54 protein-coding genes, 1 tRNA gene and 3 pseudogenes (1 of these 58 running past the window's edge) are annotated in these 57,671 nt (G+C 41.6%); 31 read left to right on the top strand and 27 right to left on the bottom strand.

The window, feature by feature from the left end; genetic code table 11:
* The 3 genes in view from C5469_RS08365 to C5469_RS08355 are tightly spaced (at most 11 nt apart) and all read left to right on the top strand, a layout consistent with a single transcriptional unit that may run on beyond the window.
* Window positions 1-713: the 3' portion of an HlyD family secretion protein gene (locus C5469_RS08365; RefSeq protein ID WP_166304846.1), read on the top strand. It extends 259 nt beyond the left edge of the window; only the last 713 of its 972 coding nucleotides appear in the window; its start codon lies beyond the left edge, outside the window; its stop codon occupies window positions 711-713.
* 11 nt (window positions 714-724) lie between these two features.
* Window positions 725-1,870, top strand: coding sequence for an ABC transporter permease (locus C5469_RS08360; RefSeq protein WP_166304843.1), 1,146 nt, complete (start codon window positions 725-727; stop codon window positions 1,868-1,870).
* Window positions 1,870-3,015, top strand: coding sequence for an ABC transporter permease (locus C5469_RS08355; RefSeq protein WP_166305152.1), 1,146 nt, complete (start codon window positions 1,870-1,872; stop codon window positions 3,013-3,015). Before C5469_RS08360 ends, C5469_RS08355 begins: the two co-directional genes overlap by 1 nt.
* Before the next feature lie 84 nt (window positions 3,016-3,099).
* Here C5469_RS08355 and C5469_RS08350 read toward each other — a convergent pair whose 3' ends face one another.
* The 7 genes from C5469_RS08350 to C5469_RS08320 form a co-directional block, all read right to left on the bottom strand.
* The gene (locus C5469_RS08350) at window positions 3,100-3,642 is read right to left on the bottom strand and encodes a CDP-archaeol synthase (RefSeq protein ID WP_166304840.1); all 543 of its coding nucleotides are present in this window, start codon (window positions 3,640-3,642) and stop codon (window positions 3,100-3,102) included.
* Window positions 3,632-4,255 (bottom strand): CDP-alcohol phosphatidyltransferase family protein, encoded by a 624-nt coding sequence (locus C5469_RS08345; protein ID WP_166304837.1) that lies wholly within the window; start codon window positions 4,253-4,255, stop codon window positions 3,632-3,634. Before C5469_RS08345 ends, C5469_RS08350 begins: the two co-directional genes overlap by 11 nt.
* Window positions 4,252-5,838 carry a fatty acid CoA ligase family protein gene (locus C5469_RS08340; protein WP_166304834.1) on the bottom strand — a complete coding sequence of 529 codons (1,587 nt, stop codon included), beginning with the start codon at window positions 5,836-5,838 and terminating at the stop codon, window positions 4,252-4,254. Before C5469_RS08340 ends, C5469_RS08345 begins: the two co-directional genes overlap by 4 nt.
* On the bottom strand, window positions 5,835-6,890 hold the full coding sequence (locus C5469_RS08335; protein WP_166304831.1) for a hypothetical protein: 1,056 nt from the start codon (window positions 6,888-6,890) through the stop codon (window positions 5,835-5,837). Before C5469_RS08335 ends, C5469_RS08340 begins: the two co-directional genes overlap by 4 nt.
* Window positions 6,883-9,627: a phosphoenolpyruvate synthase gene (locus C5469_RS08330; protein WP_242689420.1), complete on the bottom strand. Its 2,745-nt coding sequence runs from the start codon at window positions 9,625-9,627 to the stop codon at window positions 6,883-6,885. The genes C5469_RS08335 and C5469_RS08330 overlap by 8 nt, the downstream gene beginning before the upstream one ends.
* 162 nt (window positions 9,628-9,789) lie before the next feature.
* Entirely contained in the window at window positions 9,790-12,318 is a 2,529-nt protein-coding gene (locus C5469_RS08325) for a phosphotransferase (protein ID WP_166304825.1), read from the bottom strand.
* A 20-nt stretch (window positions 12,319-12,338) separates the two neighbouring features.
* Window positions 12,339-13,283, bottom strand: a complete 945-nt coding sequence (locus tag C5469_RS08320) for a prenyltransferase (protein WP_166304822.1) — start codon at window positions 13,281-13,283, stop codon at window positions 12,339-12,341.
* A 621-nt stretch (window positions 13,284-13,904) separates the two neighbouring features.
* Here C5469_RS08320 and ubiT point away from each other — a divergent pair.
* Window positions 13,905-14,258 (top strand): ubiquinone anaerobic biosynthesis accessory factor UbiT, encoded by a 354-nt coding sequence (gene ubiT, locus C5469_RS08315; RefSeq protein ID WP_166304819.1) that lies wholly within the window; start codon window positions 13,905-13,907, stop codon window positions 14,256-14,258.
* Complete coding sequence (locus C5469_RS08310) at window positions 14,252-14,755, top strand: GNAT family N-acetyltransferase (protein ID WP_166305149.1); 504 nt, start codon at window positions 14,252-14,254, stop codon at window positions 14,753-14,755. Before ubiT ends, C5469_RS08310 begins: the two co-directional genes overlap by 7 nt.
* On the opposite strand, the gene C5469_RS08305 is transcribed toward C5469_RS08310, so the two are convergent.
* Window positions 14,728-15,039 (bottom strand): GIY-YIG nuclease family protein, encoded by a 312-nt coding sequence (locus tag C5469_RS08305; RefSeq protein WP_166304816.1) that lies wholly within the window; start codon window positions 15,037-15,039, stop codon window positions 14,728-14,730. The two genes, C5469_RS08310 and C5469_RS08305, sit on opposite strands and share 28 nt — an antisense overlap.
* A 276-nt stretch (window positions 15,040-15,315) precedes the next feature.
* On the opposite strand from C5469_RS08305, the gene bhsA reads away from it, so the two are divergent.
* Both bhsA and C5469_RS08295 read left to right on the top strand, forming a co-directional pair.
* Entirely contained in the window at window positions 15,316-15,567 is a 252-nt protein-coding gene (gene bhsA / locus C5469_RS08300) for a multiple stress resistance protein BhsA (protein WP_166304813.1), read from the top strand.
* 123 nt (window positions 15,568-15,690) lie between these two features.
* On the top strand, window positions 15,691-16,122 hold the full coding sequence (locus C5469_RS08295; RefSeq protein ID WP_166304810.1) for a YhbP family protein: 432 nt from the start codon (window positions 15,691-15,693) through the stop codon (window positions 16,120-16,122).
* A gap of 2 nt (window positions 16,123-16,124) precedes the next feature.
* On the opposite strand, the gene nrdG is transcribed toward C5469_RS08295, so the two are convergent.
* From nrdG to argF, 6 genes are all read right to left on the bottom strand, one after another.
* A complete protein-coding gene (nrdG, locus tag C5469_RS08290) occupies window positions 16,125-16,589 on the bottom strand; it encodes an anaerobic ribonucleoside-triphosphate reductase-activating protein (protein ID WP_166304807.1) in 465 nt (154 codons plus the stop codon).
* An 18-nt stretch (window positions 16,590-16,607) separates the two neighbouring features.
* Window positions 16,608-18,746 carry an anaerobic ribonucleoside-triphosphate reductase gene (gene nrdD, locus C5469_RS08285; protein ID WP_166304804.1) on the bottom strand — a complete coding sequence of 713 codons (2,139 nt, stop codon included), beginning with the start codon at window positions 18,744-18,746 and terminating at the stop codon, window positions 16,608-16,610.
* Window positions 18,747-18,989: 243 nt separating this feature from the next.
* Window positions 18,990-19,376 (bottom strand): 2-iminobutanoate/2-iminopropanoate deaminase, encoded by a 387-nt coding sequence (gene ridA / locus C5469_RS08280; protein WP_166304801.1) that lies wholly within the window; start codon window positions 19,374-19,376, stop codon window positions 18,990-18,992.
* A gap of 91 nt (window positions 19,377-19,467) precedes the next feature.
* Window positions 19,468-19,932: an aspartate carbamoyltransferase regulatory subunit gene (gene pyrI, locus C5469_RS08275; protein ID WP_166304798.1), complete on the bottom strand. Its 465-nt coding sequence runs from the start codon at window positions 19,930-19,932 to the stop codon at window positions 19,468-19,470.
* A gap of 137 nt (window positions 19,933-20,069) precedes the next feature.
* Window positions 20,070-20,993: an aspartate carbamoyltransferase gene (gene pyrB, locus C5469_RS08270; RefSeq protein WP_166304795.1), complete on the bottom strand. Its 924-nt coding sequence runs from the start codon at window positions 20,991-20,993 to the stop codon at window positions 20,070-20,072.
* Between the two features lie 313 nt (window positions 20,994-21,306).
* Entirely contained in the window at window positions 21,307-22,323 is a 1,017-nt protein-coding gene (gene argF, locus C5469_RS08260) for an ornithine carbamoyltransferase (RefSeq protein WP_166304792.1), read from the bottom strand.
* Between the two features lie 163 nt (window positions 22,324-22,486).
* Here argF and rraB point away from each other — a divergent pair, with 163 nt between their 5' ends.
* Complete coding sequence (gene rraB, locus C5469_RS08255) at window positions 22,487-22,903, top strand: ribonuclease E inhibitor RraB (RefSeq protein ID WP_166304789.1); 417 nt, start codon at window positions 22,487-22,489, stop codon at window positions 22,901-22,903.
* A gap of 145 nt (window positions 22,904-23,048) precedes the next feature.
* On the opposite strand, the gene C5469_RS08250 is transcribed toward rraB, so the two are convergent.
* From C5469_RS08250 to pepA, 9 genes are all read right to left on the bottom strand, one after another.
* Window positions 23,049-23,690 carry a LysE family translocator gene (locus C5469_RS08250; RefSeq protein WP_166304786.1) on the bottom strand — a complete coding sequence of 214 codons (642 nt, stop codon included), beginning with the start codon at window positions 23,688-23,690 and terminating at the stop codon, window positions 23,049-23,051.
* 110 nt (window positions 23,691-23,800) lie between these two features.
* A complete protein-coding gene (locus C5469_RS08245) occupies window positions 23,801-25,615 on the bottom strand; it encodes an NAD(P)-binding domain-containing protein (RefSeq protein ID WP_166304784.1) in 1,815 nt (604 codons plus the stop codon).
* A 1,038-nt stretch (window positions 25,616-26,653) separates the two neighbouring features.
* Window positions 26,654-27,427: an amino acid ABC transporter substrate-binding protein gene (locus C5469_RS08240; protein WP_166304783.1), complete on the bottom strand. Its 774-nt coding sequence runs from the start codon at window positions 27,425-27,427 to the stop codon at window positions 26,654-26,656.
* Between the two features lie 91 nt (window positions 27,428-27,518).
* Window positions 27,519-28,283: an amino acid ABC transporter ATP-binding protein gene (locus tag C5469_RS08235; protein ID WP_166304781.1), complete on the bottom strand. Its 765-nt coding sequence runs from the start codon at window positions 28,281-28,283 to the stop codon at window positions 27,519-27,521.
* Window positions 28,261-28,962, bottom strand: a complete 702-nt coding sequence (locus tag C5469_RS08230; RefSeq protein ID WP_166304779.1) for an amino acid ABC transporter permease — start codon at window positions 28,960-28,962, stop codon at window positions 28,261-28,263. The genes C5469_RS08235 and C5469_RS08230 overlap by 23 nt, the downstream gene beginning before the upstream one ends.
* Before the next feature lie 269 nt (window positions 28,963-29,231).
* Window positions 29,232-30,005 carry an amino acid ABC transporter substrate-binding protein gene (locus tag C5469_RS08225; RefSeq protein ID WP_166304777.1) on the bottom strand — a complete coding sequence of 258 codons (774 nt, stop codon included), beginning with the start codon at window positions 30,003-30,005 and terminating at the stop codon, window positions 29,232-29,234.
* A 435-nt stretch (window positions 30,006-30,440) separates the two neighbouring features.
* Window positions 30,441-33,338 carry a valine--tRNA ligase gene (locus tag C5469_RS08220; RefSeq protein ID WP_166304775.1) on the bottom strand — a complete coding sequence of 966 codons (2,898 nt, stop codon included), beginning with the start codon at window positions 33,336-33,338 and terminating at the stop codon, window positions 30,441-30,443.
* Between the two features lie 13 nt (window positions 33,339-33,351).
* Complete coding sequence (locus C5469_RS08215; protein ID WP_166304773.1) at window positions 33,352-33,801, bottom strand: DNA polymerase III subunit chi; 450 nt, start codon at window positions 33,799-33,801, stop codon at window positions 33,352-33,354.
* A 56-nt stretch (window positions 33,802-33,857) separates the two neighbouring features.
* On the bottom strand, window positions 33,858-35,378 hold the full coding sequence (gene pepA, locus C5469_RS08210) for a leucyl aminopeptidase (protein WP_166304771.1): 1,521 nt from the start codon (window positions 35,376-35,378) through the stop codon (window positions 33,858-33,860).
* Between the two features lie 286 nt (window positions 35,379-35,664).
* Between pepA and lptF the strand changes: the two genes are divergently transcribed.
* Together lptF and lptG are read left to right on the top strand one after the other, a co-directional pair.
* Window positions 35,665-36,765, top strand: coding sequence for an LPS export ABC transporter permease LptF (gene lptF / locus C5469_RS08205; RefSeq protein ID WP_166304769.1), 1,101 nt, complete (start codon window positions 35,665-35,667; stop codon window positions 36,763-36,765).
* Complete coding sequence (gene lptG, locus C5469_RS08200; RefSeq protein WP_166304767.1) at window positions 36,765-37,841, top strand: LPS export ABC transporter permease LptG; 1,077 nt, start codon at window positions 36,765-36,767, stop codon at window positions 37,839-37,841. Before lptF ends, lptG begins: the two co-directional genes overlap by 1 nt.
* A 110-nt stretch (window positions 37,842-37,951) precedes the next feature.
* Here lptG and ampH read toward each other — a convergent pair whose 3' ends face one another.
* Window positions 37,952-39,169: a D-alanyl-D-alanine-carboxypeptidase/endopeptidase AmpH gene (ampH, locus tag C5469_RS08195; protein ID WP_166304765.1), complete on the bottom strand. Its 1,218-nt coding sequence runs from the start codon at window positions 39,167-39,169 to the stop codon at window positions 37,952-37,954.
* 495 nt (window positions 39,170-39,664) lie between these two features.
* On the opposite strand from ampH, the gene C5469_RS08190 reads away from it, so the two are divergent.
* The 17 genes and pseudogenes from C5469_RS08190 to xreR1 all read left to right on the top strand — a co-directional run bounded on the left by C5469_RS08190 (window position 39,665) and on the right by xreR1 (window position 52,919).
* A tRNA-Leu gene (locus C5469_RS08190) sits at window positions 39,665-39,749 on the top strand.
* A gap of 164 nt (window positions 39,750-39,913) precedes the next feature.
* Window positions 39,914-41,188 carry a tyrosine-type recombinase/integrase gene (locus C5469_RS08185; protein WP_166304763.1) on the top strand — a complete coding sequence of 425 codons (1,275 nt, stop codon included), beginning with the start codon at window positions 39,914-39,916 and terminating at the stop codon, window positions 41,186-41,188.
* Window positions 41,189-41,326: 138 nt separating this feature from the next.
* Window positions 41,327-43,768: a toprim domain-containing protein gene (locus tag C5469_RS08180; protein WP_166305143.1), complete on the top strand. Its 2,442-nt coding sequence runs from the start codon at window positions 41,327-41,329 to the stop codon at window positions 43,766-43,768.
* 851 nt (window positions 43,769-44,619) lie between these two features.
* Window positions 44,620-44,871: a hypothetical protein gene (locus C5469_RS08175; RefSeq protein ID WP_166304761.1), complete on the top strand. Its 252-nt coding sequence runs from the start codon at window positions 44,620-44,622 to the stop codon at window positions 44,869-44,871.
* Between the two features lie 2 nt (window positions 44,872-44,873).
* Complete coding sequence (locus tag C5469_RS08170; protein WP_166304759.1) at window positions 44,874-45,422, top strand: hypothetical protein; 549 nt, start codon at window positions 44,874-44,876, stop codon at window positions 45,420-45,422.
* Window positions 45,409-45,642: an ABC-three component system middle component 6 gene (locus C5469_RS08165; protein WP_166304757.1), complete on the top strand. Its 234-nt coding sequence runs from the start codon at window positions 45,409-45,411 to the stop codon at window positions 45,640-45,642. Before C5469_RS08170 ends, C5469_RS08165 begins: the two co-directional genes overlap by 14 nt.
* Window positions 45,629-47,326: a DUF2326 domain-containing protein gene (locus tag C5469_RS08160; protein WP_166304755.1), complete on the top strand. Its 1,698-nt coding sequence runs from the start codon at window positions 45,629-45,631 to the stop codon at window positions 47,324-47,326. Before C5469_RS08165 ends, C5469_RS08160 begins: the two co-directional genes overlap by 14 nt.
* A 332-nt stretch (window positions 47,327-47,658) precedes the next feature.
* Complete coding sequence (locus C5469_RS08155; protein WP_166304754.1) at window positions 47,659-47,874, top strand: hypothetical protein; 216 nt, start codon at window positions 47,659-47,661, stop codon at window positions 47,872-47,874.
* A gap of 250 nt (window positions 47,875-48,124) precedes the next feature.
* A complete protein-coding gene (locus tag C5469_RS08150; RefSeq protein ID WP_166304753.1) occupies window positions 48,125-48,265 on the top strand; it encodes a hypothetical protein in 141 nt (46 codons plus the stop codon).
* A 120-nt stretch (window positions 48,266-48,385) separates the two neighbouring features.
* Window positions 48,386-48,520 carry a hypothetical protein gene (locus C5469_RS24015; protein WP_278249749.1) on the top strand — a complete coding sequence of 45 codons (135 nt, stop codon included), beginning with the start codon at window positions 48,386-48,388 and terminating at the stop codon, window positions 48,518-48,520.
* Between the two features lie 341 nt (window positions 48,521-48,861).
* A complete protein-coding gene (locus C5469_RS08145) occupies window positions 48,862-49,122 on the top strand; it encodes a helix-turn-helix domain-containing protein (protein WP_166304752.1) in 261 nt (86 codons plus the stop codon).
* A gap of 451 nt (window positions 49,123-49,573) precedes the next feature.
* Entirely contained in the window at window positions 49,574-49,927 is a 354-nt protein-coding gene (locus tag C5469_RS08140) for an Arm DNA-binding domain-containing protein (protein ID WP_166304751.1), read from the top strand.
* A 410-nt stretch (window positions 49,928-50,337) separates the two neighbouring features.
* Window positions 50,338-50,726: pseudogene (locus C5469_RS24435) on the top strand (transposase).
* A gap of 5 nt (window positions 50,727-50,731) precedes the next feature.
* Window positions 50,732-50,893, top strand: coding sequence for a transposase (locus tag C5469_RS24430; protein WP_422615855.1), 162 nt, complete (start codon window positions 50,732-50,734; stop codon window positions 50,891-50,893).
* Between the two features lie 118 nt (window positions 50,894-51,011).
* Window positions 51,012-51,350: pseudogene (locus C5469_RS08130) on the top strand (IS21 family transposase); the annotation flags it as partial.
* 591 nt (window positions 51,351-51,941) lie between these two features.
* The gene (gene def, locus C5469_RS08125; RefSeq protein WP_166304750.1) at window positions 51,942-52,448 is read left to right on the top strand and encodes a peptide deformylase; all 507 of its coding nucleotides are present in this window, start codon (window positions 51,942-51,944) and stop codon (window positions 52,446-52,448) included.
* Between the two features lie 234 nt (window positions 52,449-52,682).
* On the top strand, window positions 52,683-52,919 hold the full coding sequence (gene xreR1 / locus C5469_RS08120; RefSeq protein WP_166304749.1) for a cell morphology transcriptional regulator XreR1: 237 nt from the start codon (window positions 52,683-52,685) through the stop codon (window positions 52,917-52,919).
* A 92-nt stretch (window positions 52,920-53,011) separates the two neighbouring features.
* Here xreR1 and xreR2 read toward each other — a convergent pair whose 3' ends face one another.
* Window positions 53,012-53,221, bottom strand: a complete 210-nt coding sequence (gene xreR2 / locus C5469_RS08115) for a cell morphology transcriptional regulator XreR2 (protein WP_166304748.1) — start codon at window positions 53,219-53,221, stop codon at window positions 53,012-53,014.
* Between the two features lie 147 nt (window positions 53,222-53,368).
* Here xreR2 and C5469_RS08110 point away from each other — a divergent pair, with 147 nt between their 5' ends.
* From C5469_RS08110 to C5469_RS08095, 4 genes are all read left to right on the top strand, one after another.
* Window positions 53,369-53,605, top strand: coding sequence for a helix-turn-helix domain-containing protein (locus C5469_RS08110; protein ID WP_072161872.1), 237 nt, complete (start codon window positions 53,369-53,371; stop codon window positions 53,603-53,605).
* Window positions 53,606-53,848: 243 nt separating this feature from the next.
* Window positions 53,849-54,130, top strand: a complete 282-nt coding sequence (locus tag C5469_RS08105) for a hypothetical protein (RefSeq protein ID WP_166304747.1) — start codon at window positions 53,849-53,851, stop codon at window positions 54,128-54,130.
* Between the two features lie 10 nt (window positions 54,131-54,140).
* Complete coding sequence (locus C5469_RS08100; RefSeq protein ID WP_166304746.1) at window positions 54,141-55,166, top strand: cupin domain-containing protein; 1,026 nt, start codon at window positions 54,141-54,143, stop codon at window positions 55,164-55,166.
* Between the two features lie 35 nt (window positions 55,167-55,201).
* Window positions 55,202-55,810 carry a hypothetical protein gene (locus C5469_RS08095; protein ID WP_166304745.1) on the top strand — a complete coding sequence of 203 codons (609 nt, stop codon included), beginning with the start codon at window positions 55,202-55,204 and terminating at the stop codon, window positions 55,808-55,810.
* 137 nt (window positions 55,811-55,947) lie between these two features.
* Here C5469_RS08095 and C5469_RS08090 read toward each other — a convergent pair whose 3' ends face one another.
* Together C5469_RS08090 and C5469_RS08085 are read right to left on the bottom strand one after the other, a co-directional pair.
* Entirely contained in the window at window positions 55,948-57,144 is a 1,197-nt protein-coding gene (locus tag C5469_RS08090) for an aspartyl protease family protein (RefSeq protein ID WP_166304743.1), read from the bottom strand.
* A 369-nt stretch (window positions 57,145-57,513) separates the two neighbouring features.
* Window positions 57,514-57,671: pseudogene (locus tag C5469_RS08085) on the bottom strand (RNA-guided endonuclease TnpB family protein); the annotation flags it as partial.

Raw genomic sequence — 57,671 nt, 5'->3', positions numbered from 1 at the left:
ATCAGGCTAAAGCCCAGTTAGAGCAATCTCTGCATGGTACGCGTGAAGAAAGTCTCCGGAATCTGGAAGCGGGTTTGGCACAGGCTCAGGCTGAATATGATAATGCGGTACGTGAATATAACCGTATTCAGAACATCGCGTCTAAAGGTTATGTTTCACGCAATGAATTGGATAACGCCCGCAGAAGCAGGGATGTTTCCTATCAAAAAATGCAGGGAGCAAAAGCTGCGTTAGATGAAGGTATGCATGGTGACCGGATTGAGCTACGCCAGAAATATGCGGCGGCTCTGCGTCAGGCTGAACAGCAACTCATTGAGTTACAAACCCAGAAAGAGGATTTACAGGTTAAAGCGCCAGTCGAGGGTGAGGTTGGGCCGATTCCGGCAGAAGTGGGTGAATTATTTAATGCCAACAGCCCGCTGGTGACATTAGTTCGTGTCTCGGAAGCCTATTTTATTTATAACTTGCGGGAAGACATTCTGGCGAAAGTGCGCAAAGGGGATAAAGTTAAACTCCGTGTTCCTGCACTGGGTGATAAAGAGATTGAAGCAGAAATACGTTATATCGCCCCGATGGGAGATTACGCAACCAAACGCGCGACTCGTGCAACCGGTGATTTTGACCTAAGAACCTTTGAAGTTCGTTTGTTCCCCTTACAGCCGGTTGAAGGCTTACGCCCTGGTATGAGCGCCTTGTGGCGTTGGGATAAATAGGTGACTTGCTGATGAGGGGCAAGGTTGCATGGCGTGGGTTTGAACGCGCTTTTAGTCAAGAGATTCGGGCTACGATCCGCAGTCCGGTTTTTCACTGGCTAAGTTGGTTATTCCCTTTGATGCTGTTTGTGCTAATCAGCGCTAACTTTTCAGAAGGGACGTTGCTCAATCTGCCGGTATCGGTAGTGGATAATGATCATAGCCCGTTGTCACGTAGTCTGATCCGTAATCTGGATGGCGCTTCTCATGCGCAGATTAAATCCTACGATGGCGGATTGCATGAATCTCTTGAACGGCTTGGCAACGCTAAGGATTACTCTCTGCTTTATATCCCGAATGATTTTGAGGCTGATGCTCTCCGGGGGTACCAGCCAACAGTTCGTATGTATTACAACGCATTGTTTTATGGTGCCGGAAGTTATTCTATTCAGGATTTCAGTGGAGTAATGGCGGAGATCAATGCGAAATACCGTTCCGTACTGGCAACGGAGATGGGGCGCCAGTTACCTCCGTTGGCTAATGTCACACTCGCTTATGACAGTCTTTTCAATGCCAGTGGTAGTTACATTTATTATCAGCAGTTTGCGGCCACTATCCATTTGTTACAGCTTTTTGTTGTGACTTGCACGATTTACAGTATGGCCCGTAGCAGTACGCTGATGACAATGAAACCGTTTACCTTCGCCCTGTTGGGAAAACTGGCACCTTATACCCTATTTTTTACTCTGTTGTTGATTGTGGAATTGGCGGCGTTGATTGGGGTATTTGATGCAAAAGTGAATGGTAACCCAATATATATGGTAATAGTGGGTTTCTTCTACGTTATTGCTGCTCAAAGTATTGGCATGTTGCTATTTACTTTCACTAACAGCGTATTAACAGCTTACAGTCTGATTGGAGTACTGGTAAGTATCGCGATGACCTTTTCAGGTATGTCTGTACCAGAATTATCAATGATATTGCCAGCGAGGATAATTGCCAATCTTGAACCTTTGACCCATGCCTTGAATGCGATGTTTGATATTTTTCTGCGTGAGGTTTCTTTACTGGGTATTTTATCTGTTTGTGCTTCGTTACTGATTTATCCGCTCGTTTGTTCCCTGCTAGTGCGTAACCGGTTATTGAAACGGCTTAGACTGCCACAAGGCGGTGAATGATGCAGATGTATTGGCAGACTTTTCGCCGGGTGTTAATGGGAATGCTGGAAAAACCTATGTGGATGTTGATGCTGGCTTCCCTGTGTCTGATGAGTTTGGTGTATGTTCGGCCAACAGTATGGGATCTGCCCGTTGCCGTGATCGATCAGGATCACAGCTTCGCCAGTCGTGCTCTGATACGTCAGCTTAACTCCACGGCTAAAATTGCTGTCCACAGCTATGACAATCTGGCTGATGCCCGTCACGATCTGCTATTACGTGAAATTTTCGCGATCATCATCATACCGGCGGATCTGGAGAAAAAGATCCTTAATGGAAAAAATATCACCTTCCCAATTTATGGAGATGCAACGAGTCGTCTTGCCAATGGGCAAATTCAGCAAGAGTTGACTTCAGCCCACCGGCAATTGTTGAGTGAATATAACAGCAAATTACTACTGAAATATGGTTTTAGTCCTGAACAGGTAAAGTTATTACTGATGCCAATTCGTAGTGAAATTATTGGATTGTTCAACCCGGGTGTTAGCTTTGCTGCAATTACCTTTCCTGGTTTGTTGGTGATGTTGTTGCAACACTCTTTGCTAATATCTTGTGTGCGGGTCAGTATTACGATGCGCAGTACACCGAAAGGTAAACCCCCATTACCCGTCTATTTAGGTGCATTGTCGGCGTTATTACCAATCTGGCTTTTCCTCTCCATCATATTTTTTGTTCTTTGGCCGTGGGTATTGGGATACCGTCAGGAAGCGTCTATTCCTCTGTTATTAATGCTGACTTTCCTGTTTATGCTGTCGGTGTTTGGATTGGGGAAGCTGGTAACAGAATGCATGCGCAGTGTAGAAATGATCTATTTAACGATCGCTCTTCTTACAACGCCTGTGTTCTATATTTCCGGCACCATTTGGCCGGTACAGGCAATGCCTGATTGGGTGAGGGCAATCTCTTCTGCCTTACCATCCACTTGGGCGACAAAAGCGATTGCAGGTGTTAACCAAATGGGGCTGCCATTACAAAATGTACTGGGAGATATTGCTATGATGCTAATCCTTGGCGTGGTTTATATGCTATTAGGAATTCTGATCGGGATGGTACGAAATGGTGAATTCAGGAAAATAACCTATTATTTGCGTAGAATATTTAGGTAATAATTCCATATTTTTATTTTCCATATAATTGAATTTTATTATATAAGCTGCGAAACCGCAGCCATTTTGCTGCGGTATTCACACCTAGAATCTCGTTTTTTTCAGCGAAAGTAAAAACAGCATATTTTTAACAATAAAGGCGCTGATTAAAAAACAGAGGAAAACGAAAAGTGCATCGATATAAGTAAGATTAAGATAAATAAAATAGGCTATTGTGACGCCAATAGCGGAATCAAGTTGATCGAATAAAATAAACAGCCGCTTATTTTGCTCTGGATGCTGCCCCGGTGCTGCACCGAGTCTCCTTTTTAGCCAGGAGTTTGGCAATTCGAAAAGAACATAGCCGAAACCCGCCAGAAACCCGGCAAATAAGCAAGAGGAAATAGTCTTGGGAATAACAGTGTCCTGCGTTTCGATACCGAGAATTAACCACAATAACGAAAATAGTGCGGTAATAATGGGTACAGCAATAAAACCACGCCAGGTTTTGTTACGGCCGAAATAACGTTGGTGTATTGGGATAGCCCAGCAGGCAAAATAGTTTTTTGTAACAATCAGCATATGTAAACAACCACCAAGGATGACGGGGATCATTAAAATCCATCCGTGATAAAAACTATTGAGCATAAAGACTCCAGAAATGAAGACCGGTAAATAAAACAAACCCTGCAAGTGTTGTACTGATGATAGTACTGAGGTTTTTGAACTTATAAAACGGGCGATCCCATAGCATAGCAATACTGAATGCAAGGAGCGCTAATGTCAGTAAAAGATGTGCCAACCATGGCGTTACAACTAAACTGACCAAAGCGTAACCGCTGACAATGAATAAGCTCCAGAATACCGGCATACCAAGATAGGAGAGTTGATTTTCATTCTTAATATTCCCGACTTCATTAAATACGGATAATCGCAGACAACCGCTAATGATCATTAAGATAATAAACAGGGAATACCAAGATTGATAACCAGAAAGATAGAGAATAATGGATGGCGAGATTAAGTAAATAAGTTGATCCATAAATCCATCAAGATAGCGACCAAATGGGCGAACAATATTTAAGTTTCTGGCTAGAATGCCATCAAGCGCGTCGCCAAGCATGGCAAGATACAAAAACGCAATAGCTAAGTAATACCAATGTTGTAATGCGGCTGCCACGGCGAGAGCGCTAAATACTGCACCACCAATAGTAATATAGTCTGCTCTGTTTAATTGGATAATGAAATGATTATTGTTCATAATTTTTCCTTATATGCAACGGAGGATAATTGGCCTTTCCTGAGCATATTTATCAGCGCGATGCGGTTTATTTTGCTGTTATGACGAATGTCGACAGGGATAGGATTAATATAATAAATACGGGTAACTAACGTAATATTCAGTTCGTCTAAAATGGCGGGTAAATCTACCGGCGTGGTGGTGCTTTCTAGGATCAGGGCTGCGCCTCCTAAAGGATGCAACACGAATGCGCTCCGAGTGACATTGGGTAGTTCATTGATCCTTTTTTCTACCACATAGGGGTGGATAATACACCCATCATCTAACACCACTTTGTCTTTTACCCGTCCAAGTAGCCAAAGCTGCCCTGTGGTATCAAGATAGCCAACGTCGCCGGTACAGTGCCAGATGCCTCCTTGTTTTCGAGGGAGTTTGTTTTCTTTCGTTGCTTGAGGGTTATCAATATAGTCTTTAAGTACATGAGATCCAGCAACCAAGATTTCACCGACATTACCGGCGGTCAGAGGCGTAATTTGCTGGGGATTGGTGGTTATCTCCCGGATACATATTTCTGCTTGTGTAACCGGTTTTCCGACCAGATAACCATCATGTGTTGCCCATTGGTTTAACTGAGTTGTCATTTCGACTGTACTGATCGGTTCGACTTCGGTAGAACCATAGACGACTAAATGCCGTGCATGTGGAAAGACAGTTAGACAGTTTTCGAGCAGTGACTTGTTGGCAGGAGCGCCACCTACGATGACAGTCCGTACATTGGGGAATGACAACCTACTATTTCTGGCATAGTCAGTGACCTTGTTCATATAGGCGGGTGCACCGCTGAGACATGTGATGCCTTTATCTTGCAATTGCTTGACGATTTTCTGTGCATCGACAGTTGCGGGATGGGCAAAGTCAAAATCAGGTAGAATACTGCTGTTGCCGCAGCACAACGAATGCAACACCATGACTGGGAAACTGTGCAGGTCGATCTCATTCTTTTCTTCGGGAAAAAGTGTCTTTATAGCGTAAAGTTGTGCTAACAGGCTGTCATGGGTGCGGTTTGCGCCTTTGGGCATACCAGTGGAGCCAGAGGTAAAGGTAATTAACCCTGTCGTATCAGGTGGTAAATCACGGCAGATAAAACTATTCAGCGGTAAATGTTGGCTGGGGGTTTCCAGCCCTTTCATGCCCCAGATACGTTGCCCAATGACAAAACGACGCAGTCGCCACAGTTCGGGGATCAGAAACCAGAATTTTCCTAACGTAGGTTGGGTAATTACTGCTGATAATTTACTGTGACGTAGTATCTCCCTGAGTTGCTTTTTAGAGAGTCCTCGTTCAAGCATAACTGGAACGAGTCCTAACCCCAAAATGGCGATAAGTAATGGGTAAAGTATCAGGCCAGGTTGAACAATCACTAACAAGCGATCGCCAGCTACAAATCCAGCTTGGGTTAACAGATGCTGGAAATGGGATGCATGAGAAAAAAAGTCCCGAAAACTTAAACTACAGTCGTTATCCAATGGTTGTGGCGCTTGCAGGGCTAAATGTTCAGGATGTTTTTGGGCTACATCGACAATTGGCTGACAAATATTTGTCATGCGATCCTCCTGTAATAAAGCGCGTATTGATGTCTGGTGGAAGCAGGAGTACTGAAAAGTCGTTCTGCGGTTTTTAATGATTTATTATCTTCGCGCATCAGAGCGCCCCCCAGGCGAGGGTGAATGCGGCTGGCGCTCCGCTCAAATGAATCATATAGCGTGTTATACAACCGGCTGCCTCGGTATTGCGGTGCGACGGCCACAGTTTTCAACAATCCGATGGTGGGTTGACCTTCTTGCAGGACTGATAGACTAAGGATTAACCCAGCAATTTCGCCGCTGGTGGTTTTAGCCAGGAATGACGCAGGATAGCGACAAAACGGTTTAATAAACTCTTCACCACAATATTGTTGGAACATTGTCCAGGATGGAGTGGTGTAAGCGAAATTTTCGCCAAAGACTGAGTCAATAAAGGAATATAATTTAACCTGTTCCTGCATCCATAATTCCGACGTTAACGGTAATAATGTTGCTTGGGGATCAGGGAGTTTTTGTGCGCGTAGATAATCTTGTCGAAAGTTGTTTGCTATTGCTTGGGTGTCATCGAATAGCGAGGTATAGCGGTAACGAGTATCAAATCCCAACCCTTCTAACAAGAGGGAATAGTAAGGAGGATTATAAGGTTCGTGCTCAAAGGGAGGGACATCAAAATGATTAAGCCGGACACGATAATGTCCGAAGGTTGAAAAGTTAATCGGTCCGTAGAGATTACGCGCACCATTTTTCTTGGCCCATTGTTCTAGGGCGCTAAACAGCATGGTGTTGCTTGCCAGGTCATGATCGGTTTCCCAAAAGCCGAAGAATGCGGCAGGTTGACCATCAACGCTATGAGGCACCAAAAGGCCGGCAAGACGGGTTTTCCCTGGAATACAGCCAATCCAAGCTTTGCTGTGATTAAACCAACAATTTTCGGGGCTGAACTGTTGCTGTACCTTTTCCTGATCTTCGCCAGGCCAGAGCGGCCAATCACGGTAAATAATGGATGGAAGGTCAAGAAAACCTTTAGGCAGTGGATTGGTTGGTGACCATTCACCCATGAATATATCAGACATGTTCACCTCCTGATGGTAACTCTTCTGTGTTGGTGTCGTACAAGCGGGTAACACTCCCCGTTGCGCCGTCCATGCGTACCCGATCACCATCTTTTAAAATTTGTGTGATAGCTGGAATGCCGACAATTGCCGGGATACCCAGTTCACGGGCTACAACAGCAGAATGAGAGAGAGTGGAACCGCGCTCGATTAATAATCCACCGGCTGTAGGGAATAACGGTGCCCAGCCGGGATCGGTACGCACTGTGCAAAGGATTTGCCCTGCCAGTGACATTTCGTCCTGTGGGTTTTTAATCAAGCGGATAGTCGTTTCAACTTGCCCTGGGTAACAACCTATGCCTTGCAGCACGCTGCTATCGGTCGGGGTCTGTTGTTCTTGGTAGGGGTAGCGGTAATCTTGCTGCTGATACAGTGAGCCTCTAATGAAAAAGTGGTGAGCTGGTTCATCTTCTGTTTCGTAGCTGGCATATTCTTGCTTGCGTATAGCCACTAAAGGCTTAAGTTGGGTTTGTACCGAGGTTCCTTCGTAGCCGCTGTAGATCTCTTCTAACGTCAGGTAGAAAATATCGCGGGGTTCAGCGAGGAGCCCTTCTAGTGCATATGCTTGACCAAGCTGTATGAAAATATCCCGGTATAGCCCAAACATACGAGTTCGGGTGAAGCGCATATTTTCCCGGTGGCGTATTGCCTGGCGCAATTTCTGCAAATTCTTTTTGAAGGCGGCCATATGTTTGGAGCCAAGTCGCTCGCGTATTTGCTGAAATGCGGTGTTTTCTGCCTGAGTACGCAATTTTCTTTCCCGGCTGGATAACGTCTCTGGTGTGAGGGTATCGATAGCAAGGTAGTTTTTTATTATCAGAAACAGAAAACTGGGATCTTGTTTTAGTGTAATGGTTTCCAGCTTCAGTTCACCCATAGTACGATCGCCATATTTTTCAATATAATCAATACATTGTTGGTGGAATGGTTCATCGAGCTGGCGTACTTGGGTTAGCAAGGTACGTGCATCGCCGTTCGTTAGCAGGGTGCATAATTCAGGATGCTGGCGCGCATATTGGCACATCTTTAACAGCACTTTGGTCGGTTGGGTGCTTTCAATATCTTCGTCCCCTGAGAGGAGATCACCTAATAGTGCAGTCGGGTTCTCAATGCCAGCAGCAGCTAGCCCCCGGTGTACTCGGCCATTAAACATCATTACGTAGAAATCATTCAGGATTGGCGTCGTCCAGCGTCGTAGCAGGTGCTCATCCAGATATTTCAATTTCTCGATCAGTTGGCCGCTGTTGCAGGTATGTAACTCTGTTCGTTTTATGGCTGCGGCATGCTGTTTAAATTGTGCTAAAAACAACTTTACCCGCTGATCCATCGTTCTGAAGGCATATAGTAGTTGCAGCAAAGCCCATCCCATTTTGGGAAGTTTTTTTATTTTATCGCCCAATGAAAGTTCTTTATCTTCAATGAAATCGACAGGATCTTCCAGCCCCATCATTCTTTCCATATCTTTCTTATTAGTTTGGAAAGAGGGGAGTAATAATAGCCCTTTATACCAGTTGTTGATGTTGTAATAGATTCTGCCTTTAATTAAGCCGAGCATATTTTCCAACATAGAACGATGCTGATTAACCTGTTTATCTGAACAACCCAAAGCACGTATTGTCTGTTCATAAACAGTGGCATAACCAGCACGGGCAAAAGAGAAAGTCAGTGGCGTGGTTATTCCACAATAAGATTCCTGAATATTAGAGTTGTCGAAGATAATACGGTGTTCGTTCTTATCATCCTGACGGGGTAATCTGGTTATTGGCCGGGTCTGTAGAATAAAGATTTGATGGTTTTGAACCGTCCACTCGATATCTTGCGGACAACCGCGTGCCGCTGCGATTTTTTTGCCAATATCTCGCAATGCATATATTTCATCATCGGATAAGGTTGGAACCCACTGTTTTTCCTCTGCGACTGGTACTGTCACTGTACCGCTGCCGTTGGCGGTATCGAAGACACTTGCTGTCCCTTTTTGCGTGATATGGCGTTCGATCTCAGGCATGGTGAGATGAACTGAAAACTCATCGGTATCGCATTCACCAGAAACTACACCTTCCCCAGTTCCCCAGGCGGATGAGATTAAGTAATGTTGTCTACTGCCGGTAACTGGGTGCGCGGTAAACATGACTCCAGAAACTTCACAGGCAACCATGTTCTGAATGATGACAGCGCTACGGATATTACCCATCGGCAGTTGTTTATGCAGGCGATATTGCAACGCACGGGTATTAAAGGCTGAAGCCATCACAGCACGTAAGCTGTCAGCAAGTGCGGATTTGCCACGCTGGAATAGGTAACTATCCATCTGCCCGGCAAAAGACGCATTGGCTGCATCTTCACCAATAGCGGATGAGCGAACAGCAAAAAACGTATCTGGGTGATTTTCTGACAACAGAGCCAGCTCTTCTTCTAATTCCGTAGGCAGAGGGAGTGATTGTAACCATTGGCGCAAAGGAGCGGCAATGGCGTCGAGTTTTTCCTGGCTGATATCATGTGGCACAGCGGCTAACTGTTCCACAATGTTGATTGCAAACGTATCGTTAACTAATAAGCTGTTCAGTACCTCACTGCTGATGACCCAATAATTAGGTACAGGAAAACCATTTTGTGTCAGCCATAATAAATTAGCCGCTTTGCCACCTAAGGAATGCTCCGCTAATTTAATAGCGCTATCTTGAGTATAGAGATATTTCATGTTATTCCACCAATGCAGCAATAGTACACTTATATATATCATGGTCTTATTTGCACATAATATTTGTGGGTTAATAGATCAATAAGACACGAATGTATTACAAGCTATTGCTGCACCCTTATTATTAGAGGAAGAGTGAATTAAATAACCTAATTCGATTGACTATTGATTCCGCGTTAATGAAATAAGCCAGCGGATAGTTTTCATCGTGCGCTCCATAAATGGATAGCCAACAACATTATGTGCCATCATATAAAGCGGGATTCTTCTCATCCAGAAATCACGTAGCGCTAGCTCATAGCCGCGATGCCAATTTATCGGGTCAAGAGAAATCCCCGATTTTTGCTCGAGCTCAATTCGGTGTAGTTCAATATAATAGGCCACACTGTTTGCATCGCTTTGCTGGTGGTCTAAGCTAAAGGCTAACAGTTCGACGAGGTCGCGTTGGGGCAGATGCAAAGTAGACAATTCCCAATCCCAGGCACATAAACGTAACCCTTCTTCCTGCTGCCGGAAAGCGATATTACGTGGATTGAAATCACCATGGATTAATGTCCGAGGCATCTGTTCGATCTCTTGCCACCATATGGCTGAGTTATCTACCCAGAACTGGAAATCTTGGTGTTCCTCGGCGGTTAATAGCTCCGAGAATGTCTGGTGAACAAAATTGCCTAGTTTTTTCCATAGGGGGCTCGTCTGTGAAACCGTATCAGCATTCGACATTTGCAGTTGTGGGAATTTCCACATTAGCTCTTCTTCTTGCCCTAACCAGATGGCGTGAATATCGGCAATTCCTCGGATAGCCGCTTCAAGGTGGTGCTGTTCCCAGGGTATTTCCAGATTAATATTGTTCATTAACACCATATCGTGAAGCAATTCTTCAATCAGGGCATAGGTTCCAGTTGCCTCGTTTTCAATCACACCATAGATGACAGGGATATAACGCATGAGCTGTGGATTTTGCTGGTTCATAATAGCTAGCTCGCGGGTATGGCTCTGGTTAAATTCAAGCTGATGTGCAAAATCCTGAAAAACAGTAAACAGCTCAGGGGAACAGTGTTTGGCGATATCCAGTATCATGTTAACGACTTCATTCCCCAACGGTTTTAGCTTCAGCATTACAGGCAGAGTGAGCTGTGCGGATGTGGTCATATCAAAGGGAAATAGACCAATTAAACGTTCCGCATAGTTTGAACTCAGCTGGGTTAGCATGCTGTGTCCATCGTCGCCAGAAAATTTGGGTTTGATGGTGGTCAGGTTAGCCCCTTGTAACACAGGGTTAAAATTTGCCTGTTGGAAGAATGACAGGTCAAGCTCTTGCGGGGTGCGCGGAATAATACCAACGGTGGGAGCTGGATGGTTACGGCTGAGTTTTTCATGCGATTGCGCAAACTCATCCGCAGCAATGGCTGACAGTGTTGAAATATCAAGAGCCAGGCAATAACTAGCGATGATCTCAGCCAGGCGAGCAGTGCCGTTTTCGTCGGTGCAGCCTAACATGTTCAGACATTCACGTTGGTGTGGTAAATAGGTACCTCCGCCGACTGTGCCTACGATCAGTGATGGCAATGTGATACAGCAATAGACGCGGTTATCGGCAGTTAATGTCATGTGCAAATGTGCTACCGAAGATTCATGTACGCAGGCGATATCTTGGCCTAAGGCTGTAAACATACCGGCGATAACATTTGCTGCATTAATATTTATACCAACCATCCCTGAAGCTGTGGCTCCTTCGCAGACATGATGATAAGCCGTGACAAGTTGTTGAGGAGTGACTCGCAGGATTTGCTGACAGGATTCAGCATTTAGATAAACCTCTGCCACTACACGCGTTCCACGTCCTTCAATAAAGGATTGATAAGCCACCTTTTTATCGCTGGAAGTATTACCGTCTATCATAAAGTGGCGCAGTGGTATAAAAGTCATTTCTGCTAACTGCTCTTGTATCCATTGGCATGCATACCAGGTACAGATGGTGGTCATATTTTGACCTGCAGCGGCGGCTGTATTGTAGATAAACTGCAAATGGACACTACGTCCAATGATGTGTGGTTTTATTTCCGTCAATTGCGCATGCTTGGAGTGACGTCCAATTTCATGTCGTAGTTCGCTGATATGTTCGTTGATCCAATCACTGAACATAATGCTATGTGAGACGCTATAAAATTCAAAACGGGGAGCTCGTATCATGCGTTGACCAAGCACACGGGCAGTCGTACCCCCTGATTGCATAATGGCTGAGGAACCACGGGATATTGACGCAATTAGGGCGGCTTCCGTGGTGGCAATCGGTGCGTAATATACCCCTTGAGCGTATTGTCCCTTTATCAATAAAGGGCCAGCAATCCCTACAGGGATTTCTATTGAACCAATAAATCCTTCAATCGTTTTTGTTAGTTTCGTCGCGTCCAGATGGGTATTTGCCACGTGTTCTAGCGTATGTCCGGTATGTTTTGCCAAATAATCTAGGCGTTTTTGCCGGGCTTCCTCGGTATATGTATAAAGATGGCGGCGGGGTAATAATTTTACCTGGGCTGCTGTTGTATGAACGGCAGATACCTCTTGGTGTTTATTGCTGAATATGTCACGTGATAATTCTGGAATTGAACCCAGTGCACAGCTCTCTATGTGAGTAGTGGTATTATCTGAGACATGACTCGCATATGATTGGATATTTTTTTGCAACATAACTATATTTCCTTCGATACCTAAGCAAACCCAAGCTTTATTAAAATGCTGGCAGCGCAAACTGAATAACCCAGAACCATAAATATTCCCACGACAGCTTCATTGCGTTTGCGATTTTGAATAGTGGGGTGGCAGAGAAATTTACCTAATTGCCACAGACACAATGCATAACAAACTACCAAGATAATTAATGCCCATAACGCAATGTCGTCAGTGGTGATATTAATTAGCCAAATCTGTAACACTAACATTATGGTGAGTAATGCCGCGATAATAGCAACTGCCCCTTTTCTGCCGAAAATAGATGAATAGGTCGGTATTTCCGGACGTTCTTCATCTGGGCCTTTACACTTGCGTGTAATTTCAAAACTAAATCCAGAGAAAAAGCATAACCCCATCAAAACCCATATTGGGAAAGTGAGTGTGAGGTTGGGACTAGCGATATTAACCAGCCACCAGATAATGAGTGGCATGACCAACATATGGGAAATGGCATACCAAGTGAGGTGCTGGTTTAACCATTCACTGATAAAGAATTCTTTCCCCATAAGACAGGTCCAGATAAAGACTAATAGCCAGGCAAAAGTGACTGAACCAACTCCCTGATCTAAAAATAAACTCCCACCCAATTGCAGGGCAATGCAGCAGATACCGAGTACTCGTAGATTTTTTAGCGTAATAATGCCGCGCTGTAATATCCTCTGTGGATGGTGTTCACAATCCAGCTGATAATCTTTATGCTCATCGAATATCCGTAATAGTAAAAAATAAGAAAAGGACATTAAGCAACCGAGCAGGATCTCCCATGATAAAACCGGCTTTTCCCCTATCGAGTAAAAAGCTACGGAATAGCTGATGATATAAAAGATAAAGAAAAGTGGCGCGTTCTGTAGCGGGAAGCGCTCATCCATCCATAGCTTTACCCTCTTACCAATGAATCTTGAATAAATATCTTGGCCTTCCATACACCATTCCTATTTATTGTATAAAGATCGAACTAATATACGTTTGTGACAAATTACAGCCCAAGGATAGTAAATCCAGAAGCAATACTTAATGAAATCCATGCGTGTTTTTAACCTTATTCCTGGGAATAACCGTAAGAAATACGTATGGACTGACGTCATACGTTAAGCTAAAAATTTGCAATCCGCTATAATCAAGATGTGTAAATTTAGATCTTAACATGCAACTTATGTTTACAATTTCTTTTGTAACTGTATGTTTATCTGTATTTTTATTTTCTCTTAAGATTGAAGGAATAACGGGCCTTGATCTCCTACTTTAGAATGATATAGAGAGTATCTGCCCTGTTATCTGCAACGATTGTATTCTCATATAGGTCTTCTGTGGGACAAATCCTCCTGATATAAAATACCGGAATGAAGTAATAATGGTTAAGAATTTTAATTGAATTAAAGAAGGGATATTTTGATTTAGAGCAGTTTATAAGCAGATGTTACCCTAATAGCTAAAAGTAAAATTTACAGCTGGTTCTGCGTTGGATTCTTGATGTAGGATCGGAAGAATATCGATGTATTTTGGCAGAATAGCTACATTACTTTATCGAGTAAGGAGTCTGAGTTGTGTTAGGAAAAATCCGCGATCTCAATCTGCGTTGGTTTATTACTGCCCATGATAATCATTTGGTTCTCAGTCGGCATGAGCAGAAAGATATTGGTCTTAACGACAAAGCCAATGATCTGATTCTGATAGCTACCCGCAAAGAAGCCTCTGATACCTTTTCCTTCCTGCATCGTCATTTGTGTATTACAGGAGAGGCTGGATTGGGGTTGTATGTTAGAAATCTAGTAGATGTAATAGTGTTAAATCCCATATTTGCTGTTCTTCGTGCGGGTTTGTTGCAATTGGATGAGTTTATTAAAATCAATTTGCTGGAGGGCGCATATCAATGCGATCATGCGCGATTATCATGTTGATTAGAGTAGAAATTCCGGTAGACGCAGCCGGGATAGATCGGTTACTACGGAAATCATTTGATGCCGCGGTGGAAGCGGAATTGGTAAAGCAGTTGCGAGAAGATGGATTACTGACATTGGGCATGGTTGCTACGGATGATGAAGGCCAGGTAATCGGTTACGTGGCATTTAGTCCGGTAGATATTAATGGCGAAGATCACCAGTGGGTCGGTTTGGCGCCGTTGGCGGTTTCTGAAGAATATCGCCGGCAGGGGATTGGAGAAAGACTGATTTATGAAGGTCTGGATAGCTTGAATGAATTTGGCTATAGAGCAGTCGTTGTTTTAGGTGATCCACGTTACTACCGTCGATTTGGTTTTACGCTTGCCAGTGAGCATCAGTTGCACTGTCAGTGGCCAACATATGAACCCTATTTTCAGATATATGAATTAGCTGATAGTTTTTTGGCTGACCATACTGGACTGGTTACTTACTCTCCACCTTTTGACCGTTTCTGAATTGATGCTAAATATTCTGCTATACAGATGGGCTGGCAAATAACCAGCCTCTCTTTTTGTTGTTTACTCAACTGTTTTACCTGATATTCCAGTCGTGAAGCATTGGATTTGTCGCCAGCATTATTGCTGAAAACCAGTTGCAATGGGCCTTTACCTCTGAGTGCTTTTGCTCCTTTACCATTTTCATGCTGTGCAAAACGGCGGTTGATATCTGTCGTTATTCCTGTGTACAGCGTTCCTGTTTTCGTTTTCAGCAAATAAAGAACCCATTGATTTTTAGCCATATAATTTTTTTCTTAATTTTTTATTTCTGATATTTGTATTTTGCTCAAGTGGTCTTTCTATATTATTTTTCGGAATAATTTATCTTAAGTTATTATAATATAATAGATTTATTAAAACTTGTTACATATCAATTTCCTGGATATAGCATTAATTATTCAAAAATTTTGAAATAAAATAGCAATAATTGCTAATTTTTATTCTGTCAGTTAGAGCATAATATGATCCACGTCACAGAGAGTAATTCATTCCATTAAAAATTGATCAAGGATCATGTTATGAAAAACGTAAAATATATCGCTGCTGCTTTGGCTTTAAGTGCTATCTCTTTTGGAAGTATGGCGGCAACTGAAGTTCAATCTTCTTCATCTCCTAAAGTTGGTGTGGTTTCTGTAACGGGAGCTGATACCTTGGAAAGCTTGAGTGCCGAATTGTCCAAAAAAGCTGACAAAGCTGGTGCATCTTCTTTCCGTATTATCTCTGCTAGTGGTAAGAACCAATTGTCAGGTGTTGCTGAAATCTATAACTAATTTATAGTAGAGCATACTGAACCCTGATTCTGTCAGGAGATATCAGAACACGCCGCAGGATGATGTTTATCCGGGCGTGGTTCTGGGTATCCGGGCAGATAAAATCCTTCCATTGGGGGGAGTGTGAATACCACCGAAAACTTTCAGCTTATTCGTCAATACCTCGCAAGACAGCATGTCCTTACGCTTTGCACCGCCGCTGATGATGATATTTGGTGTGCGAGTTGTTTCTATGTTTTTGATGCCGATAAGATAGCCTTTTTGTTTATGACTGAATCCCATACTCGGCATGGTGAAATGATGCAAATAAATCCACTGGTTGCAGGTACGGTTACTGGACAGATCCGTAATATTGCACAGATAAAAGGTATTCAGTTCAAAGGGGAAGTCATTTGTCTTGAGGGTGAAAAAGATAAAGAGGCCAGAGCACGTTATTGTCGCCGCTTTCCAGTGGCAATTGCTGCCAAAACACCTGTCTGGCAACTGAATCTTAGTGAAATAAAGATGACTAATAACATGCTGGGATTTGGTAAGAAAATCTGCTGGCAGCGATGAAATTATCTTAATTTATGAATAATCTGGTTGTAACTGCCACGCCACAGTAAACCGGGATCATAAAGTGCTTGTACAAATTTCCCATCCACTAGCACATTAATATAGCTGACAATTTCCTGTTGAGCTTCATTAAGGTCATCTAAAAGATAGCCAGTCCAGATCCAGATGTCCTTTTCAGGACATTCTGTCTTGACCCGTCTTACCAATTTCAGGATTACCGGTATGTTATGTTTATGCAGAGGATCGCCGCCAGACAGAGATAACCCTTGTCGTTTAATACGGCTATCCTGTAAGTCAGCAATAATACGGTCTTCTATTTCCTGCGTAAATGGGCGACCAGAATTCACTCGCCAGGTGCTTTTGTTATAACAACCGGGACATCGATGTTCGCATCCCGCGACGAATAGTGTGCAGCGAGTTCCGGGACCGTTAACCACATCAACAGAGTAATATTGGTGATAATTCACTTTCTTTGCCTGTTTTAATTAGCCTAACCGCCCATTTGTCAGATGTTTTACTCTGCGTTTTACTTCTTCCTGTTTACCTGCGTTGAATGGACGAGCGTCAGGACTCCCCAAATAACCGCAGACGCGGCGGGTTACTGATATTCTTGAAGGTTGATGATTGCCACAACGAGGGCAGGTAAATCCTTTGCTGGTACAGGAGAATTCACCCGTAAATCCGCAGTCATAGCACTCGTCAATGGGTGTATTGGTTCCATAATAAGGGACACATAAGTAGCTGTAATCCCAGACATCTTCCAATGCTTTCAAATTATGTTGTAGGTTAGGATATTCGCCATAACAGATAAAACCGCCGTTTGCCAGTGGTGGATAAGGTGCTTCAAAATCCAATTTATCGTAAGGGTTGACCTTCTTTTCAACATCTAAATGAAAGCTGTTGGTGTAATAGCCTTTGTCTGTCACTCCTTTGATAACACCAAATTCAGCGGTATCAAGGCGGCAGAAACGGTCACATAGATTTTCACTTGGTGTACTGTATAGGCTGAAACCATAGCCGGTTTCTTTCTTCCATTGATCAGTTGCTTTTCGCAGATGGTTAATAATTGAGATAGCCTTTGCACGTAATTGTTGATCATCAAATAGATGAACCTGATCGCCATACAATGCGTTAATGGTTTCATGAATGCCAATATAGCCCAGAGAGATAGAAGCTCTGCCATGCTTAAAGATTTCAGCAATGTTATCATTCGCTCTTAAGCGAACCCCACATGCACCTTCCATATAAAGGATTGGGGCAACTCGTGCTTTGACCCCTTCCAGACGGGTAATACGGGTCATCAATGCTTGCTTCGCCAGCATCAGACGTTCATCTAGTAATTGCCAGAAATGTTTTTCATCTCCTCTGGCTTCGATGGCAATACGGGGCAGGTTTAGGCTGATAACGCCCAGGTTATTGCGTCCTTCATGAATTTGCTTTCCATTTTCTTCGTAAACATTGAGGAAACTGCGGCAGCCCATTGGGGTTTTAAAGGAACCCGTGACTTTAACAACCTGATCGTAATTAAGAATATCAGGATACATCCGCTGGCTGGCACACTTGAGAGCCAGTTGTTTGATATCGTAGTTAGGATCACCAGGCTTATGATTCAGGCCATCACGGATAGCAAATACCAGTTTGGGGAATACTGCTGTTTTGTGGTTCTTGCCTAAACCAGCAACGCGGTTACGCAGAATGGATTGCTGGATTAGGCGAGATTCTTTTGAAATACCAAGACCAAAGCCAAAAGTGACAAAAGGTGTCTGTCCGTTGGTGGTATGCAGAGTATTAACTTCATATTCCAGTGACTGGAAGGCGTCGTAACACTCTTTTTCGGTCTGTGCTTCCGCGAAGGATTTTTTATCGGCAATATCCCATTCTGTAGCAATTGCTAATTGTTTGTCATAGCTAGCTTTAACAAATGGTGCTAACACCTCGTCTATACGGTTAATTGTGGTACCGCCATAAATATGGCTAGCAACTTGAGCGATAATTTGAGCAGTGACTGCGGTTGCGGTTGAAATGGATTTCGGCGGTTCTATTTCAGCATTACCCATCTTGAACCCGTTGGTCAGCATGCCTTTTAGGTCAATTAACATACAGTTGAACATCGGGAAAAAGGGTGAATAATCTAGGTCGTGGTAGTGGATTTCACCTATTTCGTGAGCTAATACCACATCACGCGGCAGAATATGTTGTTTGGCATAATGTTTGGCAATAATTCCTGCCAGCAGATCGCGTTGAGTGGGGATAACTTTACTGTCTTTATTGGCATTCTCGTTGAGCAGGGAAATATTACTTTGCTCAACTAAGCCACGGATCTCCTGATTAAGACGGCTATGTAACTCTCGGGCAATATCTCTGTCGTGACGATATTCAATATAGAGACGGGCAAGGTGCTTATAGTTGCCCGCCATTAATTGATTTTCTACTGCGTTTTGAATATCCCATATATCAACTTGTTTGTGATTAGCCATTAATTGCGTTACTGCGGATGCAACTTGAGCACAATATTTATCATCTGTGACGCCAGCAGTGGAAGCGGCCCGTTTTATAGCATCTCTGATACGTGCTTCATCAAATGGCGCTTGATGACCATCTCGTTTTATCACAACAGTTTTCACAATATGGCTCCTTGAAAGTGTTATCCATAGGTATCGACAATACCAGTTCTGGTATTTATATGGATAAATCTATATGTAGGTTGTGTTTTATATTTAAGCACAACATATAGTAAATTAAAGCGAAATAATAACGACTTGATTTGATCTAAGACAAAGAATAGTCAGCTATGTTTGGAGGATGGAGAAAAGTAAAAACCCTTAGTTAGCGACTAACTAAGGATTTATAAAAGTGGAACTGGAGGATTATCTACGAATCGCGATAGCTTCAATTTCGATTTTAACGTCTTTTGGCAGACGGGCTACTTCAACACAAGAACGTGCTGGAAAAGATGCATCGTGTTCTTTGAAGAATGCTTCATAGGTAGAGTTAACAGTGCCGAAGTCATTTAAATCCTTAACGAAAACGGTCGTTTTAACAATGTCACCTACAGTCAGACCTGCTTTCTCAACAATAGCTTTAACGTTTTCCAGTGATTGACGAGCTTGAGCAGCAATATCTTCTGCTACATCACCTGTTTCTGGATTTACCGGAATCTGCCCAGAAGTGATGATCATGCTGCCCAGATCAACACCCTGAACATATGGACCAATTGCAGCAGGGGCTTTATCGGTATTAATCTCGTATGACATAGGTTCTCCTGTTAATGTGATAACTGAATGAATATTTCACAAAGGTACTATTATAGTCCCCGTATCTGCCTCAGCAACTGGCATAGATCGTTTACTCGTTGAGTATTACCACGTTGCGGTCGAACTCTTTCTCACAGTATTTGCAGGTTAGCACCACGTCTTCGGATGTGACTTTGACCCGAAAACTACTTTCTACAGGCTCATTGTGGCTAATACAGTTGCTATTAGGGCAGACTAACACGCTATCAATGCGCTCGGGCAAGTTAATTGGTAGTTTCTTTACTACTTCATAGTTTTCAATACAGTTCACCGTTGCATTCGGCGCATACATAGCCAGCTGGTTAGCCTGTTGTTCTGTAAGAAATGTATTTTCGATTTTGATGAGATCTTTTTTACCTAATTGATTGGAAGGCAGGTTCAGGCCGATGGTGATACGTTGATCAGTTTCAGTCAGTTTAAACAGAGAAAGTAATTTGAAGCCTACCTGAGCTGGGATATGGTCAATCACTGTACCACATTTAATGGCTTCGACTTGTAATTTATGATCTTGGGTCATAGTGTTTTTATGAATACATTTTGGTGACAACTTGTCTGTATTCACCCTCCAGGTAATGGTTAAGAATCGACACGCATTCCATTTTAGAAAGAAAGTAATAACCGGTTATGTTCGCGGATTAAAAAGTATTTTTTTAATCATTCATTTAAAACTAAAGATAATAGTGCCTGACGAGTATAAATGCCATTTTCTGCTTGTTGGAAATAATAAGCATGGGGAGTTTTATCTACATCGACAGTAATTTCATCAATACGTGGCAGTGGATGTAGAACTTTAAGGTTTTCTTTCGCTCCCGTCAGATCAGTGGCACGTAGAATAAATTGGGCTTTTACATTGGCATATTCGGATGGATCAAGGCGTTCTTTTTGTACACGAGTCATGTAAAGAATATCCAGCTCTGGCAAGACTTCTTCAATATTAGTATGCAGGCTATAAGTAGAACCTTTTTCATTCAGCATATGAAGAATATGGTTTGGCATTGCTAGTGCTTCTGGGGCGATAAAATAGAAATGGTTGCCATTAAATTTCGCCAGCGCTTGTGATAGCGAATGGACGGTGCGGCCATATTTTAGGTCACCAACCATGGCGATATTCAGACTGTCCAGCCGTTTCTGGGTTTCCTGAATAGTGAACAAGTCCAGTAAGGTTTGAGTCGGATGCTGATTAGCACCATCACCGGCATTGATGATTGGGGTATAACTGGAAAATTCAGAAGCCAGACGTGGTGCACCTTCCTGTGGATGGCGCATCACGATAGCGTCAACATACTGGCTGATAACGGAAATGGTATCTGCCAGTGTTTCTCCTTTCTTGCCTAGGGAAGTGTTACTACTATCTGAAAAACCAACAACTGAAGCACCAAGACGGTGGATTGCTGTTTCAAAAGAGAGGCGAGTACGAGTAGAAGCTTCAAAGAAACAACTGGCGATAACCTTGTGTTTCAGTAATTCAGGCTGTGGTCTGGCTTTTAGTGCGGCAGCAGTCTGCAATACCAATTCCAGATCTTCGCGGCTCAGATCATTTATTGAAATGATATGTTTGCGATATAACGGATTAGCCATTTTTCACTCTCCTCTAATGCTGACATCCGGGTGTAGCGATTATCAATTGATTGCCGGGCAAAAAAAAGCCCCTCAATGAGGGGCCTTAAATGATCGGTTTAGCGGCGGGAAAAACAATGGTTGCTGGCTGCCTTTAGGCAGTTGCACTCGCACTTTAGCTTGACGAAAATAAGCGCTGTTTTTCATGATTTCTCCCGGCAAATTGCGGCGCATTATACTCGTGAAAAATCTTACAGCAAGTATTCGCCGGAAGAAAAATGGTATTGGCAGAATCACGCCTTTATAGACATAACCCTACAGATATCTTAAGTAATCAGATTTTCAAATCCTTTGCCAGTGTTGCTACCATTACCGCTTTAATGGTATGTAGGCGATTTTCTGCCTGATCAAACACAATACTGTGTTCTGATTCAAAAACTTCATTGGTGACTTCCAGCCCGCCATACATATCAAACTTGGCTGCCAGTTGCTTACCTAACGTAGTTTCTTCATCATGGAATGCAGGCAAGCAGTGTAGGAATTTTACCTGCGGATTACCTGTCATTTTCACCATATCCATATTTACCTGATAAGGTTTCAGTAGGCTAATTCGTTGTTGCCAAACTTCTTTTGGCTCTCCCATCGAAACCCAGACATCGGTGTAAAGAAAATCAGCATCTTTAACACCTTCAGCGATATTTTCAGTTAGAGTAATTTTACCGCCGGTTTTTTCAGCCAGTTTTCGGCATTCAGCAACTAGTGTTGCATCTGGCCAGTACTCTTCAGGAGCAACCAGTCGAACATCCATACCTGTCAGTGTTGCAGCTTCTAGCATGCTATTGCCCATATTATTACGGGCATCGCCTAAATAGGCGAATTTGATTTCTGACAGCGGTTTCTCAGGTTGATGCTCCTGGATAGTGAGTAAATCTGCCAGTAACTGGGTAGGATGAAATTCATTCGTCAGGCCATTCCATACGGGGATGCCAGCGTGTTCTGCCAGCGTTTCAACTACTTTCTGAGCATAGCCACGATATTGAATACCGTCATATATGCGACCAAGTATACGGGCGGTATCTTTAATTGATTCTTTATGACCAATCTGATTACCACTAGAGCCAAGATAAGTGATATTTGCCCCTTGGTCATGAGCAGCTACTTCAAATGAACAGCGGGTGCGGGTGGAATCCTTTTCAAAAATTAGCACAATATTTTTACCTGTTAGCAGAGCTTTTTCTGTGCCGGATTTTTTAGTCGATTTTAATTCAGCCGCCAGCTTCAGAAAAGCGAGGATTTCTGCTGAAGAAAAATCAAGTAACCTTAGTAAATTACGTTGATAGAACGGATTCATTGTTGAGTACCTCCGCATTTGTTTTTGCATTTGTATTCAATTTATATCTATAAAAATTCAATTTCAACTCCGTGTTAGATTTCTTTGATGTAAACAGTGGTTAGGCTGACTGTGGTGTGGGAGAATGAAAGCTGGGACGGCCAACTGATTGAGGATATTGGGTATGGCAAATCAAAAAGACTTAGAAGAACAACGTGAAGAAACGCGCCTTATTATTGAAGAATTATTGGAAGATGGTAGTGACCCAGATGCGCTTTATGCCATTGAACACCACTTTTCTGCAGAAGATTTTAATCTGTTGGAAAAGGCTGCTGTCGAAGCCTTTAAGCTAGGTTATGAAGTGACTGATGCAGAAGAATTGGAGATTGAGGATGGCACTATTCTTATGTGTTGTGATGTTATCAGTGAATGTGGGTTAAATGCAGAACTGATCGATACCCAGGTTGAACAACTGATGAATCTGGCCGAAAAAATCGGTGTCAATTATGATGGTTGGGGTACTTACTTTGAAGATCCTGACGCACAAGATGAAGATGATGAAGACGATCTACCGGAGCAAGGAGGAGATAGGCTTCATTAAGGTATCGGGGTAAGAAGTAATAGAGGGTCTAGCTTACAGATTTCCACTCTGTAAGTTGCCCTTTATTAATTTAAAGCGTGGTTAATTCTTATTTCCTTTTTATAGAAATTTATATTTCAATTGAACGTTAATATCTGCTGATTTTTCAAAGTAGAGCTCCCATGACTAAGAAAACAGCCATTACGATTATCATCCCTCCACCTAGTATGTTCACTAGCCTCATTCTTTTTTCAGTAAAAGATGCGCGCGAACTCACAGCATGCGCGGCAGCGACCCATGCTGTATCTATCACCAAGCCTAAGCCAATCGGTATCAATGAAAAACTGAGCAGGGATAAAATAGGGCTGTCTATTCCTTCGCTTAAAAAGCTTGGAACTATCGTACCAAACATAATCAATGCCTTCGGATTCGTTGCACCAACGATTATTCCTAACGCCAATGTTTGCTTATTTTTCTTGGAACTAACATTCTCCCCAACTCGCAGTGGCTTTGAAAAAAAAAGATATTGAAAACCGATGACTAGTAAGGCAATAGCACCCAGCAAACGAATGACCATCAAAGCAGTGCTGGATTGTATGAGCAAAGAGCCAATTCCCAAGGCAAGGACCACGGCAACGCAATAGGTTCCGATTGCATTTCCAATCACACCACGTAATGCGTTGGTCCGTCCCACTGACACCGCCTGCCCTACAATAAACATGATACTTGGGCCAGGAACAGCGATCAGTACTGAGCTAGTCAATATGAGTCCTAATAGACCTTGGAGTGTAGTAAAATTTGTGAACATAAGGTAACCTTCGCTATCTGGCGCAGGGACATGAGTTTTTTAGATAAAAATCGCTATCCTGTCCCTGTCTTGTTAGTTAAATTTCGTTGTACACATCTAGTACAATACAATCATGACTGCTTGGCAAGTAATGCCAGGGTTGGTTGAATCCGAAGCGCTTCTGCAATTTCCTCTTCGCTCATGAGTGGGTAGCACTTTTCGACAAACTCATCAAGCACTGGCAACATGCTTCTGCGTTCTTCAATACCAAGTGCACAGGCGCAAGCATTGAAAGCAACGTTCCTGTACTGATCAACATTGGTCTCGGCATCTACATAGTCATCAAGGTCCCAACGACCAATAAGACTCTCTTGCATATGGAAGGCGTTCACTTCTACACCCTCGCGGAAAACATGAAACACGGGGTGGATGTAAGCACTTTGAGAAGTGTCGAAATGATCGGCTGGTAACGTAAAGTAATGTGTCGGGAGCTCGCCATTGCCATACCGATAGAATCCATACTCAAATACTACCTCAAGGCGATTTTGTTTATCTCCCCAACGCTCGTTGTTATATTTTCGCGAAAACGAAGGCCATACACGCGCGCGTATAACACCTTCATCATTACATTCTTCAAATGTGACTACGTTTCCGAAATAGCTGAAAAGCTCAAATAGTGGCATGCTTGTACTGACAAGGTCTACGAGAAACTTGGAGAGAGATACCAGCGCGTCTGAGGGATTGGTAAGGGGGATTCTGCATTCAAACATTGGCTTGAGAGCCATGCCGTGATATTTCTCAGCAATGATATTTCCAAGCGCTTGAATATTACATCGGAAACCATGTACAAATCCGGAGGCGGCATCTGGATCATTGACTCGCATAGGAGCACCAATAAAATAGAGCCCTGGTACGTTCACTGACTCCCAACTTGATGTGAGCAAACAGTATTTACCTTTTTCATCAACATCTGGCCGAACAGTATCCATGTCGAAAATATCTGATAAGGTATAGTTGAATCCACAGCATACAATCACATCGTCAACGATGCCTGTTCGTTTCATCCATCTTGGTGGGGACCAATGCGGGCAAGGTGTCTCGTAGCTGACCAATAATTGTCCTTTATGCTTCCCACTAGTGATTCGCCGAATTTCAACAATGCGGTCACTGACAATATTGTTGTTGGACTTGAGTTGCATTAAATCGAAAACATCTGAGATTTGAGCACGCAAATCATGCACGTTGTGAGTTTGCCGGGCGAACAGTGGTAATGATCTCGTGACAACACGTGTCTCGGCTGTGATATCGATAAGGTGGTGTGCAATTTCGAAAGCAGAGTTACCTCGTCCAAGTACCACAACAATTTTATTTTTATAGCGCTCAGCAGCAGTATTTGGATCGAAGTTCTCGTAAAGGGTACAGGTTTCAGCATTAAGTCCCTTAATATCTGGCATAATCGGCTTTGATACGCCGGTAGCACAAAATATTCGATCCGCTGAGATGGACAGAGAATCAGAAATCTCGATAATAAAATGTTCATTCTCTTTCATTATACGCCGAACGCGCATATTGGTGCGTATACACTTTACGAGCCCCATTTTATCGGCCACGTATTTTAGATATTCTTTATAGATTCTTGCTGATGGCCAATGCGCTGATGTCCATTCTGTAAATTGAAGTTTTGGATCATTCACCACATCTTCCGCGTCAATAGTGCTGAGAGTGTGCCAGTCATAACGCATCCGATAGGTATGATTGTCTCCGGGAACATATTTTTTGTTGAGCGAGATCAACTCTCCACATACAGGAAATCTATCCCACTGACCACCAACAGTCTCGTTTGCTTCAAGTAAGAGATATTCAATACCGCGTTTACTCAATTCAAGGGCCATATTTAGCCCAGCAGGGCCGCCACCAATAATAATATTAGGATAATGGTTTCGCATTATACTTATCTCCGCTAGTAATAATATTAAGATAATGAACTCGCATTATATTTACCTCTTATAACGATGAAATTGAGATAAGGGTTTCACATTTATCTCCGCTTAATTTTAAACTCTTCCATAATTTATTTTGAGTGATGTCATAAGGGAGGTAGAGCAAATACCCTTCTTTAAGAACCAAAAATTTTTCTCCTGAAATATATTGTTAGCTCCTAAGCACTATTTATTAAAGATAATATTTATGGATGAAATTTCCGCCTATTAATTAAATTTTTTCATCCATAATGCATGCGCGAAGGATACTCTCAAATATCGATGCGAATTTCAAATATAAAGTTATGATTAGTTGATTCAGCAATGCTATATATTATTTGCCATCCATAATAATGGAGTGATAATAAATCGTAATAAGCTGCCAATTATTAATTGAAGAAGTGTTTTTGATAAGGTTTTCGTGATTATTTAAACCCATTCAACTTGAAGATGCCTGTTTCAATATTTTAAGGACCGTATTAATGGTATTGTTCTGTGACAGATTGTTTTAATCCAGTCTGGAAATAATAATTTATTATACATAATTCAGGCGGTGAATTCAGATGCTGTACTGTTTTAGCTGATAATGTTTCTGTGACCTTGAATAAGGTGAGAAACCAGATTCAAATTCTATCTCCGATGGGGAAGAAGGATAAATGAGAATATCAATAGTTTCATCAGACAATACTTTCCAAAAGGAATAAATTTTAAATAAAGATCAAATGAAATATTATCAGTGGGAGGACTTTAGCTATGCAAATATAGAAAGGCAAAGCTCAGGAGGAGGGGGGGAACTTTGCCTTTCTATATGGATACAAATAAACATGGTGAAGAAGCGGTAAAATTTAGCATAATTAAATTAATAGAAGGTGCAGAATTCTGATCGTTTCCGTTGAATGTGTTCAGAATTCTGTGTCAGACCTTCACTACTCATATTTTAAATACTGTACAATATTCCAAGTATTGAGAGATAACCACCTCTTGAAAGAAAAGAGGGTCACTTTCTTATTTAGAAACGTCAGTACCGAAATACTTGGTAGAAATGCGCAGATAGGTGCCATCAGTTTTAATGTCGGTTAACGCTTTATCGATAGCGGTTTGTAATTCTGGTTCGCCTTTACGGATTAGAATACCGACCTGATCGCCATTGGGGTCAGATGCGACAACTTTTACCGGTGCATTAGGTTTGTGTTTTTTAAAATCCAGATAGGACAGATTATCATTGATGGTTGCATCAGCCCTGCCTGTAGCAACCAGATCGATTGCCTGATTAAATCCTTCGGTAGGGACGATTTCCGCACCAAAACGTTTTGCTAACTGCGCATAGTTGCTGGTTAAGCTATGGCTTGATGTTTTACCTTTCAGGTCACTAAACGTCTTGATACTGTCATTGTTTTTGCGGGTGATAAGTACGGCTTTGGAGATAATATACGGAGTGGAAAAGTCATATTTTTTCTTGCGCTCTGGCGTAATAGCGACTTGATTGAGTACAGCGTCGTAGCGTTTGGCATCCAGTCCGGCAATAAGGCCATCCCATTTACCTTCGGTGAACTCGGCTTTGACATTTAGGCGATGGGCAATTTCGCGACCAATCTCAACATCAAAACCGGCTAAAGTTCCTGAAGCGTCGTGATAGGTGAATGGTGGGTAGGTTCCTTCGGTAGCGATTTTGAGTACACCCGTTGATTTAATCTTATCAAGGCTAGATTCTGCACTGGCAGAATGTACGATGCTGAGTTGAATGACACCAGCTAATAATGCGGTAAGGAACACTTTCATTTTGTTTCTCCAGGCGGTCAAAAAATTTATTTATTTGATCATCATTGGTTGTTGTAAGGATCAATGATGACAAGGTGTTGTTAACGGTGGGTTATATCTCCCAATCCGGTAAGGTATTGGTCAAGGTCGAAACAAATTCGACGGTACGTTGTTTAAGGGCACGAGTAAAAATAGTTTTCGACGTTCCCGATTCGACAATTTCTCCAGATTCTAAGAATATGACGTCGTGAGCAAGATTAGCTGCCAGACGTAGATCATGAGTAGCCATTAACATCGTGGTTCCTTCTTTGGCTAACTGCTTTAATACGGCAACAACTTCCTGGGATAATTCTGGATCGAGCGCGGAAGTTGGCTCGTCGCACAATAACACTTTGGGCGAAGGTGCCAGCGCCCGTGCAATTGCTACGCGCTGTTGCTGACCACCGGATAGTGTGGCTGGCAAGACATCGGCTTTGTGTGACATACCAACTTTTTCTAGTAGCTCAAGTGCTCGCTTTTTTGCCTGTTCATGTGACCATTTCTGAACCCAGATCAGCCCTTCCATAATGTTTTCAATGACGGTGAGGTGAGGGAAAAGTTGAAAGTTTTGAAACACCATACCGGTTTGCTGGCGAATCCGTTGTACGTCCTTGTGAACAATTCGCTCTTTACCGATGAAGGTTATGCTTTCATTGCCAATTTGGAGCTTCCCAGCCTGAGGAATTTCTAATAAGTTGATACAGCGTAACAGCGTGCTTTTGCCGCTTCCTGATGGGCCGATTAATGCGGTAAGGCTGCCTTCCTCAATAGTAAGATCGATATTTTTCAGGACCTTTTGCCCGTTAAAACTTTTCTCAATGCCGTTGAGCTGTATCATTTTCTAATTCCTTTGTATCACTCTTTTGCGAAAACTTCTTTTCCAGACGGGCTTGTAATGATGATAATACTGAGCTGATTATCAGATAAATTATGGCAGCTTCGGTGTAAAGAATGAGAGGTTGATAAGTCACCGCAGCGATACGTTGTGCGGCAAGGAAAAGCTCCGGTACTGTGATTACTGAGGCCAGTGAAGTATCTTTCACCAGTGAAATAAATGTGTTTGAGAGCGGTGGAATAGCGATTCTCGCGGCCTGAGGCAGAATGATACGGCGTAATGATTGTGTCCAGCTCATGCCGATGGAGTAAGCGGCTTCCCACTGTCCTTTTGGTACCGATAATAAAGTAGCGCGGATTACCTCAGATGTATAGGCACCGATATTCAGAGTGAAACCGATAACGGCTGAAGTAAATGCGCCTAGCGTAATACCAACGCTAGGTAGAGCATAAAAAATAAGAAACAGTTGTACAAGCAACGGCGTACCACGGATCAGCCATACATAGAATTTGGCGACAGCAACAAAGGGTTTCGGCCCGTAAAGCCGGATTAGTGCAACGATAAAGCCCAGTATGATACCAAGAGTAAAGGTAATAAGAGTGAGTGGAATAGTGAAAGTAAAGCCTGCATAAAGCATAGGCCAAAAAGAATCGAGTACTAAATTGAACCAGGAGGGTTCCATATATTTTCCCTATTGTGTGTAATATAAGAATATATTTATATGTAATTTTTAAAATATCATATGGCAAGCTGGTCGTTTATATATATAAAATAAAGTTATATCATATTGTGATTTTCGATATCAATGAATTTACATAAATTAATATATTTTATTTTTGATTAAAATATTCGCTGATTGTTCGATTAAACGAGATTAACGATAAAGTCCCCTGGTCAGAATTTGTATCCGACTTTTAGGTAATGGGGACATTTGAGTAAGAGATGTTTCACTTATTCACGAGTATTGGAGCCAAAGTATTGAACCCAGATGCGTTGGTAGGTGCCATCGGCTTTGATATCAGTTATTGCTTTATCGATGGCAGCTTTCAGATCTGACTCTCCTTTGCGGAGCAAAATGGCTGTCTGAATTGCGTTGGGATCAGAAGCAACAATTTTCACCGGTGCATTTGGTTTGTGCCTCTTATAATCCAGATAAGATAGGTTATCGTTGATTGTGGCATCGGCTCTGTCGGTACTAACCAGTTCGATTTCCTGGCTAAATCCATTAGTGCCGATGATTTCCGCGCCGTTATGTCTTGCAATTTGGGCGAAGTTGTTGGTCAGAGTATGTGCTGAGGTTTTGCCTCGTAAATCGCTGAATGTTTTTATGCTGTTGTTATCTTTATGGGTGATAAGTACGGCTTGAGATGTGATATATGGAATGGAAAAATCATATTTTTTCTTGCGCTCAGGTGTAATTGCAATTTGATTAATTACAGCATCAGAACGTCCAGCATCCAGCCCGGCAATAAGTCCATCCCATTTTCCTTCGATAAATGCCGGTTCTACATTTAAACGCCGTGCAATTTCACGACCAATATCAACATCGAAGCCTGTCAAAGCGCTTGAAGCATCGTGATAGGTGAATGGTGAGTAAGCCCCTTCGGTTGCAATTCTGAATACACCCGTTGATTTAATCTTATCAAGAGTTGATTCTGCATTGGCTGAATGTACAAGACCTAATTGAGTAGTACTTACCAATAACAGGGTAAGAAGTATTTTCATTTTATTTCTCCGGGTTATTAGAAATTAGTGAAGCAATTTATTTGGGTACCTGTATGCTTCGGTTTCTGAGAACTGTCTCTGTTCATTGCTTATTGTCATCCTAATAATACTTACTGGAATAGATTATTAAGATTAATAAGTGGTTAATTGTTGAACTAAAATTGCATTATAGTTTAACTTTTTATTTTTAATAATATATTTGTATGATTTCATTCTCAATATAATATACAAAATATAATGATTTATATATAAAATAAATATTTATTAGATATATCTTTTAAGAAAATAGGTTTTTATCTTCAATATATTTTATGTATTTATACAGAATGGGTTGAATGTATGCTTTCTTATAAACTTTATCGCTCACTTTTTAAATTAAAAAGCCACTGACAATGAATTGTAGTGGCCTTGGTGGAAATTTAATTTTTGAGAATATTACAACGCGGCAATAGTTTCCTTTTGAGCCAGTAATTTCTCTTTTGATGTATTGCAGCTTGCCAGACGCTCACGTTCTTTGGCTACAACGGCTTCAGGTGCGCGACTGACGAAGCCTTCATTCGACAGTTTTCCTTCGATGCTGCCAATCTCTTTATCCAGCTTCTCAATCTCTTTATCCAAGCGGTTCAGCTCGGCTTCTTTATCGACTAAGCCAGCCATTGGGATTAATACCTCTGCTCCATCAATCAGCTTGGTCACAGAAACCGGCGCTTCTGTGCCAGCAGGAAGAAGGGTAACTGACGAGAGGCGACCCATTGCTTGAATAAAATTCAGATTTTCTGCTACACGGCGTTGTGCTCCCGCGTCAGCATTACGCAGCAGAACTTCCAGTGGCTTGCCAGGTGCAATATTCATTTCAGCACGGATATTACGTACCGCAATAATTGCTTCTTTAATCCATTCCAAATCGTTCAGAGCTAGTTCATCAACTTTTTCCTGATCAAATTCTGGGAACGGTTGCAGCATGATGGTATCGGCTTCAATCCCTTTAACTACTTTCACCCTCTGCCAGATGGTTTCGGTGATAAATGGAATAATAGGATGGGCCAGACGCAATAATCCTTCCAGAACTTCAATCAGAGTATGACGAGCACCGCGAACTTCTGCTTCTGAACCTTTGTTAATTGCTGGTTTAGAGAGTTCAAGATACCAGTCACAGAATTGGTTCCAGGTGAATTCATAAAGAATATTTGCAGCCATATCGAAACGATATGCATCCAGTGCTTCACGATAAGCTTTTACTGTCTGGTTAAATTCAGCCAGAATCCAACGATCAGCCAATGACAGCACCATTTCGCCGCCATTTTGTCCACAATCCTGACCTTCCGTATTCATCAGAACAAAACGGCTGGCGTTCCATAATTTGTTACAGAAATTACGGTAGCCTTGCAGACGTTTCATATCCCAGTTGATATCACGACCAGTCGAAGCCAGTGCTGCCAGTGTAAAGCGTAGGGCATCTGTACCATGAGCTTCAATACCTGTCGGGAATTGTTTTTCTGTGCGATTGCGGATTTTTTCAGCCAACTGTGGTTGCATCATATTGCCGGTGCGTTTTTCCAGCAGATCTTCCAGGGCAATACCGTCAACCATATCCAGTGGATCAATGACATTCCCTTTAGATTTGGACATCTTCTGACCTTCTTCATCCCGGATAAGTCCGGTCATGTAGACAGTCTTAAATGGAACCTGAGGCTTGCCATTTTCATCTTTGATGAAATGCATGGTCATCATGATCATGCGGGCAATCCAGAAAAAGATAATGTCAAAGCCACTCACCAACACATCCGTTGGATGGAAGGTTTTCAGTGCTTCGGTTTGTTCTGGCCAGCCAAGGGTAGAGAAAGTCCACAGACCGGAAGAGAACCAGGTATCTAGTACATCTTCATCTTGGTTGAGGGTGATATCTGCACTCAGATTATTTTCACAGCGAACTTCTTCTTCGCTGCGACCTACATAGACATTACCTTCCGCGTCATACCACGCCGGGATGCGGTGACCCCACCATAATTGACGGGAGATACACCAATCTTGGATATCGCGCATCCAGGAGTAGTACATATTTTCATACTGTTTAGGTACAAACTGGATATCGCCATTCTCAACGGCTTCGATAGCCACTTTTGCCAGAGGTGCAGCACGGACATACCACTGATCAGTCAGCATTGGCTCAATAACTACGCCGCCACGATCGCCGTAAGGAACAGTCAGATCATGAGCCTTGATTTCAACCAGCAGACCCAATTTTTCAAATTCAGCAACCATTGCTTTACGGGCAGCAAAACGCTCCATACCCCGGTATTCAGCTGGAATATCAGAACTGTAAACATCAGAAACTTCGCCATTGGTATCGAAAACTTCTGCTTCATTACGGATATTGCCATCAATTGTCATGATATTGATCATTGGCAGGGCATGGCGTTTACCCACTTCATAGTCGTTGAAGTCATGGGCTGGCGTGATTTTCACGCAACCGGTGCCTTTTTCCATATCTGCGTGTTCATCACCGATAATAGGAATACGGCGATTAACCAGTGGCAGAATGATCTCTTTGCCGATTAAATCCTTATAGCGCGGATCTTCTGGGTTAACTGCTACACCGGTATCGCCTAACATGGTTTCAGGCCGGGTAGTTGCAACGATCAGATAATCTTTACCTTCTGCGGTTTTTTCGCCGTCAGCCAGTGGATAACGCAAGTACCACATAGAACCCTTTACTTCACGGTTCTCGACTTCCAGATCGGAAATAGCAGTGTGTAATTTCGGGTCCCAGTTAACCAGACGTTTGCCACGGTAAATCAGGTTTTCTTGATACAAACGGACAAAAGCTTCTTTTACAGCGTTGGATAGACCTTCATCCATGGTAAAACGCTCACGTTCCCAGTCAACCGAGTTACCCAGACGACGCATCTGATTGGTAATCGTACCGCCGGATTCTGCTTTCCATTGCCAGATTTTATCGATAAAAGCGTCGCGGCCATAATCGTGACGTGTTTTGCCTTCTTCTGCTGCAATCTTACGCTCAACCACCATTTGAGTAGCAATACCTGCATGGTCAGTACCGGACTGCCACAAAGTATTCTTACCTTGCATCCGCTGATAACGGATCATGGTATCCATAATGGTTTGCTGGAATGCATGGCCCATATGCAGGCTGCCGGTTACATTTGGCGGCGGAATAACAATACAAAAGCTCTCACGGCTGGTGTCGCCGTTAGGCTTGAAATAACCACTTTTCTCCCAATGGGTGTAAAGAGGTTGCTCAATTTCTTTAGGATTGTAAGTTTTATCGAGAGATGGCTCGGATTGCGTTTGGTTAGCGGGTGTTTTTTCCATTTTATCTTGATACTTAGTATGTTGGCGGCGTTGCCATGGTCAAATTAAAGCCGACGCTGCGATATAATTTATATCGTTCACGCGCCAACTGTTTCAAATTCTCGTTTATAGGAACGAAGTCTATCACTTCATGGAAAGCGGTGGCAAAGTCTGCGAATTGCGGCAGCAGATTTATCAATATATCACGGGGAGAATTTCCCCGTTTCTGAGGCCAACATAACTCAACTGGTGCACCATATCTCGGCCCTTCACCGGCAAGATTATGCGGGACGAACTGATGGGGTTCCCATTGCCACAGGGCTTCATCTAACTTTTCTGCCTGTTGCTGATCTTCACAAGCAATTAGCACCCGTTTTCCGGCTCGCCATTGGTCAGCCGCAAATTGACATGCCAGCCATTCATGAGCTTGCAAATCTGCCTGGGGTGATGGTTGTTCCAGTAAATAAAACGTGGCGCTTTTCATAATGTCTCTTACGGGGAAAGGGCATTGTTAATGCCCTTTAATTAGCGGGGTATAAATCAATCGTCGTTATTGATACCGGTACTTCCTGCACGATTTAACAGGAATTGCGACAATAGTGCAACTGGACGGCCTGTTGCGCCTTTCGCTTTACCTGAACGCCATGCAGTACCGGCGATATCCAGATGTGCCCAATGATATTTTGTTGCGAAGCGGGACAGGAAGCAGGCAGCAGTAATAGCACCACCCGCACTACCACCGGTATTCGCCAGATCGGCAAAATTAGAATCGATTTGCTCGAAAAATTCGTCGGCCATTGGCAGACGCCATGCGCGATCACCGGATTGTTCAGAAGCATTTAATAGCTCATGGGCCAGTGGATTATGGTTAGATAGTAACCCACTGTAATGATTACCAAGAGCTGTTACGCAAGCACCGGTCAATGTGGCGATATCAATGACCAATTCTGGATCAAAACGTTCAACGTAAGTTAACGCATCACACAGAACCAGACGGCCTTCTGCATCAGTATTGAGCACTTCGACCGTTTGACCAGATAGGGTGGTTAAAATATCCCCAGGCCGGTAAGCACGACCTCCTGGCATATTCTCACAGCCTGCCATGACACCGATGACATTGAGTGGTAATTGTAGCTCCGCAACCACACGCATCACGCCATAAACGGTTGCTGCGCCACACATATCGTATTTCATCTCATCCATACCACCAGCAGATTTGATTGAAATACCACCAGAGTCAAAAGTCAGGCCCTTGCCAACCAGGATGATCGGTTTCGCATTTTTATCAAGGCTGCCTTTATATTCCATGACTGACATCAGGGATTCATTCTGAGAACCCTGACCAACAGCCAGATAAGCGTTCATTCCCAACTCTTTCATCTGCTCTTCACCAATTACTTTTGTTGTAATATGGCTATTCGCAGAGTCTGCGAGCTGACGGGCTTGGGAAGCCAGATAAGCTGCGTTACAGATGTTTGGTGGCATATTGCCAAGATCTTTAGCTGCTTTGATACCGATAGCAATGGCAAGACCGTGTTGGATTGCACGTTCACCGCTGGTTAGTTCCCGACGGGTTGGAACATTAAACACCATTTTACGCAGTGGGCGGCGCAGCTCATTTTTATTGCTTTTAAGCTGGTCGAAAACATAAAGAGACTCTTTTGCTGTTTCTACTGCCTGGCGTACTTTCCAGTAATTATTACGGCCTTTAACATGTAATTCTGTTAAAAAACAGACTGCTTCCATTGAACCAGTTTCATTAAGGGTATTGATAGTTTTTTGGATAATTTGTTTATATTGACGTTCATTCAGCTCGCGCTCTTTGCCGCAGCCTATGAGCAGAATACGTTCAGATAACACATTGGGAACATGATGTAACAGTAGTGATTGACCAACTTTGCCTTCCAATTCACCACGGCGCAACAAGGCGCTGATATAACCATCACTTATTTTATCGAGCTGTTCGGCAATAGGGGATAGGCGGCGAGGTTCGAAAACGCCAACAATGATACACGCACTGCGTTGTTTTTCCGGGCTACCGCTTTTTACACTAAACTCCATGCGTTCTCCTGAATCTTAAAGACAAAGACGGATGCTATCGCTAGAATATAACGTTCCGTATTAATCTACCCCATAGAAAGTTAACTATTTATGTTAAGCTAAACGTACTATTTGTTATTGTTTAGCTAACTATAAGTATATTCTGACTGGGAACCTGAATTATGGAATGGCTTCGATATCATTTTAGCAGCGAGGAAGCCAAACTGATGCACATAATAAATGGTATATATACAATGAAGTTAGCGATTTTCCTGCAAAAAGACAAGTTTTCACAGGCGTAATAAGCGTGATCATCATTAGATATCTGGTACGGGAAACCCTGAAAAGCCAAGTTGCGATACTCTTTGTCCTTTTATTGATCTTTTTTTGCCAAAGATTAGTAGAGATTTTGGGTGCAGCAGTGGAAGGGAACATCCCAGCAAATTTGGTTATATCCTTATTAGGATTAGGTGTGCCTGAAATGGCGCAGCTTGTTTTACCCTTGAGTCTTTTTCTTGGGGTGTTGATGACTTTCAGCAAGCTTTATACTGAAAGTGAAATTACTGTTATGCATGCGTGTGGTTTGGGTAAGCGTGTGTTGGTGGTTTCGGCGCTTATTCTGGCGTTGTTGACTTCCGCGTTGGCCGCAGTGAATGTTATTTGGATGATTCCTTGGTCCTCAAAATACCAGGAGCAGGTATTGGCTGACGCGAAGGCTAATCCAAGCCTGGCGGCGATAATAGAAGGAAAATTCAAACCTTCTGATAACGGTAACTTGGTGCTCTATATTGGTAGCGTACACGGTGATAAGTTTGAAAACGTATTCTTGGCCCAGCTTCGTCCGGTGGATAACCAGCGCCCTTCAGTTGTTATCTCTGATGGTGGCCATATGGTGGAACGGCCTGATGGTAGGCAGGAGGTTATCCTTAATCGTGGTACGCGTTACGAAGGCACTGCAATGCTGCGTGATTTCAGGATCACTGAGTTCAATGATTATCAGGCGGTTGTTGGGCATCAGGTTTCAGCCGTAGATGGTGATAAAGTTGAACAAAAATCCATTACTCAGTTATGGCGGGATAATGATAAGGACTCTCGCGCTGAGTTCCATTGGCGTCTGACTCTGGTACTTTCGGTACTGATTATGGCCATGATGGTTGTACCGTTAAGTGTAGTAAATCCCCGTCAAGGGCGGGTGCTAAGTATGTTACCTGCGATGCTGCTTTATCTGATTTTCTTCTTACTGCAAAGTTCCCTGCGCTCTAACGGGAGTAAAGGTAAGTTGGACCCGTTGCTCTGGATGTGGGTAGTTAATGGCGCTTATCTGATGCTGGCGTTGGTTCTCAATATCTGGGACACCGTGCCGATGCGCAGGATTTGGTCCCGTCTCAAAGGAAGAGGAGTAGCCTGATGTTTGGTGTATTAGATCGTTATATCGGGCGGACTATTCTTCAGACTATTCTGATGACATTGTTTATGCTGGTATCACTCTCCGGCATTATTAAGTTTGTTGATCAGTTGAGAAAAGTGGGGCAAGGGGAATACACCACTATTTCCGCTGGCCTTTATGCTTTGCTAAGTGTGCCGAAAGATATTCAGATATTCTTCCCGATGGCGGCTTTACTTGGTGCATTATTGGCACTTGGCACATTGGCAACTCGTAGTGAGCTGGTGGTTATGCAGGCTTCTGGTTTTACCCGTATGCAAGTTGCTGGCTCAGTCATGAAAACGGCTATTCCGTTGGTAATCTTGACGATGATTATCGGTGAATGGGTAGCGCCACAAGGTGAACAGATGGCACGTAACTACCGGGCTCAGAAAATGTTTGGTGGTTCTCTGGTTTCAACAACCAAAGGTATGTGGGCGAAAGATGGGGCCGATTTTATCTACATCCAGCGGGTAATGAGCGACACAGAGATTAAAGGCGTTAATATCTATCATTTTAATGATGATAAAAAGCTACTCTCTGTGAAATATGCAGACAGTGCTGTTTATGATGAGGAGAACGATCTGTGGAAGCTTTCTCAGGTGGAAGAATCTGATCTGACAGACAGTAAAAAAATCACTGGGTCGCAGCGCATTTCTGCTGACTGGAAAACCCGCTTGACGCCAGAGCAATTGGGTGTTGTTGCTCTTGATCCTGAAGCACTTTCTATCAGTGGCTTGTATCAATACATCAGTTATCTTAAACAAAGTGAGCAGGAATCAGGACGTTATCAACTGAATATGTGGAAAAAGATCTTTGCACCACTTTCAGTTGCGGTAATGATGTTGATGGCACTCTCTTTCATCTTCGGGCCGCTGCGTACCGTACCGATGGGAGTTAGGATAATAACAGGTATCACTTTCGGCTTCTTATTTTACTTACTCAATGAGATCTTTGGCCCGTTGAGTCTGGTATACAGTATGCCAGCAGTTCTGGCCGCATTGTTACCAAGCTTATTGTTCCTTGCCCTCAGTATTTATTTACTCCTTAAGAGACAGTAGCTTTTAGCAATCATGGTCCAGTAATGGGACCCGATTTGGAGGAACTGTGGGATGGGTTTTATGAACAGGAAACTCCATCCCTGGTATCTCTAATTTATAAAACGTCAACATCAAGCTTGATTATGATTCCTCGACAATGCAGCGACTAGTTGATTAACCCCTGTTGTTACGCTGCTAAACTTACTGTGTTGTTTACGGGTAATTACGACAAATACTCCGATATTTTGTTCGGGGATCATTGCTATATACGTATTGAATCCACCGCCTCCACCGGTTTTCTGATAAATATTTGGAGTATCCCCACGGGTACTCATATAAACCCAACCAAGACCAAGACCATCCGCTTGACCGGCAACATCTATTCCTTTGATTGCAGCCAGATCGGAACGCTTAAAATAAACACCTTGTTCGCGGCTGGCGGTCTGTTTACGTAACTGACTGTTTGATGATAGAAACTGCTGCATCCAGCGTTGCATATCTTTTGGTGTTGAATAAACGCCACCACTACCGGCTGCTGCAACAGTATTGACACATGGACTAGGCTTATAACTTTCCATCAAACGGGCACACTGAGAACGGCTTGGTGTCAGTGTAGTGTCTTTCATAAAATAAGGGCCGGTGATCTTATCGTATAGCAAGCGGGTATATGGCTTACCTGCGGCTTTAGAGAGTGCATCTGCCAATAAATCGTAAGCCAGATTGGAATAAGAAGCTGTTGTGCCTGGAGGTATATCTAATTGGGCTGTTTGCAACCAAGTCCAGCGGTTGGCTTGTGTAGGCCAGACAAAAACAGGACGTCCCCATTTCCCTCCCGGTTGCTCACGAGGTAACCCGCTGGTATGGCTTGCCAGGTGGAACAACCGGATAGGTTGAAGGGAACTATATTGAGGCACTTTCACGCCGTAATAACTATAGTCTTGTAATGGATCGGTGGAGCGTAAAACCTTATCCTCTTCCAGTTTGATCATAATCTCACTAGTCATCAGCTTAGTCAGTGAGGCGATACGGATAACGGAATCAGGCTTAGGGCGGATACCACTTCCCGGACGGGTTTCCCCGAAGCTACGGTAAACCACCTGATTATTATCAACTACCACCATTGCCATACCTTGCGCATTGCTACCGTTGAAAATATCCCGTGCATACTGATCGACCAATTGTGAAGCTAGCTTTTTAGTTCTCGCATTGCCTTCAAACACTTCCCATTTTAGCGGCTGTTTCTTTGGTTGCAGAAACTTTATCGAATATATTTTATCGGAAGAAGAACAGGCCGCGAGAGCCAGCATCATGGCAGAAACAGGGAAGATCTTAAAAAGCAGTTTATTCATTTTGAATTAACCAATCAGACATATTTCCAGTGAATACAGGAACAGGATAGAGAAACCAGAAACTGCTACTTATTCTTTTTAAACAATGCCATCAACGCACCAATGACAATGCCTAAAAAGATACCGGCACCAATCCAGCTAATAATCGTCATAATCATTTACCTCGCAGTGAATTATCATCCTGAGATTATATAAGGTGATTATAGGTTGTCTATCTGCGTCAGATGTTTCAGCCTGTTATGGTTGTAAAATTATTTTTGGGTATTTATCGTTGCTTTAGTGCTTAGTCGGGAATTTATTTTGGCTAGAAAAAATGTTGTTGAGAGTGTTTATGTGCTCGCGAGGGGCTTTGTGCTTAGAAATCAAGCGTAGTTTTGCATTGAACATATGCAACGTGCTCTTTTTTTCGACATTTAAACTAAATCAGAAGGATAACAGTTGCTAACAGATCGCTGACAAGTATAATGGCCTCCGTTATCCGCATACTACTTCAGTGCCGAAGTGGCGAAATCGGTAGACGCAGTTGATTCAAAATCAACCGCCTTCGGGTGTGCCGGTTCGAGTCCGGCCTTCGGCACCATTCGTTAGTTTTCTAACGTCTACCCAAGTCTACAAATTCCCTAAAAACCCCACAAAATCAAGATACTTCGTTATTTTGACGTCTACTGTGGTCTGTTGCAATCAATATGCACCAAGGGGCATAATCTGGGGCACCTACACTTCGATTTTAAATGTGCCCCAAAAATGAAACTAAACGCCCGACAAATCGAGACTGCGAAACCTAAAGAGAAATCCTATAAATTAGCGGATGGCGCTGGCTTATATCTCGAAATCACGCCGCGCGGTTCTAAATACTGGCGCATGAAGTATCACCGCCCCACCGACAAAAAAGAAGATCGGCTGGCCTTTGGTGTTTATCCTGCCGTTTCATTAGCTGATGCTCGCGCTAAACGGGATGAAGCTAAAAAATTGCTTGCTCAAGGGATTGATCCCAAAGCAGAGAAAAAAGACGTACAAGCCGAATCAAAGGGTGCATATACCTTTGAACGGATCGCCCGTGAATGGCACGCCAGCAATAAACGGTGGAGTGAAGACCATCGAGACCGAATTATGCGAGGTTTCGAGCAATACATTTTCCCCTACATTGGTACTCTCGATATTCGCACTTTGCGAACCAGCCAACTGTTAGCACCGATCCAAGCCGTTGATACTGATGGCAAACACGATATAGCCCAGAGATTACAACAGCGTGTAGCTGCCATCATGCGTTATGCGGTTCAAAATGACATCCTTGAATATAGCCCTGCCAATGATATGGCTGGCACTCTCACCATAGTAAAACCCAAACATCACCCTGCACTGCCTCATGAACGCCTACCTGAATTTTTAACTCGTCTTTCCTGTTATCGCGGGCGCTTACTGACCAAAATTGCAGTAGAACTGACTTTATTAACATTTGTTCGTTCCAGTGAAATAAGATTCGCCCGTTGGGAAGAAATCGATCTTAAAAGGGCTGTCTGGCATATACCAGCGACACGAAAACCCATTGATGGTGTTAAGCATTCTCAACGTGGTATGAAAATGAAAACAGAACACATTGTACCGTTGAGCCGTCAGGCTATTTCGCTTATCGAAACTTTGCACAACCTGAGCGGAGAAAGTGGGGTAATGTTTCCCGGCGATCACGATCCAAAGAAAGTAATGAGTGAAAACACCGTCAATAATGCGTTACGTACAATGGGCTATGACACCAAAACAGAAGTTTGCGGACACGGATTCCGCACAATGGCACGTGGTGCAATGGGAGAATCTGGCCTGTGGAGTGATGACGCAATCGAGCGCCAGCTAAGCCATATAGAAAGAAATAATGTCCGGGCGGCGTATATTCACACATCCAAACATTTGGATGAACGGCGGCTGATGGTGCAATGGTGGGCGGATTATCTGGATGCTAACAAGGAGCAATTTGTAACTCCTTATGATTTTGCCAAACCGTTTCGTGATAGAAAAAATCAGTAGCTCGATCAACGAAAATTTTTTACTTATGGGATAACCAATTACATATTGCATAAAAGAATGACATAAAAAAACAACGCCCCAGTGTGCTGATACACATCTGAGGCGTCTAACCAATGACCGTTATTAGGAGTAACGATGATGGCTGATATACAGCATACCCAAACTCACCCTAAATTTACACATTCAGATAAAACAGGCGGACAAAAACCGCTCGACCTAATCCAATCCGTGAAAAAATCTGCTATGTATCATTGGGAAAATCTTCTACCTGCCTGTGGTGTTGATATTCCCGCAAAAGGCAAACATGGCACCTGTCCTATTTGCGGCGGAACTGACCGTTTTCACTTTATTGATGATCACCATAACGGCAACTGGCATTGCCGCCAGTGTGACGCTCCAAACTATGGCGATGGACTGGATTTAGTGGCAAAAACCAACAGGATCTCGATTACGGAAGCTGCTAAAGTTGTGGCTAACGTGCTGGCGCTGCCTTTGCCAGAATCCAAACCAGCCAAAGAAACCATTCAAACAACACAGCCAATTGCCGAAAAAGTAGCGGCACTAATGACGCTAACTGTCGCCGGAGAATCGCCCTATTTGACTGCAAAAGGATTGCATTGTTCTAACCAGCGATTACTGAAAGATGGTTCGTTATTATTGCCATTGGTAACACTGGATAAAAAAGTTACAGGTGCGCAGATCATCAAACTGGATGGAACAAAGAAATTACTGTCTGGTAGCCAAAAGAAAAGTGCTTTTATTGCATTATCAAAGTTGGGAGAACATCCAGGCACAGTGATCATTACCGAAGGTTACGCCACGGCATTGACCGTTAGCCAATTACATCAAGGCACCGTTCTGGCTGCAATAGATGCAGGTAATTTGCTCTCTGTAGCTCAATCAGTCCGGGAACACTGGCCTGATACGAAAATCATTATTGCCGCAGATAATGATTGGTATCTTCCCGATGAGTTAGATAAGAACGGTAAGCCGAAAAAGAATATTGGAAAAATTGCGGCAGAAAAAACCGCCAAAACGATCAATGGATGGGTCACATTACCACCAACTGAGTACAAAGCCGATTGGGACGATTACCGCCAGCAACACGGAGTGGGAATAGCACGGCAAGCCTTTACTCAGGAGCTTTATCAACCAACACTAATCAAGAAAAAAGCAGCCGTTAAGCTTAATAATAATACCGAATCTTCAAAACTGACATTATGCCAGATGGGAGCCAGCCAGCGCGGAGAAGTGTTACTGGCGCGGTATAACAGTGATTTGGCACTGGATGGTGCTTCGGAAAGCGTTCATCACTATGATGGCGTTGTCTGGCGTCCGGTCAGTGATCGCGATTTAAGGCGGGAAATGGTCGCCGCTTTTATGGAAGAGAAGCTACCGTACTCACCGCATGGTATTAGTTCTGCGGTGGATGCTCTGAAATTGCAGCTTCCCATGATGCAGCCGCCAGAACACCACTTAATCGGATTCAGTAACGGCGTGTTTAATCTGAAAACCTGCCAGTTCCGACCACATAGTAAAAATGACTGGTTGCTGCTTGCCAATGACGTTGAATTCAATTCCCCTGTTTCGGGGGAAACCCTGCAAAATCACGCGCCACAGTTCTGGCGCTGGCTCAATCAAGCAACTGCCAACTGTGAAAATAAAGCAGACAGAGTGCTGGCAGCGCTGTTTATGGTGTTGGCGAACCGTTATGACTGGCAGCTTTTTCTGGAAGTCACCGGTGCCGGAGGCAGTGGTAAAAGCATCTTTGCTGAAATTTGTTCAATGCTGGCAGGCAAAGGAAATACTGTTTCTGCGAGTATGGCAGCACTGGAAAACCCGCGGGAACGAGCGTTGATTGTCGGCTATTCACTGATTATCCTGCCAGATCAGACTCGCTATGTGGGCGATGGTTCCGGCATCAAGGCAATTACGGGTGGCGATGAAGTTGCCATTGATCCGAAACATAAACAACCCTATTCAGCCCACATTCCTGCGGTTGTGCTGGCGGTGAACAATAACGCTATGAGTTTCAGTGATCGCAGTGGTGGGGTATCACGGCGTCGGGTAATTTTTAATTTTTCCGAAGTTGTGCCGGAAAATGAACGTGATCCACTCCTGCGAGATAAAATCGCAGCAGAATTGCCTGTTATTATCCGGCATCTGCTTCATAGGTTTGCTGATCCACAATCTGCAAGGCGTTTACTAGCAGAGCAACAGAAATCAGCAGAAGCTCTGGATATTAAACGTGGTACAGATTCAATGGTTGATTTCTGCGGTTATCTCATTGCTTCTCATGAACCTGATGGATTGTTAATCGGCAATGCGGAGATTGTGCCGTTCAATCCCCGTAAATACCTTTATCACTCCTACCTTGCTTATATGAAAGGCAATAACCTGAATAAACCTGTCTCTGTAACTCGTTTTGGCATGGATATGCCGGGCGCACTGGCGGAGTACGGTCAGCATTACCTGCGCAAGAAAAGCAAACAAGGTATTCGTAGCAACCTGAGCCTAGATATTGATACTGTTATCGAATGGATGCCGAAACTGACAAGGGATAGCCTGCCAGAAGAATAATTTCTTTTGATTACAAACATTTTTCAAAGAAATATAAAAAAGTGTTCATCACTATTCACCCTATAATTTAAACCAGATATATCAAAACATTACAGGGTGAATAGTTATTTTAAAACTGTTCACAACTATTCATCACTGTTCACCTTATTTTCCGGTTCAATGTGAACGGTTGGGTGAAGAGTGGTGATGAGTTTGATTTCAAGTCATCACCACTTAATAGTATGAATTTAAATAAAAATATTTAAAGGTGAACAGTGTGAGCAGTTTTATTACTAATTCTTTAATAGGGGGGGTAGACAAAAATTGTTTTTCTGGCAGGTGATCTTTCAGCTCTCCGTATTATCGGGTTAATTTATTAGCCCGATAATACGGAGAAGACAAGCGCAGCGCGTCAGCTACATTCTCAGAATTGCTAAAATAAAATGAAAAAAAGACGGTTCTGCATCAAGTTATTTATCCATTAGTGTTAATTCCTTTTTTACCGACTTCCACATAACTCTCGATGTCTATATTTTTTGTTATATAAATCTTTATCATCTCAGATCTTGAAGCTTATTTTTTCCTTGAAATGAACAATATTTATTATTTAGAAATGAAATAATATGAATTTAATACATTTCTATTGTTGATGTTATAACATGGCGATTATTTCTATTAATAATATCACGTCATTTGATTTAAAAATAGTAGCAAAAAGGTAACAAAAATTCTGTAGGTACACCTGTTTTGACTCCAAAGTGATGTGCCTTAATATATTGAATAATAAATGTTCACTTAACGTTGTATCATTGATAACATGATGTTTTGAATTAATCCCTTCTACTATTTGCTATAAAATGGGGTTTAAAACTATGATGATAACCTTCCTGGCTAATCCTTATGTAACTGCTTTTGGATACTTGATAGGCGTTGTTTCTGGCATTATTGCTATCGTCCAGACTTTTAGAGTTTCTAAGAAAGAAAAGGAGATACAAAAGTTACATATTGAAATAAATAACAAAATTAATTCAAAGACAACTAATAATAATCAAGTTCATCAAGGTGAACGATCTCAATACTTTCAGGATAATAACGGCCCTGTTAATATCGATAATAGAGGTTAAGTATGAGTGCAGGAGTTAATTTCGATAATAATACTGGTCCAGTATTCATAGATAATAAACCTCGAGCATTAAGAGCTAGTGTTATTGGAAAGCTAGTTAAAATCATCTCTACTGCACCAGTCTCTCAGCAAAACTTACAACGTACACCATCTGATATCGATATAAAAATAGAATTTAATGATTTGAAGCGTAACCGCTGGGTTGCTGAGTTATATAGAGATGATGCTATTTTAGTTGATACGTCAATTAAAACTCTGGATAGTTTAATCCTTGATGGAAGTGTTAAATTAAAAAGACAGTTTAAAAATTTTTATAATGCTGCATTAGGCCGTTTTGGACTTTATGAAAAACCATTTTCTATCGATATGATTAAGAAGAATTCAGATAATATCATTGACGATATCATTATTGCTGCACAAGAAATGGTTAGTTCATGTTCAGATTTAGGAACTGAATTTTTACAAGAAGATATAGATTATGGTGTACAAATGATTGTGAGTTATTCAATCATTGAGTGTGTGGTTCTGGAGAATCCAAATGATTACAATTGACACCGATCCAAAAGTAAATCTGATATATCTTGGCGGGTATATTATAAAGTTATTTCAAAATAGTGATACCAGAAGATTTGAAGTATCCACATTATATGATTATGTCAATGATTCCATTGAGTTATCATTTGAGTTATTCCTTTATTCATTGGATTGGTTATTTGTTATTGATATCATTGAGTTGGATGAAAATGGAGATGTTATTTATGCGCCTAAATAAACTTAAAATAATTAAAAATGGTGATCTGATTAGAGAAGTAGAATTTAAAGATGGCCTTAATATTATAGTTAATAAAAGAACTTCTGGGAAGGAAAGTGGAAATAGTGTTGGTAAATCAACATTATCTAGAGTTATAGATTATTTATTTATGTCATCAGGGCATGATATTTATCATGATTTTGAATTTGGCAAAGATATACCTGAAATAGTCTCATTTATTAACTCTAATATTCTTAAATTCCAACTTGATTTTAACACTGTAGATAATAAAAAAGCGATTATATCAAGAATAATAACTATTGATGAGAAAGATTCTTTGTATTTTATCGATAGTATAGAGGTTGATAAGAAAGAATATATTAAATTTGTATCATATTCTGTTTTCGGATTGAAGACAGATAAACCTAGCTTGAGGAATGTGTCACATAAATTCATTAGAAATACCAATGATAAAATGCAGATGACACTAAAATTTTTACATGGGAATACAAGTGATGACGTTTATGATTTGTTATACTTGTTTTTATTCGGTTTTAATGGATTACAGTTACTTAAACAAAAAAACGATTTTAATAAAGAGATAAAAAAACAAAAAGGATATCTTACAGCTTACAGAAATCCAAATCGTGAAACAGTTTTGGCGAAAATGATTAAGCCTTTGAAAAAAGAAATATCCGAAGCTGAAAATAATATTAATAATTATGATTTTAAAGATAGCCATGATGATAACTTTAAAAAACTTGCTGAAATTCAATCTAATATAAGTTCTCTTTCTTTAAAATATGCATCTTTAAATATGCGCATTCGTAACATCGAGGAATCAATTACAGCTTTGAAAAGTAATGTCACAAAAATGGTTGAAGAAGATTTAATTGATATTTATAAATCTGCTGGAATTTATTTTAAAGGAAATCTTAAAAAATCTTACGAAGAAATGGTATTATTTCATAACAATATAATAAAAAATAAAATTACTTTCCTTGAGTCTGAATTATCAAGGAGACAAGAAGAGGCAGTTATTATTAATAATAGAATAAATGAGAGTCATGAATTGGAGTCCTCATTGTTTAAGACTATAAAGGAGCCAGAAACATTAAAGTCAATAAACCAAATTTACAATAAAATAACACTATTGCGCGAAAATCTGGCTAGTATTGAAGTTAATCTCTCAAGAATTAATGATACAAATAAACATATAAAATCATTAGAATCACAAAGAAGAGAGCTTCTTCAAGAGATAGATATTTCAATAAATGGACTAGAGAAAAATATAGAAATTTTTAATGAGTTTTTTGGAGGGCTGACTAAAGAAATCTATAATGAACGTTATATTTTTGACCTTTCATTTGATACAGAAAAGGGAAAGTGTCGATTTGATATATCTTGTATAACACCTAATAGTAATGGTGGTAAAAAGAAAGGCGAAATTACAGCTTTTGATTTGGCTTATATTAAATTTGTCGATAAGGTGAAATTAAAAAGATCAACTTTTATTATTCATGATAGCATTGAAGATGTTGATATTAATCAAATCAGAGATATATTTAATGTGGCTAATGATATTAATGGTCAATATATAGTTTCAATTTTAAGCGATAAATTCTGGAGTGATGATGACATACATTTAATAGAAGAAAATTCGATACTTGAGCTTTCTGAAAAAAATAAGTTTTTTAAAATATGATTTTGGAATTGGTTTATTTTCATTAAAATTACTTCATCATGAGATTATTTTTTAATAAAGTACGTTGAACGATTGTAAGTCCAGCGTACTTAATTTTTTTTCGATGTTATACCACCACTATTGGAGCAAGTTATCAGCTATATGAGATTGAGGCTAAATATGACTCTCCGAAAAATTTTAAATGAGCTGTCGCCAATGAAAGCCTATATATGGATGCATGTTTCAATTATTGCATTAATCCAGCATCAATCAGATTAATCAAAGAATTAAATCCAATTTTCGCCTGATTTTTGAGGAAAATGGAGAGATGAGTTAATTTAGGCTAAAATAAAATGGCAAAGTGTAGCTACGGTTTGACTACCTCCTGCCTAACCATTAATATCGTTTTCTACAAAAACGATCCATCGCCTGTCAGGATCGGCCTTTATGTGGCGAAACAAAACTCCTGTAGCCTGAAAGGGAGAGCAAAATTGCGGTACATCTGCGCACTTTTGGAAGCAGATATTGTCAGACACCTAAACCACCGTCTGGCGATGAAGGTTTCTTAAACGAAAAAATACACCCAAAAGGTGTTTTTATATTGCCAATCAAGTGTAGTGAACATTAGATCATGCACTTATCTTTCATATCAACACAAAGCATATTTTCCTTTATCTTCAATAAATAACAGGATGGTTTTCGTACATCCGATTCATATTTCTCACTATCTCTGTTTGAATTATTCATCAGATAAATTTTTTACACCTAAACATTTAACTCATTACTACCATTTGACACTTAACCTTGCGGTGTTTTGCTGTGCCCGCGAGCATTCCAACGCTCGCACAGCTTTTACTGACTGTTTACGGAACTCAAGGCGTCACTTTTCGCAGGTTTACCGCTGAAAGTGACGCCGCAGCAAAAGAGCAACACAACCCTGACAGGCTTTGGCCTAATTAACCACACAGTGAATCTGACACTGTATTTTATTGATTGAAAAAGTATCAAAAGGAGAACTTGACGATATCGAGGCTGGCTTTTAGCCGGTGGGGATGACCTGTTAATACAGGCGGCAGTACTGTGTACTCAACCGATACCCCGCAATACCTCAACTTGCGTTCACTCTGGCGCACAGATATCCGTCAAGGGCAAAGCAGGCATGTTCTGTTTTGTCCGAACTGTCGCGCGCCAGAGATCGTATGTTGTCAGGTATAAATAAGGAAATCGATGAGCTGATTGATTAAAGAATTACCGCGTTCATAAAACTGAGCTTTATGTGGAGCAAGTTTATAGCCGTTAAACTTATTCGTTCGGTTATTGAGTCCAATAATACAATCAGTTAAAGTATTCCCGCCATTGGCTCAATTCAATGGTCAAGGTTTAGCAGCCTTGTGTTCACGGACACTGGTAGGATGTTTCTGCCAGTGCGCCTGCGTTCACCCTTTCAATGGTGATTCAGGTAGGGGAGGCTTCGGCCTCGCTGGTGTGAACCCAGTCTGCTAACCCTGCCTTGAATCACCACCATCAATGATCAATTAATGGAAGGGGTAGCAGGAATGAATAACAATGTTAGAAATGACTGGCATCAGGCCGATATTATTGCTGCATTACGTAAACGTGGCACAACCTTAGCGGCTGTTTCTCGTGAAGCAGGACTCAGTTCATCAACATTAGCAAATGCACTCAGTAGACAATGGCCTAAAGGCGAGTGGATCATTGCTAATTATCTCGGTATTCACCCCTCAGAGATCTGGCCTAGCCGTTATTTTGATAAGCAAGGTCGATTAATTGAGCGTAAGGTTCGAGATAAGGCGTAGGAATAACCCGTTTCAACTTGTGATCTACTTTGTGAAAATGATAAATTTTTATATAAAGCCCTGAGAGTGAAATGGCAGATCAATTTAAACCTCATGGCTTTTTTAACTTCACTCTTATACCAATGTATCAAGTTGTTCATAAAAATATATTAAAATCAAATACATGAACAAGTAAAAGGAGTAAAATAAATATGGGGCACAAAATGGGGCATTGTGAAAATTTACTTTTAATAATTTATTTAATTTCAATCAATTATATTCATTTGCGAGTCCGGCCTTCGCACCATTTGACCTTCCAGAGACGTCCATAAACTTCCGTAACTACCTGAAAAAACAACAAATTACTTAGCTTTTGAGTCTATAATCGTCCATTCGTATCCGTTGACATCCATGATATTTGGGGGTCAAATTGGGGGTCAGTTCTTTTCGATAATGAGTTGACCCCCAAATTATGCCTTTAACAGACATGGAAGCTCGTGCGGCAAAGCCCCGTGAAAAAGAATACAAACTTACTGATGTACAAGGTTTGTATCTGCTCATTAAACCCAGTGGCTCAAAACGCTGGTATCTGAAATATCGGTTTGCGGGTAAAGAAAGCCGGATTGCTTTAGGTGCATATCCTCAAGTAACACTAGGGAAAGCTAGAGAGCAACGCGATAGTATTAAGATAATGATCCGCAATGGCATTAATCCCAGTAAAAAAAGAGAAGTAGAAAAACAAGAAGCGATTGCCGAAACCTTAACTTTTAAAAAAGTGGCTAGAGATTGGCACGCCAGCAATAAACGATGGAGCGAAGACCATTGAGAGCGGATTATGCGAGGTTTCGAACAATACATTTTCCCCTATATTGGTACTCTCGATATTCGCACTATAAAATAATAGGAAAAACTAAAAATAGAATTATTATTAACTTTTTCATATAACTAATTGATAGTAAATAATATTTTGAGGCTGGGAAGATGATGCTTTAATCTGAAAAAATAAAAATAGGGTTTTGTTCGTATTGGTTGAAGCTCTATATACAATGATTATTAAACTTAACAGGAATCAGAAATCAAAAAGAGACTGTAATTTAAATTGTGTAATTGCCTGTTCTTGATATATTCCTTACAACAACGTAGACAGGTAAATTATGGACGAAAAGAAACTTAAGGCACTCTGCCGAACTGGCTAAGGGCCTCAAAACTGAAGCCAATCTTAATCAGTTTTCCCGTATGCTCACTAAGCTGACCGTCGAAACCGTGCTGAATGCTGAACTGACTGACCATCTTGGCTATGAGAAAAATGCACCAAAATCCCACTTTAATACCCGTAACGGTTACTCCTCTAAAATATTGCTCAGTAGTGATGAAGGGGAGATTGAGCTCAAGACGCCACGTGATCGCGAAGGGACTTTCGAGCCGCAGCTGATTAAAAGCACCAGACGCGCATCATGCAGATGGACAGCCAGATTTTGTCTCTCTATGCCAAATGCATGACCACCCGTGAAATCGCGGCCACGTTCAAAGAAATGTACGACGCCGATGTGTCACCGACGCTGATATCCACCGTGAACGATGCGGTTAAAGAGCAGAGGTCACCGAATGGCAAAATCGCCCCTTAGACAGCCTGTATCCGATTGTTTATCTTGACTGTATCGTGGTTAAAGTCCGTCACAATGGCGCCGTCATCAACAAATCGGTCTTCCTCGCCTTGGGATCAATATTGAAGGCAAGAAGGAACTGCTGGGGATGCGGCTGGCGGGAAATATGTGGCCTCAAAACATCATAAAGCGTTTATGGCAGACTTGAAGCCGCGCATCAAAGGATGCAGCAGAAACGGTACTGGGTGAACTGGAAGCCAAATGGGGAGAACACTGCATCCTTTCCCTTTCTGGTGAAGGATACCTATGCCAACAGTTCCAATCTCTATGAGAAAACTAAAGGAAATATTTAGACTTAAATATGGCGTACAATTCAGCCATCGCCAGATAGGATGGAATCTGGCGATCTACCCATCCGTTGTTTCATGGTATGCCAATCGGGCGGCTCAACTGGGGATAAAACAATGGCCGTTACCCCCTGAATGGGATGAAGCTGCGTTACACCGGACCTTCCTCCAGACTCAGGTTAAGATGAAGAAACACTCCTTGTCTGACAGGGCCGCGGTGCACAAAGAGCTACATAACAAAATCGTGACTTTGCAACTACTATGGGAAGAGTACGGTGAGCGAATCCCAGTGGGTTTTACAGTGGCAACCTAATAATATATCCATAGGGAGTATTTTGCTCTGATTATTCCCCTTATTGTCATGCTTAATTAATAATGGAATAGAACAAAAATAGTTATTTTTGTGATATGGAGTAGTTTCATCAATCCCGGCATTGAGCCAGAAATTGGGGATACCAAGACATGATTATTATTCTGCTTTGATTCAGAATATTTTCTCTTTTCATCAAGGGAATAGAGACGAGGAATATGGCAAGACGCTTGAACTTATTAGCCCATATTGCCGCTTCGATACTGTTTTCACTGCGACATTATTCGATATTCGATGATGAATTAGTGCTGATAGTAGAATGCAGCTAGGATCTTTATTCGAGTAATATGCCGTTAGTGCTATTTAGCAGTTTTAAAGGTGTACTGGATGGTATGATATCGATTAATTTCTATCATGTAAAAGATATTGCAGAAGGTATAGTGACTGCTAAATTTGGTACGAAAAACTAATTAACTATATGAATTTAAAAATAAAGCAGCTTGGACAGTAGCGCTATAGTGTGGTTCAAAACCAACAAAAAGCGACGACAAACTGCCTGAATAGAGAGAATCATTTGTCATGGCAACATTAGAAATATTGACTATTCCGGATGAAAGACTGAGACAGAAATGTGTCGAGGTTATAAATGTTGAGGCGATCCAGGGCCTTATTGATGACATGCTTGAAACCATGTATAGCACTGGTAATGGGATCGGTTTGGCTGCACCACAAGTTGGACGAAAAGAAGCGGTTGTGATCATTGACATTTCAGCGACACGGGATGAACCTTTGATTCTGGTCAATCCCAAAATCGTTGAAAAAGAACGCAGTGTTATCGGACAAGAAGGGTGTTTATCTGTCCCAGGATATTATGCGGATGTAGAGCGATTCGAAAAGGTAAAAGTTGAAGCGTTAAACCGGCATGGTGAGGCAATAACGGTGGAAAGTGAAGATTTCCTGGCTATTGCGATGCAACATGAAATTGATCACTTACATGGCAAAATCTTTATTGATTATTTGTCACCACTGAAAAGGCAAATGGCGCTTAAAAAAATTAAAAAATCTCAAAATAAAAGAGCATATTAATTCGTTTTAAACCAGATTTATCAAGGGGCAAAACTGAAACGCTAATGTAATGTGGATGAAGTTCAGGCATTGCGGTAAATCCCTTTGATAGATTAACTCGTTTCAGAATAACTCCCTTTTAAGATGAGTATTTATTAACGTTGCTGGCGACAAATCATATTAGTGACCTGATTTACAGGAAAACGTGACTTATAGTCCGTGGTTTGATAAGTAACATAGTTCGATACTTATCAAATGAAAAAGCCTAATACTATAAAATCCCTTTTTGGACAAAGAGTTAGACATATCAGAGTGGCATCTGGTATGTCTCAGGAAGCTTTTGCTGATAAATGTGGGCTTGATCGTACTTATATCAGCGGTATTGAATGTGGAGTCCGGAATCCCACGCTTGAAGTTATCAATGTGATTGCAAGTGGTTTGCAAATCGAACTGAAAGATCTGTTTGATTTTAGCTCTCTCCAGAAGATTTGATTCTCCTGCCATAGCAATCACTTTCTTACCGAATCGCATAATACTGAAACAGCCCATCTTGGCGATGTGCTGTTTCAATAACATATAGCCACTTACCTTATGTACCTCGAAGGCCATATCTCGGCAGGATCGCGATCTAAAGCGTCGGCAATAAGTTGTTGACCTTTAGGCCAACGGCGTTGCAGGGTATTGGCAAGGGTCGATGATGCTAATCCCGCCTTCCTTGAAACTTCTGCTAACGATGTTCCCTGTTTTTTCAGCGCGGCGATAATGTCTGCTGGGTGCCAGTCCTGATTTTTCATCTTATTTCTCCACGTTACGGATAACTTTGATATGAAAAGATAAATCGTTACATAGTAGACTATAAGTCACATATAATAACATAACTTACAGTAAAAAGTGACTCATAGTCCGTGGTCTGATAAGTAACATAATTCGATACTTATTAGATGAAAAAGCCAAATGCTATAAAATCCCTTCTTGGACAAAGAGTTAGGCATCTTAGACAATCATCTGGGATGTCTCAGGAAGCTTTTGCCGATAAATGTGGAATTGATCGTACGTATATCAGTGGCATTGAGCGAGGGATCAGAAATCCGACGCTTGAAATCATTAATATTATTGCAAGTGGTTTGCAGATTGAGCTGACAGATCTGTTTGATTTCAGTACAGAATCAAAGAATTAAAACTCATTACCTTTCAAGAATTTTTTATTCTCCTTTTTGAACGAATGTTTCAATACCTCATGTTCCTAAGTTTTCTATGGAAATTAAGTTAATGCTAATCGTGATTGCAAATTAGGTATTGGATGATTTTAGAAACATAGACAGGCTGTTCAAGTCATCGGTTATGAATATCAGAGAGAAGTAAAAATTACCCTTCTGATATTATGTTCTCTGGTGGTATCTGACCTATTTCATACGCGGTTAATGGCGGGGATTGCGGAAATATTCCATGATTATTTAATGGGGGTTAAGTTTGCTACTCCGCGTTTCGGTGATCTCAAATGTGACAGCACAACCCTTGGTTCTGCTGATATTGCTGAGAAATTGGTACAACAATTGACTCAACCTGTGCGTTGGCAATCGAGTATTCAATTTATTTACCGTCACGGGCCGATGCTTTTCATTGAGCCTGGTGCAAAAACGGTGTTATCCAAACCTATGCCTTCTTTGCTAGTTCATTGTTCCAGCTATGAAATCACTCTCTGAGGGTAAAAAGATGATCAACATTATAAAGCGTGCTTCTATACCAATAATTAATTCGGTATTTAAAGATGGTGTGGAGCATATGATTGGGGCGGTACAGCCATTGGCTCAGCTTCCTCAATATCAGGATTTTGTAAAAAATCAGCAGCCATTAAGTATCAGTTTCGCAGAGCTAGCTCCGGGTGAGGTACATAAACCACACCAGCACAATGTTGCCAGCATGGTGATCATCACTTCAGGTAAAGCAACGCTTATTGGCGACACGACCGCTTTAGTAGAGAAAGGAGATGTAATATGTATCCCGGCAGGTAACCGACATGGGTTTCGCTGTGATAGAGGGGAAGGATTGGATGCATTATCAATTCAATATGAAGCTGACGGGCTATTTAGTGAAAAGCACGCTAATATTAATTTCTCTGTATCAGAAACACCGCAGCAAGCATTATTAAACTTTAATGATCAGTGTTGTGTAAAAGCGGAACAGACACTATTCTTCCAGATATTCAAGGATGGGCGGATGAAGGATGAACATAATTTAAATATATTTAAGAGCCAGTTACGACAATGGTCGGAAATTTTCCAATATATTATGTATGCGCGTCAGTCTATGGTTGTTGATGGTCGATACCATCCTTTATTCCTGGAACATTTCAAGGATGAATTAGGTCATGATGAATTATTACCGCCTAAACGTGGTTGGGATGCACAGATTGATTCCTATGGTAATTGGTTCGTATTGAAAATGTTTCAGTTAGATAATTTAGAGAAGTTGATTATTGTCCATTTAGTCCTGGAGAAATGCGCTGATATGTTCCACCTGCTAGCCAACTCACAGGTTAGTGAGCCAGGTGAATATATAGCAGCACATTCTACTTTAGATCACGGTCATTCGGCGTTAGGCAGTGAGCTTTATCAACATATTTCTCATGAGGAGAGTTTGGCATTACAGCAGCTTTGTGCTCAAGCATGGGAAATTATGATCTTGTTGTTAGAACGAATAGCGGTGTTAACCCTTAATGAGATCGAGAATATGGGGTAACCGTGATTGGCAGGAATGATTAAGGAAATGTCACTGTGAGTAAATTACATAAAGGTATGAGTCAGGAAACGTTCGAGAATGGTTATTTTTACGTAGCTGAACTTCGGCAGTTTGCTAAATCTTTGGGAATTACACCTGGTAATTTAAAAAAGAATGAACTTGAGCTGCATATTGGGTCACGTTTGTTTGGTTATTCTGGCGATTTGCCTATTGCTATTCCTAACAAAAGGGATTGTGCTGGTCGGGATTTACTCACCCTGAAAAGTTTGGTAATCAATTATGTCAGTGACAAGCAAACGAAAAATTTCTTGTCAGAACAGGTGAGCCGTCAATATGGGCCATTACCAGATAAATCCGGCCAATGGTATTGGTTAAATCATTGGCGTAAGATGCAAATTGTTAATAATAACAAAATTACCTATGGCGATTTAGTCGAGCATTTGGCTTCTCTGAAACAGCAGGAAGGTAGGCTTCCACAGATCCCTTCTGCTCGTTTGAATAATTTTATTAGCGATTTCATTGCTGATCCGGAAAATAAAGGTAAAGGGAAAAAACAGGCCCTGGAAATATGGCAGGAACTAAAAGAAAAAAATTTACCTAAAACGTATCTCTCTTATAAACAAAATAAAAACCATACCAGATAGCAGAATTGAATTGTTTATTGGTATTAAGGATTGAACTGAAGAGTTAAAGAAAACATAAAATAGGATGGAAATTTAAATTGGTAGAATTTGTAATAACTCTTAGAGGGAGAATGAGTTTCTCCCTCTGAATGATGCTGTTAGATATTGATGATTTGCTGTGTACCATTCCGTTCAATTTTTATTGTCAGTTTACCCGCTGGGGTTTCTGACAGCTGATTACGTACGTAAGTTATATCTTTAGGAAGGATTTTCTGACCATTAACTTCTAGCACAATATCACCATTTTTCAAGCCAAATTTCTCAATATCTTTTGGTTCGTTATAAAAGACTTCTATTTTATTATTAAAATAGCGAACCATAATAGTTCGAAATAGTTTATTATCATAACGAGTAAAGTTTTTGGCGTTGAAACAGAGCAACATTTTATTTGGAATAAACAGATAGTCATCAAAACGTGAGAAGAAATTCAAACCAAGACTATATAGATCATTTTTATTTTCACTAACTCGCAGACGACCCACCGGCAGTTGTTGTAAATAAAAACCATTAATCAGGTACTCTTTACTACTATCAAGCCCGCTGGCGGATGCATATTTGACGTTAATTCCTTCAGAAATCTTATCTTTATACTCTTTTTTCAGATATTCAATAAATTCCTGAGAAGCATAGCTATGACTGGCTCCGGTATCTATATTAAAAATGACATTGGAAACCTGGATTGCAGGAGATCTATTGTAACTGTCACTGTAAGGTTCACATTGTTGATAATTTAGGATTGAAGGTGCATGGCGCCATGCTGTCAGAGTATGATTCAGGTTATTGACCTCCCAGCTTAACTGACGGAAAGTGTCAATTCCAAGAATACCATCTATCTTTTGACCAATGGACTGGCTGAAGAGACTCATATCAATGCCAATCCAGGGATCGGAACCAGGCACCGTATAATTACCAAGGGTAATCGCCAGGGGTTGCCATAATGTTAAGTCAGCTTTATGTAAGCGTTTTTCACTAGTTGTAATCAACCCATCGGACAACATATGGTGGAATGTAATCGGTATTTCTGATTCTGGTGTGATTTGTGTCAGCGTTTTGGCCAGTTTATTATCAATGACGGTATAACTGGCACCAGTATCCAGCCAGAATTGATATTTTTTACCGGAGATAGTGACAGGAATAATGAGCGCTGTAGGTTGATGGATATTCAGCTTAGTGGAGAGTACCGGTTTGTTTTCTTCGGTAATAGGTTTTTTTTCCATATGACTACAACCTGCCATCAGTGTCAGCAGACTCGCAGTGACAAACGCTCGGCAGGTTATTTTTCCCGGTTTTTTCATAAAATTAGATTCCTTTTCTGTAATGTGGATGCTCAATACATGATGCACTGGAAATAAATAGCGTAGCGGTACCACGCAGAATAGTATGTGTCACCAGTACAGGTTAGTTGTATTTAGAGTACTATTATCCATGTTTGAATAAAACCAAAGATAAACAATCACACTATTATACTGATTGACATGAAATTTTGTCAGTAACTGCTTAGCTATGATTGCGGTCCTGTGTCCTGTGAGTTTCCACTGTGATGACGGTGAAAATGACAGTTATCGATAAAATTGAACAGTAGAAATAATTAATGGTTATATTGGTATGATAATGAATTGAAATAGATGTAGCATTAAAAGATCAATTAGTGACTGCTCCCCGTCCTATCGGGCGAGGCTTCCCACTTCATAGGCGGCTGCTTGTGCTCGACAAGTCTGACGCTGGCCTCCATGGGCAGAGACGACGAGACCCGCCGCCTGTAATTCAAATAACCCTTGCTCCCTGATATTCAACGCGGCATTGATATCTCTGTCATGTTCCG

Source organism: Photorhabdus cinerea (assembly GCF_011189575.1).
In the GTDB taxonomy this organism is placed as follows: Bacteria; Pseudomonadota; Gammaproteobacteria; order Enterobacterales; family Enterobacteriaceae; genus Photorhabdus; species Photorhabdus cinerea.
This window is presented reverse-complemented; position numbering and strand designations above follow the sequence as displayed.

Excerpts from the sequence above, each read along its gene's own strand:
- C5469_RS08235 (WP_166304781.1), bottom strand. The coding sequence starts at position 28,283 with ATGATACAGCTCAACGGCATTGAGAAAAGTTTTAACGGGCAAAAGGTC.
- def (WP_166304750.1), top strand. The coding sequence starts at position 51,942 with ATGGCAACATTAGAAATATTGACTATTCCGGATGAAAGACTGAGACAG.
- C5469_RS08175 (WP_166304761.1), top strand. The coding sequence starts at position 44,620 with ATGATGATAACCTTCCTGGCTAATCCTTATGTAACTGCTTTTGGATAC.
- C5469_RS08215 (WP_166304773.1), bottom strand. The coding sequence starts at position 33,801 with ATGAAAAGCGCCACGTTTTATTTACTGGAACAACCATCACCCCAGGCA.
- C5469_RS08165 (WP_166304757.1), top strand. The coding sequence starts at position 45,409 with ATGATTACAATTGACACCGATCCAAAAGTAAATCTGATATATCTTGGC.
- C5469_RS08340 (WP_166304834.1), bottom strand. The coding sequence starts at position 5,838 with ATGACAAATATTTGTCAGCCAATTGTCGATGTAGCCCAAAAACATCCT.
- argF (WP_166304792.1), bottom strand. The coding sequence starts at position 22,323 with ATGAATCCGTTCTATCAACGTAATTTACTAAGGTTACTTGATTTTTCT.
- C5469_RS08090 (WP_166304743.1), bottom strand. The coding sequence starts at position 57,144 with ATGAAAAAACCGGGAAAAATAACCTGCCGAGCGTTTGTCACTGCGAGT.
- pepA (WP_166304771.1), bottom strand. The coding sequence starts at position 35,378 with ATGGAGTTTAGTGTAAAAAGCGGTAGCCCGGAAAAACAACGCAGTGCG.
- C5469_RS08230 (WP_166304779.1), bottom strand. The coding sequence starts at position 28,962 with ATGGAACCCTCCTGGTTCAATTTAGTACTCGATTCTTTTTGGCCTATG.
- C5469_RS08330 (WP_242689420.1), bottom strand. The coding sequence starts at position 9,627 with ATGAAATATCTCTATACTCAAGATAGCGCTATTAAATTAGCGGAGCAT.
- C5469_RS08100 (WP_166304746.1), top strand. The coding sequence starts at position 54,141 with ATGATCAACATTATAAAGCGTGCTTCTATACCAATAATTAATTCGGTA.
- C5469_RS08360 (WP_166304843.1), top strand. The coding sequence starts at position 725 with ATGAGGGGCAAGGTTGCATGGCGTGGGTTTGAACGCGCTTTTAGTCAA.
- ridA (WP_166304801.1), bottom strand. The coding sequence starts at position 19,376 with ATGTCATACGAGATTAATACCGATAAAGCCCCTGCTGCAATTGGTCCA.
- rraB (WP_166304789.1), top strand. The coding sequence starts at position 22,487 with ATGGCAAATCAAAAAGACTTAGAAGAACAACGTGAAGAAACGCGCCTT.
- xreR1 (WP_166304749.1), top strand. The coding sequence starts at position 52,683 with ATGAAAAAGCCTAATACTATAAAATCCCTTTTTGGACAAAGAGTTAGA.
- C5469_RS08220 (WP_166304775.1), bottom strand. The coding sequence starts at position 33,338 with ATGGAAAAAACACCCGCTAACCAAACGCAATCCGAGCCATCTCTCGAT.
- C5469_RS08180 (WP_166305143.1), top strand. The coding sequence starts at position 41,327 with ATGGCTGATATACAGCATACCCAAACTCACCCTAAATTTACACATTCA.
- C5469_RS08145 (WP_166304752.1), top strand. The coding sequence starts at position 48,862 with ATGAATAACAATGTTAGAAATGACTGGCATCAGGCCGATATTATTGCT.
- C5469_RS08335 (WP_166304831.1), bottom strand. The coding sequence starts at position 6,890 with ATGTCTGATATATTCATGGGTGAATGGTCACCAACCAATCCACTGCCT.
- C5469_RS08245 (WP_166304784.1), bottom strand. The coding sequence starts at position 25,615 with ATGCGAAACCATTATCCTAATATTATTATTGGTGGCGGCCCTGCTGGG.
- C5469_RS08310 (WP_166305149.1), top strand. The coding sequence starts at position 14,252 with ATGTTGATTAGAGTAGAAATTCCGGTAGACGCAGCCGGGATAGATCGG.
- C5469_RS08140 (WP_166304751.1), top strand. The coding sequence starts at position 49,574 with ATGCCTTTAACAGACATGGAAGCTCGTGCGGCAAAGCCCCGTGAAAAA.
- C5469_RS08355 (WP_166305152.1), top strand. The coding sequence starts at position 1,870 with ATGCAGATGTATTGGCAGACTTTTCGCCGGGTGTTAATGGGAATGCTG.
- C5469_RS08185 (WP_166304763.1), top strand. The coding sequence starts at position 39,914 with ATGAAACTAAACGCCCGACAAATCGAGACTGCGAAACCTAAAGAGAAA.
- ampH (WP_166304765.1), bottom strand. The coding sequence starts at position 39,169 with ATGAATAAACTGCTTTTTAAGATCTTCCCTGTTTCTGCCATGATGCTG.
- C5469_RS08325 (WP_166304825.1), bottom strand. The coding sequence starts at position 12,318 with ATGTTGCAAAAAAATATCCAATCATATGCGAGTCATGTCTCAGATAAT.
- C5469_RS08350 (WP_166304840.1), bottom strand. The coding sequence starts at position 3,642 with ATGCTCAATAGTTTTTATCACGGATGGATTTTAATGATCCCCGTCATC.
- C5469_RS08105 (WP_166304747.1), top strand. The coding sequence starts at position 53,849 with ATGGCGGGGATTGCGGAAATATTCCATGATTATTTAATGGGGGTTAAG.
- C5469_RS08225 (WP_166304777.1), bottom strand. The coding sequence starts at position 30,005 with ATGAAAATACTTCTTACCCTGTTATTGGTAAGTACTACTCAATTAGGT.
- pyrB (WP_166304795.1), bottom strand. The coding sequence starts at position 20,993 with ATGGCTAATCCGTTATATCGCAAACATATCATTTCAATAAATGATCTG.
- xreR2 (WP_166304748.1), bottom strand. The coding sequence starts at position 53,221 with ATGAAAAATCAGGACTGGCACCCAGCAGACATTATCGCCGCGCTGAAA.
- bhsA (WP_166304813.1), top strand. The coding sequence starts at position 15,316 with ATGAAAAACGTAAAATATATCGCTGCTGCTTTGGCTTTAAGTGCTATC.
- lptG (WP_166304767.1), top strand. The coding sequence starts at position 36,765 with ATGTTTGGTGTATTAGATCGTTATATCGGGCGGACTATTCTTCAGACT.
- C5469_RS08155 (WP_166304754.1), top strand. The coding sequence starts at position 47,659 with ATGGCAAAGTGTAGCTACGGTTTGACTACCTCCTGCCTAACCATTAAT.
- C5469_RS08170 (WP_166304759.1), top strand. The coding sequence starts at position 44,874 with ATGAGTGCAGGAGTTAATTTCGATAATAATACTGGTCCAGTATTCATA.
- C5469_RS08345 (WP_166304837.1), bottom strand. The coding sequence starts at position 4,255 with ATGAACAATAATCATTTCATTATCCAATTAAACAGAGCAGACTATATT.
- C5469_RS08320 (WP_166304822.1), bottom strand. The coding sequence starts at position 13,283 with ATGGAAGGCCAAGATATTTATTCAAGATTCATTGGTAAGAGGGTAAAG.
- C5469_RS08160 (WP_166304755.1), top strand. The coding sequence starts at position 45,629 with ATGCGCCTAAATAAACTTAAAATAATTAAAAATGGTGATCTGATTAGA.
- C5469_RS08250 (WP_166304786.1), bottom strand. The coding sequence starts at position 23,690 with ATGTTCACAAATTTTACTACACTCCAAGGTCTATTAGGACTCATATTG.
- pyrI (WP_166304798.1), bottom strand. The coding sequence starts at position 19,932 with ATGACCCAAGATCATAAATTACAAGTCGAAGCCATTAAATGTGGTACA.
- C5469_RS08305 (WP_166304816.1), bottom strand. The coding sequence starts at position 15,039 with ATGGCTAAAAATCAATGGGTTCTTTATTTGCTGAAAACGAAAACAGGA.
- C5469_RS08240 (WP_166304783.1), bottom strand. The coding sequence starts at position 27,427 with ATGAAAGTGTTCCTTACCGCATTATTAGCTGGTGTCATTCAACTCAGC.
- C5469_RS08110 (WP_072161872.1), top strand. The coding sequence starts at position 53,369 with ATGAAAAAGCCAAATGCTATAAAATCCCTTCTTGGACAAAGAGTTAGG.